General features: G+C 45.5%; 36 protein-coding genes, 1 tRNA gene, 1 other RNA gene and 1 pseudogene. 11 read left to right on the forward strand and 28 right to left on the reverse strand.

What is annotated here, in order from left to right; translation table 11 throughout:
• On the forward strand, positions 1-449 hold a 449-nt coding region (locus ACEYCN_RS09395), incomplete at its 5' end, for an HAD-IIB family hydrolase (RefSeq protein WP_373714017.1).
• A 9-nt stretch (positions 450-458) separates the two neighbouring features.
• The gene (gene pepT, locus ACEYCN_RS09400; protein WP_373714018.1) at positions 459-1679 is read left to right on the forward strand and encodes a peptidase T; all 1221 of its coding nucleotides are present in this window, start codon (positions 459-461) and stop codon (positions 1677-1679) included.
• A gap of 39 nt (positions 1680-1718) precedes the next feature.
• Here the strand turns inward: pepT and ACEYCN_RS09405 are convergent, their stop codons facing one another.
• The 3 genes from ACEYCN_RS09405 to ACEYCN_RS09415 are packed head-to-tail and all read right to left on the reverse strand — an operon-like array spanning position 1719 to position 5248.
• Entirely contained in the window at positions 1719-4310 is a 2592-nt protein-coding gene (locus ACEYCN_RS09405) for a GBS Bsp-like repeat-containing protein (protein WP_373714019.1), read from the reverse strand.
• Positions 4311-4329: 19 nt separating this feature from the next.
• Positions 4330-4884, reverse strand: a complete 555-nt coding sequence (locus tag ACEYCN_RS09410; RefSeq protein WP_373714020.1) for a hypothetical protein — start codon at positions 4882-4884, stop codon at positions 4330-4332.
• On the reverse strand, positions 4865-5248 hold the full coding sequence (locus tag ACEYCN_RS09415; RefSeq protein ID WP_373714021.1) for an AEC family transporter: 384 nt from the start codon (positions 5246-5248) through the stop codon (positions 4865-4867). The genes ACEYCN_RS09410 and ACEYCN_RS09415 overlap by 20 nt, the downstream gene beginning before the upstream one ends.
• 152 nt (positions 5249-5400) lie before the next feature.
• Between ACEYCN_RS09415 and ACEYCN_RS09420 the strand changes: the two genes are divergently transcribed.
• Positions 5401-6600, forward strand: coding sequence for a cation diffusion facilitator family transporter (locus tag ACEYCN_RS09420; RefSeq protein WP_373714022.1), 1200 nt, complete (start codon positions 5401-5403; stop codon positions 6598-6600).
• Between the two features lie 16 nt (positions 6601-6616).
• On the opposite strand, the gene ACEYCN_RS09425 is transcribed toward ACEYCN_RS09420, so the two are convergent.
• The 10 genes from ACEYCN_RS09425 to ACEYCN_RS09470 all read right to left on the reverse strand — a co-directional run bounded on the left by ACEYCN_RS09425 (position 6617) and on the right by ACEYCN_RS09470 (position 19771).
• On the reverse strand, positions 6617-7762 hold the full coding sequence (locus tag ACEYCN_RS09425; protein WP_373714023.1) for a mannitol-1-phosphate 5-dehydrogenase: 1146 nt from the start codon (positions 7760-7762) through the stop codon (positions 6617-6619).
• Between the two features lie 25 nt (positions 7763-7787).
• Positions 7788-8225 carry a PTS sugar transporter subunit IIA gene (locus ACEYCN_RS09430; protein WP_373714024.1) on the reverse strand — a complete coding sequence of 146 codons (438 nt, stop codon included), beginning with the start codon at positions 8223-8225 and terminating at the stop codon, positions 7788-7790.
• Position 8226: 1 nt separating this feature from the next.
• Positions 8227-10179 (reverse strand): BglG family transcription antiterminator, encoded by a 1953-nt coding sequence (locus ACEYCN_RS09435; RefSeq protein ID WP_373714025.1) that lies wholly within the window; start codon positions 10177-10179, stop codon positions 8227-8229.
• A 25-nt stretch (positions 10180-10204) separates the two neighbouring features.
• Positions 10205-11947, reverse strand: coding sequence for a PTS mannitol transporter subunit IICB (locus ACEYCN_RS09440; protein WP_373714026.1), 1743 nt, complete (start codon positions 11945-11947; stop codon positions 10205-10207).
• Between the two features lie 142 nt (positions 11948-12089).
• Positions 12090-13739: a phosphoenolpyruvate carboxykinase (ATP) gene (locus ACEYCN_RS09445; protein ID WP_373714027.1), complete on the reverse strand. Its 1650-nt coding sequence runs from the start codon at positions 13737-13739 to the stop codon at positions 12090-12092.
• A 144-nt stretch (positions 13740-13883) separates the two neighbouring features.
• Positions 13884-14648 carry an aspartate/glutamate racemase family protein gene (locus tag ACEYCN_RS09450; protein ID WP_373714028.1) on the reverse strand — a complete coding sequence of 255 codons (765 nt, stop codon included), beginning with the start codon at positions 14646-14648 and terminating at the stop codon, positions 13884-13886.
• Position 14649: 1 nt separating this feature from the next.
• The gene (locus tag ACEYCN_RS09455; protein ID WP_373714029.1) at positions 14650-15882 is read right to left on the reverse strand and encodes an NAD/NADP octopine/nopaline dehydrogenase family protein; all 1233 of its coding nucleotides are present in this window, start codon (positions 15880-15882) and stop codon (positions 14650-14652) included.
• 127 nt (positions 15883-16009) lie between these two features.
• Positions 16010-17824 carry a glutamine--fructose-6-phosphate transaminase (isomerizing) gene (gene glmS / locus ACEYCN_RS09460; protein ID WP_373714051.1) on the reverse strand — a complete coding sequence of 605 codons (1815 nt, stop codon included), beginning with the start codon at positions 17822-17824 and terminating at the stop codon, positions 16010-16012.
• Between the two features lie 728 nt (positions 17825-18552).
• Positions 18553-19095, reverse strand: coding sequence for a signal peptidase I (lepB, locus tag ACEYCN_RS09465; protein ID WP_373714030.1), 543 nt, complete (start codon positions 19093-19095; stop codon positions 18553-18555).
• A 58-nt stretch (positions 19096-19153) separates the two neighbouring features.
• Positions 19154-19771 carry a GDSL-type esterase/lipase family protein gene (locus tag ACEYCN_RS09470; RefSeq protein WP_373714031.1) on the reverse strand — a complete coding sequence of 206 codons (618 nt, stop codon included), beginning with the start codon at positions 19769-19771 and terminating at the stop codon, positions 19154-19156.
• 85 nt (positions 19772-19856) lie between these two features.
• On the opposite strand from ACEYCN_RS09470, the gene ACEYCN_RS09475 reads away from it, so the two are divergent.
• On the forward strand, positions 19857-20963 hold the full coding sequence (locus tag ACEYCN_RS09475; protein ID WP_373714032.1) for an NAD(P)/FAD-dependent oxidoreductase: 1107 nt from the start codon (positions 19857-19859) through the stop codon (positions 20961-20963).
• Between the two features lie 32 nt (positions 20964-20995).
• On the opposite strand, the gene pyk is transcribed toward ACEYCN_RS09475, so the two are convergent.
• The 3 genes from pyk to ACEYCN_RS09490 form a co-directional block, all read right to left on the reverse strand.
• The gene (pyk, locus tag ACEYCN_RS09480; protein WP_373714033.1) at positions 20996-22501 is read right to left on the reverse strand and encodes a pyruvate kinase; all 1506 of its coding nucleotides are present in this window, start codon (positions 22499-22501) and stop codon (positions 20996-20998) included.
• Positions 22502-22546: 45 nt separating this feature from the next.
• Entirely contained in the window at positions 22547-23560 is a 1014-nt protein-coding gene (pfkA, locus tag ACEYCN_RS09485; protein WP_373714034.1) for a 6-phosphofructokinase, read from the reverse strand.
• A gap of 82 nt (positions 23561-23642) precedes the next feature.
• Positions 23643-26747 carry a DNA polymerase III subunit alpha gene (locus ACEYCN_RS09490; RefSeq protein ID WP_373714035.1) on the reverse strand — a complete coding sequence of 1035 codons (3105 nt, stop codon included), beginning with the start codon at positions 26745-26747 and terminating at the stop codon, positions 23643-23645.
• Between the two features lie 170 nt (positions 26748-26917).
• On the opposite strand from ACEYCN_RS09490, the gene ACEYCN_RS09495 reads away from it, so the two are divergent.
• The 3 genes from ACEYCN_RS09495 to ACEYCN_RS09505 are packed head-to-tail and all read left to right on the forward strand — an operon-like array spanning position 26918 to position 28825.
• Positions 26918-27301, forward strand: a complete 384-nt coding sequence (locus ACEYCN_RS09495) for a GntR family transcriptional regulator (protein WP_373714036.1) — start codon at positions 26918-26920, stop codon at positions 27299-27301.
• Entirely contained in the window at positions 27285-27992 is a 708-nt protein-coding gene (locus ACEYCN_RS09500) for an ABC transporter ATP-binding protein (RefSeq protein ID WP_373714037.1), read from the forward strand. The genes ACEYCN_RS09495 and ACEYCN_RS09500 overlap by 17 nt, the downstream gene beginning before the upstream one ends.
• Positions 27993-28012: 20 nt before the next feature.
• Entirely contained in the window at positions 28013-28825 is an 813-nt protein-coding gene (locus ACEYCN_RS09505; protein ID WP_373714038.1) for a hypothetical protein, read from the forward strand.
• Positions 28826-28887: 62 nt separating this feature from the next.
• Here ACEYCN_RS09505 and ACEYCN_RS09510 read toward each other — a convergent pair.
• A tRNA-Ser gene (locus ACEYCN_RS09510) sits at positions 28888-28975 on the reverse strand.
• An 8-nt stretch (positions 28976-28983) separates the two neighbouring features.
• Positions 28984-29331: a transfer-messenger RNA gene (ssrA, locus tag ACEYCN_RS09515) on the reverse strand.
• Positions 29332-29438: 107 nt separating this feature from the next.
• Here ssrA and ACEYCN_RS09520 point away from each other — a divergent pair.
• Positions 29439-30035 (forward strand): TVP38/TMEM64 family protein, encoded by a 597-nt coding sequence (locus tag ACEYCN_RS09520; RefSeq protein ID WP_373714039.1) that lies wholly within the window; start codon positions 29439-29441, stop codon positions 30033-30035.
• Between the two features lie 84 nt (positions 30036-30119).
• Here ACEYCN_RS09520 and ACEYCN_RS09525 read toward each other — a convergent pair whose 3' ends face one another.
• Genes ACEYCN_RS09525 through ACEYCN_RS09535 form a run of 3 tightly spaced genes read right to left on the reverse strand, consistent with a single transcriptional unit; the run spans position 30120 to position 32315 of the window.
• Positions 30120-30626: an NUDIX domain-containing protein gene (locus ACEYCN_RS09525; protein WP_373714040.1), complete on the reverse strand. Its 507-nt coding sequence runs from the start codon at positions 30624-30626 to the stop codon at positions 30120-30122.
• A 34-nt stretch (positions 30627-30660) separates the two neighbouring features.
• The gene (locus ACEYCN_RS09530) at positions 30661-31272 is read right to left on the reverse strand and encodes a response regulator transcription factor (protein ID WP_373714041.1); all 612 of its coding nucleotides are present in this window, start codon (positions 31270-31272) and stop codon (positions 30661-30663) included.
• Positions 31269-32315, reverse strand: coding sequence for a sensor histidine kinase (locus tag ACEYCN_RS09535; protein ID WP_373714042.1), 1047 nt, complete (start codon positions 32313-32315; stop codon positions 31269-31271). The genes ACEYCN_RS09530 and ACEYCN_RS09535 overlap by 4 nt, the downstream gene beginning before the upstream one ends.
• A 192-nt stretch (positions 32316-32507) precedes the next feature.
• On the opposite strand from ACEYCN_RS09535, the gene ACEYCN_RS09540 reads away from it, so the two are divergent.
• Genes ACEYCN_RS09540 through ACEYCN_RS09550 form a run of 3 tightly spaced genes read left to right on the forward strand, consistent with a single transcriptional unit; the run spans position 32508 to position 35638 of the window.
• On the forward strand, positions 32508-33446 hold the full coding sequence (locus ACEYCN_RS09540) for an ATP-binding cassette domain-containing protein (RefSeq protein WP_373714043.1): 939 nt from the start codon (positions 32508-32510) through the stop codon (positions 33444-33446).
• A 1-nt stretch (position 33447) separates the two neighbouring features.
• A complete protein-coding gene (locus ACEYCN_RS09545; protein ID WP_373714052.1) occupies positions 33448-34509 on the forward strand; it encodes an ABC transporter permease in 1062 nt (353 codons plus the stop codon).
• Complete coding sequence (locus tag ACEYCN_RS09550; protein WP_373714044.1) at positions 34496-35638, forward strand: ABC transporter permease; 1143 nt, start codon at positions 34496-34498, stop codon at positions 35636-35638. Before ACEYCN_RS09545 ends, ACEYCN_RS09550 begins: the two co-directional genes overlap by 14 nt.
• A gap of 162 nt (positions 35639-35800) precedes the next feature.
• Here ACEYCN_RS09550 and ACEYCN_RS09555 read toward each other — a convergent pair whose 3' ends face one another.
• From ACEYCN_RS09555 to ACEYCN_RS09585, 7 genes and pseudogenes are all read right to left on the reverse strand, one after another.
• Positions 35801-36151, reverse strand: coding sequence for a DUF1801 domain-containing protein (locus tag ACEYCN_RS09555; RefSeq protein WP_373714045.1), 351 nt, complete (start codon positions 36149-36151; stop codon positions 35801-35803).
• 113 nt (positions 36152-36264) lie between these two features.
• Positions 36265-37140 carry an N-carbamoylputrescine amidase gene (gene aguB / locus ACEYCN_RS09560; RefSeq protein WP_373714046.1) on the reverse strand — a complete coding sequence of 292 codons (876 nt, stop codon included), beginning with the start codon at positions 37138-37140 and terminating at the stop codon, positions 36265-36267.
• A gap of 113 nt (positions 37141-37253) precedes the next feature.
• Positions 37254-38351, reverse strand: coding sequence for an agmatine deiminase (aguA, locus tag ACEYCN_RS09565; RefSeq protein ID WP_373714047.1), 1098 nt, complete (start codon positions 38349-38351; stop codon positions 37254-37256).
• Positions 38348-39475, reverse strand: a complete 1128-nt coding sequence (gene nspC / locus ACEYCN_RS09570) for a carboxynorspermidine decarboxylase (protein WP_373714048.1) — start codon at positions 39473-39475, stop codon at positions 38348-38350. The genes aguA and nspC overlap by 4 nt, the downstream gene beginning before the upstream one ends.
• Entirely contained in the window at positions 39476-40735 is a 1260-nt protein-coding gene (locus tag ACEYCN_RS09575) for a saccharopine dehydrogenase family protein (protein ID WP_373714049.1), read from the reverse strand. It abuts the gene before it with no gap.
• Positions 40732-41589: a polyamine aminopropyltransferase gene (speE, locus tag ACEYCN_RS09580; RefSeq protein WP_373714050.1), complete on the reverse strand. Its 858-nt coding sequence runs from the start codon at positions 41587-41589 to the stop codon at positions 40732-40734. The genes ACEYCN_RS09575 and speE overlap by 4 nt, the downstream gene beginning before the upstream one ends.
• A gap of 2 nt (positions 41590-41591) precedes the next feature.
• Positions 41592-41870: pseudogene (locus ACEYCN_RS09585) on the reverse strand (arginine decarboxylase); the annotation flags it as partial.

Below are 41870 nucleotides of genomic sequence, written 5' to 3' on the forward strand. Positions count from 1 at the left end.
CCCACATCATCGAAGACACGCAAAATATCTTCCTGACCCCCAAAACTATTGCCTTGGAGAAGACAAGGAACCACCATCAGCCTTTCTTTCTGGCAAAATTTGTGGGGGAGCCAAGTTTGGTGGAAGACTTTTTAAACGAGGAAGATGCAAAGCTTAGCCAGCACTTCAATACCGTCCTTTCCCAGCCCAGCATCTATGAAACCCTGCCCCAGGGCGTCAGCAAGGCGACAGGCCTCCAATCCTTGGCTGAAAGACTTGGCCTTTTGCCCTCTGAAATCATGGCTATCGGTGATGCAAATAACGACCGCGAGATGTTAGAATTTGCAGGACTTGCTATCGCTATGGACAATGCCTCAGCCCCAATCAAGGCCCTGGCCAACCATGTCACCAGCAGCAACAATGAAGATGGCGTCGCTGCGGCCATCTACAAATGGATTTTACAAAAATAAGGAGAAAGCATGAAATACCCTACACTCTTGGACCGTTTTTTGGTCTATGTCAAAGAAAATACCCGTTCGGATGAGACATCCACTACGACACCCAGCACGCAAAATCAGGTCGAATTTGCCCAAAATATTTTGCTTCCAGAAATGAAGCGGATTGGCTTGCAGGATGTTCATTATCTGCCAAATGGTTTTGCCATCGGAACCTTGCCTGCTAATGACCCGACTTTGACGCGAAAGATTGGCTTTATTTCTCACATGGATACGGCCGATTTCAATGCTGAAGGAGTCAGTCCACAAATCATTGAAAATTATGATGGCCACCCTATTCCGCTGGGAACCTCGGGCTTTAGCCTAGATCCTAAGGATTTCCCTCAGCTTGACAACTACCATGGTCAGACCCTTATTACGACGGATGGAACTACACTCCTAGGCGCAGATGACAAATCCGGTATCGCTGAAATCATGACCGCCATCGAGTACTTGGTCCAGCATCCAGACATCAAGCACTGTGAGATTCGGGTTGGCTTTGGCCCTGATGAGGAAATCGGGGTCGGTGCGGATAAGTTTGATGTGGAAGATTTTGATGTAGACTTTGCCTATACTGTGGACGGCGGCCCACTTGGGGAACTCCAGTATGAAACCTTCAGCGCGGCTGGGGCAAAAATTGATTTTCTGGGGCGCAATGTCCATCCAGGTTCTGCCAAGGACCAGATGATTAACGCTTTCCAGCTGGCTATTGATTTTCACAATACTCTGCCAGAGGCTGACCGGCCTGAAAAAACAGATGGTTATCAGGGCTTCTTCCACCTCATGAATCTCTCAGGCAGTGTGGATCAGGCCCAGGCCAGCTACATTATCCGTGATTTTGAAGAAGAAGACTTCCAGGCTCGCAAGCAGCTTATGCTGGATGTCGCTGAGAAAATGAACGCTGCCTTTGACAGCCCTCGTGTCATCGTTCACCTCCACGATCAATACTACAATATGAAAAAGGTCATCGAAAAGGACATGACACCTATCAACATCGCCAAAAAAGTCATGGAAGATTTGGATATCCAGCCCATTATCGAGCCGATCCGCGGTGGGACTGATGGTTCTAAAATTTCCTTCATGGGCATCCCGACACCCAACCTCTTTGCAGGTGGTGAAAACATGCACGGCCGCTTTGAATTTGTCAGCCTCCAAACCATGGAAAAAGCCGTCGATGTCATTCTTGGTATTGTAGGTGCTAAATAAAGATGAAAACCTCGTTTCAACTGAAGCGAGGTTTTTGGTTTATTCCGAAATGCGAATATAAGGCATACCTTCTGTACGGTCAATCGGGTCTCGACTTGGTATGCTCCAAATGTAGGCTAAACTGGTCCAACCGTTATTGCCGGGGTTATAGGGGTCTAAAACGTAGGTCATCCCATTTTGGTAGCCTTTCAGGACAATTTCATGCCCGCCAAAGACTACATACTTACTTGGGCCGACACCAGCTGCGACATAGTAACCTTGCTTCAGTGCCGTTTCCAAGGCATTGTACGAATTAAGGGCAGATGCCTTAAGGCCCCAATTTCTTGCCGACATCACAACACCGCGAGAGCTTGTTCCAAAGAAGGAACGGTTGTATTCCAAGGTGTTGTAGTACAGGTAATTGGCAACCTGAACTGGTGATACCGTTTGATTAGTGATAGCCGAAATAATCATAGCCATAGAGGTTGGAACACAGCCGGATGGACCAAATGTCCAAGCACCGTAGCGGATACCACTCCATCTAGGATCCAACTGAGAATAATATGGTGCCTGATAGTGCGATCTGGCGACATGGATGGTTGTCGTCCCCAACCCTCTCATCTGACCATTCACATCTTCATAGGCATGTATATGGTAAAGTCCTGTTCCAGAATGGTATTGGGCGTTGAAACCACCCCCAAAAACTACACTTTGCTGACGGTAGCCATCATACCATCTCAAGTCATCCTGACCACCTACTTCCGACCAAACAGCAAACTTGACACGACCACTGGTCAATACAGGGGCCATAGTCAATTGATAATTGCCCATTCCCTGATATGCAGCTTGAATTTTAGTAATATTAGCAGGCTGGTTGATGTAAACACTGGTTGTTCCAACACCAACCATCTGGTTGTTTCCCTGAACGAGATAAGCATGGGCATGATAACGACCAAAGCTATATTTGTGGTTGGCAATGGAGACAGTCACCTTAAAACTTCCATCTTCTTGTTTGGTAGCTTTATACCATTGAATATCATCCTGGCCATTGCTTTCTGACCAAACTGGAACTTGGACGAACTTGAGACCACTGGGGGCCACCACATTGGACACAATAACATCAAAACGAAGTGTTTGAGTATTGATATTTGCAATCTGAATAGTAGCCGATGGCGGTCCGAGTGGGCCCACTTGGAAATGATTAACTACAGCCAGTCCAAGGATTTGTTTATTGAAAGAGGTATTAGCATAGATATGCGCGTTATATTGACCAGTATCAAAGTTATGATTGCTGAGTTGAACCATTACTTCATAAGTACCAGCTGCTTTTTTCGTTGCAGAATACCACCTCAGGTCATCCTGACCATTTTTATCTGACCAGACTGGAACTTGGAGTGAGGTGACATAGTCAGGAACGTTCTTAATTTCAATTTTGTATGTCGCGCCAGCAAGTTTTGTCACATTGGATGTCACAGATGGCATTTCCATGTTTACACTTGTTGTTGTTATTCCAATCAACTGGCCATTCTCTTCTAAGTAGGCATGAACTTGGTATTTGTCAAAACCTGCAAGGTTCTTGTATGGTACGACCAAGGAACCATTGGATGATGCAGCATGCCATTTCAGGTCATCCTGACCATTTTTTTCTCCCCAGATAGCAAATCTCACTTTTTTATAGTCTGAAACTTGGTTGGAAGCCAGAGTTACTTGCAGTCCTTGATTCGTGAATGTTGCATTTAATTGGTTTTTAGCAGCTGGTTTTGCAATAGCAATCTTACCCGCATCAATACCAACTGCTGGTAAAGATTTGTAGTAAACATAGACATGGACAATATAGTTGTCAGATTGATTGCTATGTTGTTTGATGTCCACCGTCAGCTTTCCAGAAGTTTGAGACAAGGCCATTGGGTACCATTTTAAATCATCTTGGCCATTTTTTTCTGACCAAACCGCCACTTGAATACTGGAAACCTCCGAAGGACGATTAACATTGGTCAGATAAACATCAAATTTGCCATTACCCTCTTGGGCCTTCAGGGCCACATGCTGACCAGCAGAGGTGCTGGCCTCTTTATATTGACCCGGCTCTGGTATTGCTTGAGTCGATGTCTCGCTTATACTGGTTGTCGTTACCGTTTCGGTTGAAGTTGTAACCGTTGTTGACGAAGTCGTTTCTTGCGTTTGGCTAGTAGTCATCATAGAGGTTGTAGTAAGAAGGTCAGTGTTTGTCACTTCTTCCTTTGGTAGTTGGTAGGCCAAATTCTCGAAAATATACTCCTTCTGACTGATTGTTTGCAACTGAATAGCTAGTTTAGGTTTTGCTTGTAGGACGTTTTTAGAAACCCGTACTTCATATAAGCCAGCTTGCACTTGAGAAAATGGAAAGCTATCTTTTTCACTGCCCTGACCCACTTGCAGATTTAATCCTTGCACAGCTTCATTGACAAAAAGTTGAGAATCAGGTGCAAAAGTCACCACTAACTCATCATTTTCAAAATTTACTGTATAACGACCAGAAATTTCCTGATGATTTTCTGCAGTAATCACTTGCTGATCAGGGAGGTTTTCCGCAAAAGCAAGGGTTGAACCACTTAATTCAGCCAGCAAAAGTGTTGATAGGGCCACTAAAACCAAGTATTTTTTTACTTTCATAAATATCTCCTATAGATCATCAAGCTGCAAACAGAAGGACTAAAAAGGTCATAATCAAAAGGTTCGACAAGATACAAAGGGAATTCAGATTAGCCGCTTGCGAACTGGTGCTGCCCAATCTCATGGCGTAGACAGGTGCCACCACTGAGATGGGAGAAAAGACACAGATGATGAGCATCTGCCGCACGACCAGAGGTATTGGCAAGAGGTAATAAAAGGCCAGGGCCGCTAAAAAACTAACCAAAAGTCTGAGACCTAGTAGGCGAAATAAATCTTGAATTTCCTGCTTCTGCAATCTCAGGTCAATCATGATGCCCAGCATGAGCATGGCCAAAAAGGGATTGGCATTGGCAGCGATATTGGTGATGGACAGGACTGGCTGGGGAATCTGGAGTCCAAGAGCTGCTAAGAGGAAGGTTACTAAGTAGACCGCAAAAGGGATGGAACCAAAGAGGTTGCGAAGGATATCGCCCAGACTCATGGCCTCCTGCTTGCGGTTAAGATTGGCTGCAAGGGTAAAATTTCCACCCAGGACCATGAGAGCATTGCTGGTATCAAAGAGGATGACGGGCACCAGATAGATAGGCTGCGGGGAAAAAGGCCTGAACGAAGGGCAGGGTAAAGGTTCCGATATTGTAGCCCGAAATCTGGACCATCCCTGCACTTTTTGCCACCAAATCCCGATCACGTGCCTCCCAATAGCCAACCCAGTCCATGATAAGGTTCATCACAAAGCCCAAAAGCAAGGGAATCAGAATCCCCGAATCCAGCGTCAGGGCCGATGCGGATGTCAAGAGGGCCGCAGGCAGGGTGATATTCATGACAATGGTCGATAAAACCTTGGCATCCTCGCGTCGAACTACCCCTTTTAATTTCAAAAAATATCCCAGCGCAATAATGGAAATAAACCCCAGCGCCCGAATCAAAATCTCCCCCATTTCAAACCTCCTCAGTTCCTTTCATTATACCACAATTTCTTCGCATCGGAAACGCTGTCATGGATAAGGGCAAACTTCATCATTTTTGCTTCATTTGTATTTCATAAGGAAATTTGCTACAATGGTAGGCATTACAAAGGAGATTCTTGGATATGGATAGACAGATTCAGAATTTAAAAATGGCCGAGCGGGGAGCCATCCTCTCCATCTCAGCCTATATTTTGTTATCAGGCTTCAAGCTGGCGGCTGGGAACCTCTTCCACTCGGATGCCCTCATCGCTGATGCCTTCAACAACCTCTCTGATATTGTAGGTAATGTGACTGTGCTGATTGGCTTACGTTTGGCCCAAAAACCAGCAGATACGGACCACAAATTTGGTCACTGGAAATTTGAAGACTTGGCCAGCCTCATCACTTCCTTCATCATGTTTGTCGTTGGTCTCCAGGTCCTCAACTCCACCATTCAGAAACTCATGTCCAACGAAGTGGTTGAAGTCGATATGACTGGTGCCATTGTGGGTCTGATTTCAGCAGTCATTATGCTGGCCGTCTACCAGTACAATCGGGTCCTGGCTAGAAAGGTCCAATCAAAGGCCCTGGATGCAGCGGCCAAGGATAACCTATCCGATGCCCTGACCTCCGTCGGAACTTCTGTGGCTATTTTCGCAGCAGCCTTCAAGTTTCCAATTATCGATAAGATTGCGGCCATCATCATCACCTTTCTCATCCTCAAAACAGCCTATGACATCTTTACAGAGAGCTTTTTCACCCTGTCAGATGGCTTCGATGAAGAACTGCTTCACCTCTACGAGAAAGATATCCTCAAACTTCCCAAGATTGTTTCCGTCAAATCCCAGAGAGGACGGACTTATGGTTCCAATATTTATCTGGACCTTGTCCTTGAAATGAACCCTGACTTGTCTGTCTATGAAAGCCATGAAATCACCGAACAGGTGGAAAATCTCCTTAAACTCAAACATGGGGTTTTCGATGTCGATATCCACGTGGAACCTTCTGAAATTCCCCACGATGAAATCTACGAGCATGTCTATGATAAACTCTACCGCTACGAAGCTCATATCCAGTCCAAGGATGTCGGCTTTGAGGACTTGTTAGAAGACAAGTATCTCTTGATTGATGCCGATGGCAACCATCTGAACAAGGATCAAATGTTGGCTATCCATCAAGAAGGGGGGAGTTATCTGAAAAACTATCAGATGATTTCCATCAGTCAGAAGTCCAAGTTGGTCACCTTTGAAATGGACAACTGCATCCACAGCTCCCTCTGGCGCCGCCATGAAACCTGGCAGGTCGTCTTTCATCAGATTACAAAAAAATCCGTTTCCAAATAACGGATTTTTTTGTTTCTTAATTGGCTTCGATAGCGGATACAATTTCATCAATCAAAACTTGATCGCTCAAGCCTGTTACTTCTTTCACCACTTCTTCTAAGGATTTTTCCGCCAGGAGAGCCTGTAATTGGACGGACTGCTCATCTGTTTCATCCTGATAAGAGAAGACATAGGCTACTGTTTGAAGCAGGTATTGGTAGGACAGTCCACGTTCCTTCAATTCCCGAATCGGACGAATAAAGCGCTCATCATAGCCCAGTTTCCGAATTGGGGTGCGGGCCACTCGGGCTACATCATCCACGATAAATGGATTTTCAAAGCGGCTGATGATGACCTTGTGATAATCTACTAAGGCCGCTTCATCAAAGCCCCATTTTGCTATCAGGAGGCTGCGAATTTCAGCTAGGACTGCTTCCACATTATTCTTAACTGTGACATTTTGTAGGGCTTCTAGGATGGTTTGAGCTCCATAGTAAGCTCCAGTGTAGGCAGAGGTGGCATGGCCAGAGTTGACCGAGAAGAGCTTGCGCTCGATGAAGGGTTCGAGTTCGGCTTCATAGTGGACCTTATCGAGAATGAGGTCAGGATTTTTCATGCCACGGGTTTCCACCACCCATTCATTGAAGGGTTCTACCACCACAAAGAGTGGGTCTTCATGACTTTGGGCTGGAACAATCCGATCCACTGCTGCATTCGGAAATCCGATATGCTCTTGGGCAAAGGTCAGGCCCGCTTCTGACAAGTGTTTTTTGACTTCCTCAAAGAGAAACTCAGAGCCGCCAATCATGTTTTCACAGGCCAAAACATCCAGAGGTGCCAGATTGCCAGCCGCTTGACGGGCTTCAATTCCCTGGGCCACTAGGCTGGCGATAAAGGGCAGAATGTTTGGCCCAATAGCTGTTGTGACCAAATCAGCTTCCGCAATGGCTTCCACAACTGCTTCTGGATGAAGACGGTTGTTGATACCACGAACACCTGAAACCGCGATATGGCGCTGACCTTCTTCGGCGATTTCGATTTCATAACTGCCTCGTTCATTCAAGGCGTTGATGATGGCTTCATTGACATCGACAAAGGCAATCTCAAAACCATTTTCAAAGAGGATTTCCCCAATAAAACCACGGCCGATATTTCCAGCACCAAAGTGAACTGCTTTCTTCATTTTCCTACCTCTTTTCTTGCAAAACTTATTCTACACCGTTCAAGAGTGCAACCACTTCATCTTCAGACTGGGCATCTGCCAGTTTCACCACATTGTCCACGTCTGCACAGAAGATGGAGATTTTTTGGATGATTTCCAGGTGATCGTCGCCAAGGCCAGCGATACCAAAGAGGACAGTGGCCACTTTTGGATCTTCCTCAGTCCCGAAGTTGACACCAGCTGGCACCTGCACAATGGTGATGGCTGATGAAAGGACTTCCTTTTTGGCTGCATCTGTACCGTGCGGAATGGCGATGAAGTTGCCCATGTAAACAGACAGCTCTTCATTGCGCTGAATCATGGCTTCGATGTAGGCCTCGTTGACATGGCCCGCTTCAAAGAGCTGACGACCACAGTATCGAATGGCATCTTCTTTGTTGGCAAAAGACTGGTTGAGTTTAATGAGTTCTTTTTGAAATTCCATCTTAATTCTCCAATTTCTTAATTTTTTCAGTAAATATGGTATTGAGTAGTTGGTAGATAATTTCTTGATTTCCTGTTCGGTAAATTTCAGTATAGAGATTATTTTCAATGAGGGACTGGCTGATGGCTGTCATCATGTCACGGATTTCTTCTTGTTCATTGACCTTGGTCAACATGATCAAGACCCGATGCACTTCCTCATATTGATGATTCATCGAAAGGGCTGCGACAGGCTGGCTCAGCTCCGCCACCAAAAAATGGCTTTCCGTCACCGTATGAGACTGGGTATGGAGGAGGGCCAGATTGGTATTGGGAATGGCCAAGGGACTGAGTTCAAAGCGAGACAGGAGCTTCTTGACCAAATATTCCGCATCAGAAACAAAGTCCAGACCTGACACGATTTGGGCAACGGATGCCTCAAAGGACTGAGGATTTTCCAGACGAATGAGCTTAAAATTCCGCAATATCTGGCTGCTGGCCTGTAAATATTTCTGTAAATCGTAGCTCTTCTGACGAATCAATTCCTTGCGGTCCGCCACCGTCCGATTTTCCTGGATCAGCTGGAGCTTGTCCTGCAAATCCAAAATTTCCTGGGTATTGGGAAAGGTCGAAATCAGGTCGATGTCCCGATTGGGGATGGGCCTGGTTGTCAGCCAATAATCGTACTGGCTCATGTCCACCAGAGGCAGACTGGTCGTACTTTTGATATCAATCCACTCCACAAAAGGAGCAATATTCTTGATTTTGGAGACCAAGACACTGGTGGTCAGAGGCCGTTCATCCGTTACCAAGAGCAGGCGAATGGGGTAAATATCTGGACTTCGTCTCAGACTGGAAGCGAAATGCAGGGTGACCAGCTCGTACTCATATTCATTTTGAATAAAGGTCGGGAAAATATCCCGCATGACCAGGCTGACGATACTGTGCAGAAACTGATTTTTCTGGGCTGCCAAGTAAGCTACATTGGTCGTTGCCCGCTCTGGAAAGAGGATGGGCACTGCCAAACTCAGCCGCATATGGTTAAAGAGCAGTTTAAAGAGCAGCTTGTCCTTGAAAAAATCAATCTTGGTAAAGCGAGAGACCGCATCCACCATCTGCGAGATGCTGTAATAAAACTCGCTATCAAACTTCTCCCGAAAGAGGGGGATTTCCTGCCGCTTGATGATGACTTCGTCCAAAATATTGGCAAAATAAACAATCTCCTGCAGATTGTAAAATTGCTTCTGCCGCTTGGCCAAATCCGTGAAAATCCGCTTGGAGAAGTCCAGAGCTTCCTTGGAAACATTGACAGCCGCCACCAGTTCCTCTTGATTATCAGCCAAGGAGAGGAGAATAATCAAAAACTCTCTCAGTTTTGAATCCACTTCTCCCAAAAGCTGCTGGTTTTCTTCAAAAATCTGACGGGCAAGCTGAATCCTTTCTTTGACCAGAATGGGAAATTCAGCATAATTGTCCTGCCAAAAATCTTGAATGGAAATGGCATTGCTAAGCAGAATGGCTAGAAAGCGCCTCTTCTGAGCTGGTCTTCCCAGGACTTGATAACCCTTTTTTCTCTGGATGCTGAGATCAAACTCCTGGAGTCGCTTCTCTATTTCAGCCACATCTTGGATAACCGTCACATTGGAAACCCAGAAAAGCTCCTGAAGTTCCTCATTGATAATAGGGTCTGGACTAGTCAAGAGATGATAGGCGGTCAATTCCAAGCGTTGGCTGGCTGTTACTTCTCGGCTGGCCTGACTCTCCTCCAAGACAGTTAGGTCTCCTGACAGGTAATATTTCTTACCGTCCTTAATCAGCTCGATATCATAGGTTTCCAAGGTCAGCATCAAATCTGACAAGGTCCGATAGACTGTTCGCGAGGAAACCTGTAATATATCGGCCATCTCTTTCAACGAAAGCTTTCCTACCTGGAGGAAAGCTTTCACTAATTGTTCTTCACGTTTTGTTAATAGCATATATTCACATTATACTACTTTATCTTTATTTGTGCATGCGAGCGACCATCTTGTCGTATTCTGGAGTTGTGACCAAGCTATCTACGACTAGGAGCTGAGCGTTTGGTGCTGCGGCCTGCACCTCAGACTGGTGTCCGATGGTGGTCACGATCAAGATATTCTTGGCATTGTGCTCCTGCAATTGAGCATAAGGCACTGTTGCGACCGGGGTTGCAATCCCCTTGTTTCTAAAGATGGCCCGCAGAGTTTCTTGTCCCATGGTGGCAGAACCTTGTTCTTTACCGTAGGCAAAGACCACTTCGTCAATATAGTTGAGATCAACTTCAGCATCTGCTTGCACTGAAGTTGTTTCAGGCTTTGGGGAAGCATCACCTGCCAATTGTGCAACAATCTCGTCATATTTTGGAGAGGTCAGGAAATTATCCACTGAAACATGGACGGCACGTGGTGTGCGCTGAGCAGCCCGAGCTGCCAATTCTTCCTGAGTCACAATCAAGGTGTTTGGCTCATCTGTCAAGTTTGAAATAGCTTTGTTAGTAACTGGAATTGTCAGACCAGCCTTCTTGACCTTGTCACGCAAGAGAGAAGCACCCATAGCAGAGCTACCCATACCCGCATCACAGGCAAAGATGATTTGTTTGATATTGTCCGTATTGATTTCCGCTGAAACTGGGGCTGCTTGACCTTTAGCTTGTGCTTTTGCAGCCTGGGTAGCTACTTGAGCTTCTTCCAAAGATTCTCCTTCAGACTTGTCTGCCTTCAAGATAACAGAAGCTACGAGGAAGGAAACCACTGCTCCTGCCAAGACACCGAGAATAACTGAAAGGTGAGAACCCTTCGCTGCCATACCAAGGATGGCAATGATTGAACCTGGCGATGCTGCACCAGTCAAACCAGAACCAAGTAATTGGTTGACAAATGTACCCGTTACACCACCTGCAATAACCGCAAGGAAAAGCAAAGGTTTCATCATGACATATGGGAAGTAGATTTCATGGATACCACCAAGGAAGTGGATAATGGATGCTCCCCAAGCAGAAGATTTAGCAGAGCCTTTACCAAAGACCATGTAGGCAACCAAGATACCGAGACCTGGGCCAGGGTTTGCTTCAATCAAGAAGAGGATAGATTTACCAGTCTCCGCTACTTGTTCTGCACCAAGCGGGGTGAAGATACCATGGTTAATAGCGTTGTTCAAGAAGAGAATCTTGGCTGGTTCAACCAGGATATTTGCCAGTGGCAAAAGATTGGCATCAACGATGGCTTGAACCCCGTTACCGATTGCATCTGTCAAGGTTGAAACGATTGGACCAACTGCCAAGTAGGCAAAAATGACAAGGGCAAATCCAATCAAACCTGCTGAGAAGTTATTGACCAACATCTCAAATCCAGGACGGATTTTTTCTTGGAAAGATTTATCAAATTTCTTGATACACCAGCCCCCAAGAGGCCCCATAATCATGGCACCAATAAACATTGGTACTTCTGCACCAGCAATGGCTCCAAATGTGGCAATGGCACCCACCACAGCACCGCGTTGACCGTGAACCATATACCCACCAGTGTAGCCAATCAAGAGTGGCAAGAGGTAGGTGATAGCAGGTCCAACGATTGTCGCCAGATTTTCATTTGGCAACCAGCCGGTTGGAATAAAGAGGGAGGTCAAAACACCCCATGCAATGAATGCCCCGATATTGGGCATAACCATATTTGATAATGAAGTTCCGAGTTTCTGAACCCGAACTTTAAAAGAAGATTGTGTATCCATTTCTTCTTCTCCTTCTTTTTTGATAAGTCTATTTTACTACGGCACCATTGACAAGAACACTCAAACCTTGTCACAGTTTTTGTGACAAAAAGAGACCGCTGAGTTGTGAGACCATAGAAAAAGTCATCGCAAGATGACATTTCTACCTTTTTTTCTTTAAACTGATGATGAGATCTTCCATCCTGGAAATGGATTCTACTGGCAGGGGAGTGGCCAGATTGTTCTGATTAAAGGATAAGAGGAAATTGAGCCGCAGCTGCATCCTCTCGCGCAGGAGCTGCTTGTATCCTTCGTCAAAATCTGCCAAGGGGTAATCTGCTAATTCCAGGTAAGAAAGATAGGCAGCATCACCAAAGGGCTGAAAGTTTGCAGTACCGTCCACCACCTGCTCGATAATTTTCAAGGTCACTTCCTTGGGAATGCTTTTCCCCATGTAAAATCCTGTATTGAGGATATAGCAATCCACGCCCGACTCAAACAAGGATTGGAATTTTTGGTAATCCTCCACCAAAGGATAGACCCGAAATGGATTGGCATAGGGCTCGATGACCAGGGTCTGGTAATTTTCCTTGGTATTTTCAGCAGCTGATCGCTTGGTCATCAGGGTGCAGCCCATGGTTGCAGCAAGGACAGGATCTTCAACCTTAACCAGAGGCGGCAAGGAATCATCCTTCATGATCCAGTAAATGGCCTGAATGGGCTCAGCAATCTTATCGACACGATTGGGGGTTGAAAAGCGGGACTTGACCGTTCTTCCATTGCCATTGCGGATATCTTCTGTCACCAGTTTTTTACGGCCGTTTTCGTCCAAGGTAACCCCGCAATTTTGCACGGTGACAAAATAATCCTGCTCTGGATGGCCAGCTGGATAATCATTGGTTTTATCAAAATAGGAAGGTTCTAGGGCGATGGAGGAGCCATCCCTTTCCGAAATGATAAAGGCATCATCATGCAGAACCTTAATATCATATTTGCCCCAGTGCTTGGCATGGGTCAAGGTGGACTTGCCTGAACCTGACAGACCAAAGAAGGAGGCTACATAATCTTGACCTTCCCTTTTCTTAAAAATCTTCAGCCCTCCATGACAGGAAACATAGCCATTGCGGGCCGCAATTCCCCAAGCCAGGGTCAAAGTCGCCTTTTTTAATTCCCCAAAATAATTGAGACCCAAAATAACAACACAATTATGCACCGTGTCAAAATAAGCTAGACCATCTGGATAATCGGGATGACTCCAGTTGGGATTGAAAAAAATATAGATATCATTTTCATCATAAGCCTTGGACTCTTTGAGCCGATCCTTGTATTCTTCGTTGATGATTTGGAAATTCAAGAGCCATGAATAGAGATTGGCCGCTTCTGAGGCAGGAGCCATCAGATGGGCACAAACCATAAAATCTTCATCCAGGCCAACAATGGCGTCTGCTTTATAAAAGGCTTGGTGTTGGGATTGAAAGATGGCTGACCGAATGATGGGCAAGAGCTCCTTATCCTCCACAGAATCCTGACCAAATATCCGTCTGGCCTTAGCTGTTCGACCCACTATTGCCCCAGAATTGGACAACAAGACCCTGGCATAGGAAGGCAGGCCCAATTCGGCCGTATGGATGACGGGCATGTCCAAAACAATACTGCCAGGATCTGAAGCCGCCAGCTGATAAGCCTCATCCATCCCCTTTATGGCCACAACATGGTTGGCATAAAAGGCTGTTTCAATGGTTGTTTTCAAACTGGAGAAATAAGGAGATTGGCGACCAATCTCATCTTGATGAAATTTCCGACGTGTAACCATAGACGATTCCTTTCCCATTCTTGTAATAGCCTTATTATAAAACAAAAAAGCGCTTTCACAAAGAGAAAATTGAAAACTTCACTATTTTTTCCCAAAATCCCGAACTTTTGAAAAATAGAAAAAGGCGAGATTGTCTCAGCCTTTCTAAAAATAACCAAAATAAGTTCGTTTGACCACCGCACTATGCACCCAGTTGATGAGGGTGATAAAGTCAAAAACTGGCAAACCCGTCGCAGCATGAATAGAGGCTGCATAAGGTGGCAAGTCACTGCATTCTAAGAGCACCGCCCCAATTTCAGGGTGTTTATCATACAGTCTCCTTACGACATCTACCAAGTCATTCCTCAAAGCCTCATTGTCCAAATAGGGTTTGATGTAGCGAATGGGGGCAAAGCTCTCCAAACTGCCAATGTCTTGGACAATGCAGTCATCGATATCCGCCTTGGCCTTGGCAAAAAAGGCTCGGTCTGCCCCTTCGCCGTCCGCTACCAAAACAGCGATTTTTTGATGGTCTTTCAAGCCCATCTTGATGAGAGGAATTTGCAGCACGCTGGACATGAAAACAGGTACCTCTACTGCTGCCTTGATTTGCTCTTGAAAATGATTGAAATAGCCGCAAGCACCTACAATAGCACGCACTCCCTTTTTCTCCAGCTTGCGAGCCGCATCCAAGATTCCTTCCAGAATTTCAGGCTTTCCTTGAAAAAGATCCTCGATTTCAAAAGAAACAACCTCATAGAGAACTGGAAAGTCAAAGGTGGTTGCATTGGCCACGTTTCCAGGCAACTTGACATAGTCAAAATCAATGGTGATAATGCCGATAGCCGCTCCAGCGATGGGGGTTGAATTGACCTGATGATAGCGATACAGGTCTTGATGAGTTTCTAAACTTCCTCGATAATGTGTCATCTTAAGTTTCTGCCTTTCTAAACTGCCCCTTTTCCAGGTAAGCCAGGGTCTCTTCTGCCGATAGGTGGGCCAAGTCCAAATCTTCCAGGGTCAGCCCTGTTTCAAAGAAGGATTGACCAGTCATGACAGAGCCCAAAGTAATCATACTATCGATAACAGGTGTCGCTACCCCATATTTTTTCCCCAGCTGGTGGTAAATATGGCAACCGACTGGCACATCTTCGGTAATATAGCGGTCCTGAATGCTGAAAGGCCCTGTCCCATAGGCCATGGGGAATTGCTCCTCGAAAGGTACGATACAGTCATCTCCCATGTATTCGGGCCCCAAGATGCTGGTCCGTGACAAGAAATTTTTCTTGGGATAACGCTGTAAGTCCACTCCAATGGCTTCAGCCAGCTGGACCTGCTCCAAATAAAAGGCATACTGCACTTCTGCCACTGACTGGCTGTAAGCATGGGAATAGATGGAATATTGATAGGGATCATTGCCTCCAAAGACACGACCAAAATTCTCCATGACACTGGCTCCCAAGATGGTACCTGGGCAATGCAGGACTGGATTGACATTGCTAAAACCAATGTCCAGTACGGTCTGACCACCAGTCACCCCATCCCCTTCTGTGATAGCATCGAAGCTGCCGATAGCCTTGGAACTTTCCAAAAAGATATCTTGATCCGTCATCGGCAAAGCCGCCCCCCGAAGCGTGATGGCCCGATATTTCAATTCAATGCGAGGGGTGAGGACACCACCCTCCTTGACAATCCTAGCTCCGTAAGGGGCACTGGTCCAACCACCAACAATGACCTCCTTGTCACAGTGGAGTTCCCGCATTTTTTTGCGCAATTTCAGACTGCCAAAATTATCTGGAATGATATGAACAATCATGCCATCCTCCAAAACAGGAACCAGCTCATCAAAGAAGCGGTCATGGGCAATGGAAGGCACTGCCACAATAATCAGCTTTGCTCCCTTGACAGCCTCACGAATATCTGTGGTAACCAAATCAAATTTAGCCTTGCCCCTGCGCTCAAAACCGTAGAGATTATTCTGATTCCCTCCGATGGTGATACCCGTCTTCTCGACATGCTTGAGGCTAATCTCTGCATATTCTGGCAATTCATAGAGATGAACACGGTTGCCTGCCAAAACAGAGTCCGCTCCAACTGCTTTTCCAACTGCCCCAGCACCCAAAATGGCAATGGGGGACTTTTTCAACTCTTTTACAAATGACATACAAACCTCCATTTCTTTTTTATTTTACCATATTCCATAGGGGGAGATTACATAATAAATAGCTATGATGTTTTATAGTCTCAACATATATGTTTAAAAGCCCTAGTCAACTAGAGCTTTCAAACTTTTACTCAACAGTAACGGCTTTTGCCAAGTTACGTGGTTTATCCACATCTAAGCCCCGTTGCAGAGATGCATAGTAGGCAATCAGTTGGGTTGGGATAACCATCGCAATAGTAGAGAGGTATGGATGAACCTGATTAACGATGATATCATCGTCTTCACGGGCCAAATATTCTTCTACGATAGTCAAGATATTGGCGCCACGCGAAACTACTTCAGCAATATTGCCACGTGTATGAGCTGCAGTCACTTCGTTGGCAGAAATCAGGGCGATAACTGGTGTACCATCTTCGATCAAGGAGATGGTTCCGTGCTTCAACTCGCCTGCTGCAAATCCTTCACATTGGATATAAGAGATTTCTTTCAATTTCAAGGCTGCTTCGATGGTGACATAGTAGTCATTTCCACGACCAATGTAAAAGGCATTGCGGGTTGTGGCCAAGAGATTTTGAACCTTGTCCGCAATGGCATCTTTTTCAGAAAGGGTCGCTTCGATGGACTGAGCCACGATAGACAACTCATGCACCAAATCAAATTCAAGTGCCTCTTTCTTACCATTGGCTTCACCAACTGCTTTCGCTAGGAAGGCAAGGGCTGCTACCTGTGCAGTATAAGCCTTAGTTGATGCTACCGCAATTTCAGGGCCAGCATGGAGCAACATGGTGAAGGTCGCCTCACGAGAAAGGGTTGAGCCTGGTACATTGGTGATGGTCAAGCTTGGAATGCCCATTTGGTTGGCCTTCACCAAGACCTGACGGCTATCGGCCGTTTCACCAGATTGGGTCAAGAGGATAAAGAGTGGTTTTTTGCTGAGAAGCGGCATGTGGTAGCCCCACTCGGATGCCACACCCAACTCAACTGGTGTGTCCGTCAGAGCTTCCAGCATGTTTTTAGATGCAAAACCTGCATTGTAGGATGTACCAGCTGCCAAGATGTAGATACGGTCTGCTTCCTGAACAGCCTTGACGATGTCGGCATCTACTTTCATGCTGCCATCTTCATTGGCGTATGTTGAGATGAGTTTACGCATCACAGTTGGTTGCTCATCGATTTCCTTGAGCATGTAGAACGGGTAGGTTCCCTTACCGATGTCAGACAGATCCAACTCAGCAGTATAGGCTTCACGTTCTACTGGATTTCCTTCGTAATCCTGCACTTGAACGGAATCCTTGGTCACGATAACCAATTCCTTGTCATGAATTTCCATGAATTGGTTGGTTTCCCGAATCATAGCCATCGCATCTGAGCAGACCATGTTGTAGCCTTCGCCCAAACCAACCAGGAGTGGAGACTTGTTTTTGGCCACGTAGATGACATCTGGATTTTCAGAATCAATCAAGGCAAAGGCATAGGAACCCTCGATGATATGAAGGGCCTTCTTGAAGGCTTCCAAAACATCCAAGCCATCCTCTTCCACAAATTTACCAATCAAATGAACGGCAATTTCTGTATCCGTCTGACCCTTAAAGTCATGGCCAGCCAGATAATCTTCCTTCATTTGCAGGTAATTTTCAATCACTCCATTGTGGACGAGGACAAAGCGCCCAGTTTGAGAAGTATGGGGATGGGCATTGTCAACGGTCGGTTTGCCATGAGTCGCCCAGCGCGTGTGTCCAATACCAGTTGAACCAGCAATGTCAATCCCAATCTTAGCCCGAAGGTCTGCAATACGACCAACAGATTTAATCAAGCTGCCTTTTTTCCCTGTTGTTACAAAAATACCAGCTGAGTCATAGCCACGGTATTCCAACTTTTCAAGACCCTGCATCAAGATGTCTGTTGCATTACGACTGCCTACAACACCAACGATTCCACACATGTTATTTTCACCCTCTACATTTCTGTAGAGTTCCTTCACATTTAAATTGGTATAGTCTAATTTTTTATCAAAAAGACTGATGAAATCAGTATATATCAAGATGTTTAGATTGTCAACTAAAAAATTGGTATAGTCTTCTTTTGCACAAACCAAAATCTTCCGCACCAACCTACTATTGACCAAATTTAGAGAATTTCAAGCAACCTAGTTCTCACTTGTCCGAACTGCATCAATGCCCCTAAGCTCTGCTGCGCCCTTTGGGCTTGCATTCGCTAAGGATACTAAGGAACGCTGTTCTCACTTGTTCGAACTGCATCAATGCCCCTAAGCTCTGCTGCGCCCTCTGGGCTTGCAATCGCTAAGGATACTAAGCAACGTAGTTCTCACTTGTTCAAACTGCATCAATGCCCCTAAGCTCTGCTGCGCCCTTTGGGCTTGCAATCGCTAAGGATACTAAGGAACGTAGTTCTCACTCCTTCGAACTGCATCAATGCCCCTAAGTTCTGCTGCGCCCTTTGGGCTTGCAATCGCTAAGGATACTAAGGAACGTAGTTCTCACATGTTCAAACTGCATCAATGCCCCTAAGCTCTGCTTCGCCCTCTGGACTTGCAATCGCTAAAGATTTCAAGGTACGTAGTTCTCACATCTGTTCGAACTGCATCAATGCCCCTAAGCTCTGCTGCGCCCATTGGGCTTGCAATCGCTAAGGGGCATAGAAAAACCAGCTCTATTGAGCCAGTCCATTATCGATAAAGCCAAATTGGCTAAAAGGTTTCAAGCGAAAGGTCAAAGGGCCAATAATTTGTTTCTTAGTAATCAAACCAAACTGACGACTGTCTCGCAAGTCTGTACGCTTGTCATTTAAAATCAGATAAGAATCCTTTGCTACAGTCGAATACTTACCCTTTGTCAAAGTTTCGATGGTCATATCTTCGGTATAGTATTCTGACTGACCGTGGATCTTCAAATAATTCTCTGGAACAATTTCATTATTGCGGTAGAGGACATCATAAAGATAAGTCACACTATCACCTTCCATCGCAATGACACGACCGACATATTCTTTCTTATCTACTGTGTAGAGAACAAAATCACCATACTGTATTTCCTTATTGCGGTCGGCGATAATGACATCTTTTTCCGCCAAATATTGATTGGCCATTTGTTCATTGATGGTGACTGGCTCATATACCCAGACCCGAAGAGCTACTAAGGCCAAAACGGTGAGCACAATCAATCCAATAATTCCATATAAATCTCTTTTTACCATAATTTCTCCAATCTCTTCCATATTAGTATATCATATTTCATGAGAAAATGGATAGGTCTTATGCTCTCAGGGCTGAAAAGATAGCTTTCGCAATCACTCGGTTACCAAGTGGAGTCAGGTGTAGGCCATCGCTGTAGTATTCTGGATGATCTTCTGTGATGGGATAGAGATTGATAAAATGGACACCCAATTCATCAGCTACATCCTCAACAATCTGCTGAATCTCATCGCGGATGACTTCATTGTTTAGGCCAAAGCGACTGGTGGGCACATAGGGCGGCGCCAGAATAAAGACTTCCGGCTGACTGGGGAGCTTGATATAACCCTTGACAAGGTCACGGTATTCCTTGATGAACTGCTCCTTGTTCCAGTAGGCTGTCCGGCTATCATTGCTGCCAATCATGATGATGACAATATCTGCATCACTCTCCAAAGATTGCTGGGCATTTTTTTCCTTCAGATAAGGGTAGTCTGAAGTGGATAACAAGGACCGACCACTCATCCCATAATTAGCAACCTGGTAATGTGAGCCCAATAATTCTAATAAAATACTAGGATAAGCATCCTGTTGGCGATTTTCCAATCCATAACCGTAGGTTAGACTGTCTCCTATTGCCGCAATTTTTATCGCTCCTTGACCCAAGATCAAGACCGAAGGATTCATCACATCTTCCATATTTCACTCCCTTTACATTCAATAGTCCTATTTTACCATCTTGAGGCAAATATGGAAACTAGGTGATTTGTGATATACTAGCACTATGAAAAAAGAAATCATCATTATCGGCGGGGGCATTGTTGGCTCCACTGCCGCATTTTATCTTTCAAGGTATGCTGAATGCAATATTACTCTGATTGACAGTGGTCAGGGCAATGCAACACGAGCTGCTGCTGGCATCATCTGTCCCTGGCTTTCCCAAAGGCGCAATAAGGACTGGTATCGCCTGACATCGCAAGGTGCCAACTTCTACTTACAGTTAATGGAGGATTTGAAACGGGCAGGTGTTGATGAACTTCCCTACCGCCAAACAGGCACCTTAGTCTTTAAAAATCAACCACATCTGCTGGAAAAACTCTATCAATTAGCGCTTGAGAGAAGACAGGAGGCAGAGATGATTGGCGAGCTGACCATCTATGAGGAAAGCAACCTAGGCCAGCTAATTCCCGAACTTGAAACAGACCAAGGGGCTGTCCTGACTGGTGGCGGCGGTCGGCTAGACGGTGCAGCTCTATTGGATATTTTGCAGAAGCTCTTCCTCCAAAAGGGGGGTACAATCATCCATGGTCAAGCCAGGTTGGGCAAGCACCAAACTGTCCAAGTCAATGAGCAAGAACTGGCCTACGATCAGCTGATCTTAGCCTCTGGTGCCTGGCTGCCACAAATCTTAGAACCCTTAGGTTACAAGGTGGATATCAGACCTCAAAAGGGACAGCTATTAGAAGTAGAAACTAATTTTTCAAGCGGTAAGTGGCCTGGCTGCATGCTGCATGGAGAAATAGATATCCTACCCTTTGATCAGGGAAGGCTAGCTATTGGAGCTAGTCATGAAAACGATAAGGGTTATGATTTGACAGTGGATAGTCAGCTGATAGAAGAGATGAAGGAAACGGCCATTCAATTTATCCCTGCCCTAAAGAACTATCCTATCTCAAAAACCCGAGTCGGAACTCGGGCCTATACTTCTGACTTTTTACCCTTCTATGGCAACTTAAACGATCAACCTTCTATTTGGGTCGCTAGTGGCCTCGGTTCATCTGGCTTGACTTCGGGCCCCTTCATCGGTTGGCAAATCGCTAGAGAAATTCTCGAATTGAAGAATTTTTTCGACAGAAGACCATTCTCACCAGATAGGTACATCAAAAAATAAAGAACAGTCCGAAAACTGTTCTTTTTGATTTATTACAATACTGTGCGGACACGCATTGTGTTGGTTGAACCAGATACACCTACTGGTACACCCGCTACGATAACGATGTTGTCACCTGGCTCAACAAGTCCTTGCTCAAGAGCAACTTTTTCAGCCAATTCAAACATGTCGTCAGTTGAGTTTGGTTTATCAGTCACAACTGGGATGACACCCCAAGTAATCATGAGTGATTTTTGAACTTTCTCAGTGAAAGTAATGGCCAAGATATCTGCATCTGGACGGTATTTAGAGATTTGACGAGCTGAGAATCCAGTCTCAGTCACTGTTACAACCAATTTAATATCCATTGAGTTGGTTGCATCCTTCACTGCTGAGGCGATAACTTCTGTTTTAGAAGTACGGTCAAAGTGCGAAGAATCCAAGCGGCCGTACTCTTTCAAGAGGGTTTGTGCATTCTTATCAATCGTTGCCATAGCACGAACAGATTCAACTGGGTACTTACCATTTGCTGACTCACCTGAAAGCATTGTTGCATCTGTACCGTCAATAACCGCATTAAAGACGTCAGATACTTCTGAACGAGTCGCACGTGGTTTTTCAGTCATGGTTTCCAACATGTTTGTTGCAGTGATAACCGCTTTACCAGCAGCGTTAACCTTAGTGATGATCATTTTTTGGTATACTGGAACCATTTCAAACGGTACTTCGATACCCATGTCACCACGGGCAATCATGATACCATCTGAAGCAGCGATGATTTCATCAATATTGTCAATACCTTGTTGGTTTTCAATTTTAGAGAAGAGTTGCACATGCTCATTACCAGTTTCTTTCAAGATGTTGCGAACTTCTTCTACATCCTTAGCGGTACGTACAAATGAGATAGCGATAAAGTTCAGACCTTGTTCCAAACCAAAGCGGATATCTGCATTATCACGTTCAGCCAAAGCTGGGAAAGGAATCTTGGTGTAAGGGATGTTCACACCTTTTTGTTTTGCAATGATACCATCGTTTTCGACAACAACAACAAATTCTCGCTTATCAATATCTTTTTCAATGATGCGAAGACCAAGTTTACCATCATCAATTAGCACTTGTTTACCAACTGAAACATCATCAAAGATATCCAAAGCACCAGCAACATTTAATGCAATCAACTCACGTGTTGATTTCAAGCCTTGTTTTGTAGCAACACGAATCACTTCACCAGTCTTATATGAGTATTCTTTCACATCGTCTGCAAATAATTCTGTACGGATTTCAGGTCCTTTAGTATCCAAAAGGAAACCAACTTTTTGACCAGCAATTTCTTCAGCACGACGAACTGTTGCCATGCGCTCTCCTTGCTCAGCATGGTCTCCATGTGAGAAGTTGAAACGGAAGACATTTGCACCCTCAGAAATCAACTGTGCAATTTTCTCTGCTGATGCTTCTACATCCAGTTTCTCACCCCAGTAGCCATCATCACCGAATTTTTTACCACCACGGATTTCTACTGCAGGACCAAGGGTTGCAACGATTTTAACACGTTTAAACATTTTAAAAATACTCCTAAATTTTAATTTTATTCTGATATGAGAGACTTAGCGGCGCAATTCGCGACTAAGTTGAGCCAATTCGATCTGAGCCTTATGAGGAGTGTTAACCTTAATTTTGCCATCTTCTGTCAGGCTGAACAAGGCATTTTCCTCAGCTGTCCCCATGATTGGGTAAGCAACCAACTCTTCGTGTTTAATACCGACTGCCAGACCACCCTTGCCTTCTTTCAGAAGAGCAACTGCTTTTGCTCCCATCCATGATGCAAGAACCCGGTCACGAGCTGTCGGACGTCCGCCACGAAGAATGTGACCAAGGTTAGTTGCACGAAGATCGCTGGTATCACCAGCTTCTTTCATCATGGCAACAAAGTTTTCTGCATTGGTTACACCTTCAGCTAAGACGATAATGGCATGACTTTTACCACGATTTTCATAACCATCCATGTTGCGTTTAACAACTTCCTTGATGTCAAAGTCTTCTTCTGGGATGATGACTTGATCAGCACCCGTTGCAAGACCAGCCCAAACAGCAATATCGCCGGCGTGACGTCCCATCACTTCCACAACGAATGTGCGCTTGTGGCTGTATGATGTATCACTGATTTTATCAATAGCTTCGATGGCTGTATTGACAGCAGTATCAAAACCAATGGTAAAGTCTGTACCAACAATGTCGTTGTCAATTGTACCCGGTACACCAACAGCTGGGAATCCATGTTCTGTCAAGCGCATTGCTCCGTGGTATGACCCGTCACCACCGATAACCACAACACCTTCAATACCGTGTTTTTTTAATTGCTCAATCCCTTTCAACTGACCTTCTAATTGGGCAAATTCTGGGTAACGAGCTGAACGCAAGAAGGTTCCACCCTGTGACATAATGTTGGTCACATCTTTGGTTTCAAATTTGAAAATGTCACCTTCCACCATGCCGGCATAGCCACGATTGATACCATAGACTTCCATGCCTTCATAAATGGCCTTACGAACAACTGCACGAACAGCAGCGTTCATTCCAGGGGCATCACCACCACTGGTCAAGACAGCAATACGTTTCATTCGTATTTTACTCCTTTGTTTTCATTTTAACTGTACCATTATACCACATTAAACAGTAACTTGCTTAGGTTTTATGTGTTTTTTATCGAAAAACCGTTTTCAAAGAAATTCCTGCCAATTTCTCCTGCAATTCCTCTGATTTTTGGACAAAAATTCGCTGAGCCTGAATGGTCTGATTACTGTCCTGATAATGGAGAATAACTGGTATATTTCCAGGATAGTTTTTTAAGATAGCAGCCAATTCTTCATCGTACTGCTGATTCTCCAGCAAGATCCAAAATCTCTCTAGATTCGGACTTTCCATGTTTTCCAACAGAAGCTGCAAATGCCCATCCCGTTCCTGAACACGACCAGATAGGTAAGCAATGACACCTTCTTTCAATTCAGGAGCGTACCGCCGATAAACTTCTGGAAAGAGAGTGACATCTAATTTCTTTTTGGTATCAGTGACCTGAAGAAAGGCCATTTGCTCCCCTGTTTTCTTGGTTCGGATAGTTCGAATGGACTGAATTTGAACTAAAATAGTCGCCTTTTGTCCTTCTACTAAGTCAGCTAAATCCACATAATCCTGTCTAGCTTCCCTGCTGATTTTCAGCAAAGGATGGGGACTGATTCCCACACCGATAATGGCTTGCTCCAAATCATACTTTTCACTGTCACTATAATCTTCCGCCTCTGTCCAGCTGTACTCTTCTTCTGCAAAGAAGGAGCCAAAGGCATCCGCGAAGACAAAGAGATTGTCTAGATTGCTGATAATTTTTTGCCGGTTTTTTTCAAATATGTCAAAAAGGCCTAGTTGGATGAGCGGAATCAACAATTCCTGTTTTTTGTACTGAGATGGTAATCTGAGAATAAAATCTTCTACACTTTTAAAAGGCCGCTCTTCCACAATCCAGAAAGCAAAATCCCTCGGAAAGCCCTTGATATTCTTGAGCCCCATGAAAATCTCTTTTTTGTCAAAACGGTCGTGGTAGGGAATGTTGTTGATAGAAAGTTTAGCTGCCTTAAAATCAAATTGCAGGGCATCTGTGATGTAATCACTGCTGGAATAATTGAGCATAATGTCAAAAAAGACATCAGGGTAATGGGTTTTAAAATAAGCTAGTTGAAAGGCCAGGGCTGAATAGGCATAGGCATGACTTCGGTTAAAACCATAGCCTGCAAACTTAACCATCATCCCGAAGATATCCTTAGCCTTATCACTTTTATGACCCAACTTCCTCGCTCCTTGAAGAAATTCTGCTTCCATCTCCTGCATCTGCTGGACATCCTTTTTAGACATGGCCCGTCTGAGCAAGTCGGCCTTTCCTAGAGTAAAGCCTGCATAGCGTTGAGCTATCTGCATCACTTGTTCCTGATAGAGCATGATGCCATAGGTTGGTCGTAGAATGTCTGCAATGGAGTCGTCCAACAGGTCAATTCTTTCCTGGCCGTGCTTACGCTTGACGAAGTTATCCGAATAATCACTGGCACCAGGACGATTGAGACTGGTGGTCGCTACCAAGTCTTCAAAGCGGTTTGGTTTGACCCGCTTCAAAAGATTGATGGCCCCTGGTTGCTCAAACTGGAAAATGCCCTTGGTTTGACCCGCGGCAAAGAGTTCCAAGGTTTCCTTATCTTCCAAGTCAATGTCTTCAATCACCATTTCAATGCCATATTTTTCAGCTACTGCCTCTTTCATCTTTTGGGCAAAGGTCAGATTGCGCAGACCTAGGAAGTCCATCTTGAGCAGACCATTGGCCTCAACAGCATGGGCATCATACTGGGTAATCAACATATCCTCCCCCTGTTTGAGCGGGATGACATCGGTCAAATCATTGTCACTCATCACTACACCAGCGGCATGGATGGAGGTCTGCCTTGGTTGGCCCTCGATGGCCTTGGCCAGAGTGAAGGCCTTCTGATACTCGGCCTTGCTGTTGATGATCTGGCGGAAGGAGGCATTTTTTTCATAGGCCGAGGTCAAACTATCGCGGAAAGAAATCTTTTTTGTGATGTTGGTCAACTCGTACTCAGGGATTCCGAATCGTTTAAAAACGTCCCGGATGGCCTGTCTGGCACCGAATGTCGAGTAGGTAACAATCTGGGCAGTGTGCATACTGCCGTAGCGTTTTTGCACATAGCGTAAGAAGTCTCCCCGATAGATATCCGGGATATCAATATCGATATCAGGCATGCTGAAGCGTTCTTGGTTTAAAAAGCGCTCAAAGAGGAGATTATGCTTGACTGGGTCAATCCCTGTTATGTCCAAGGCATAGGCCACTAGGCTTCCGACTGCCGAACCCCGTCCCATGCCCATATAGTAGCCCTGACTGCGGCCAAAGCGCAGCAAGTCCCAGACGATGAGAAAATAGTCATCAAAGCCCATCTGGTGGATAATGGACAATTCGTTGTCCATTCTATCTTGGTAGACTTGTGCCAGCAAACCTCTTCTCTCTAGTCCCGCATAGGCTCTTTCCCGTAGCTCTTCTACTGCTGGTCGTTCACGATTAAAACGGGGCAATTTTAAATCCCGATCTAGTTCATAGTGAATACCAGAAACCAACTCCTCCAGATTCTGACGAGCTTGCGGAAAATTATGGACAAAAAGATCTGCCTGCTCGCTTGGTGACAAGAAGGCTTGGTGGATGGGGATCTGTCCGATTTGACTGAGGGCTTGATTTTCACGGATAGCATGCAGGACTTGTATGGTTTCTAGGTCCGATTCTTCCAAATAGCGAACAGTATAAAGTGGCAAAATAGGTTTGTCAAATTTTTGAGCGGGGGTATCTGGACGGACACCGATATAGTAGTCCACTCCCAAATTTTCAGCAACTTTCATGTTTTCCACTGGAACAATAACAGCTACATCTGTCAAATACTGGCGGATAGCCGCAAAGTCCTTTTCCCCCATCATCCTGGCGGTTGAGATTTTCATGAGGTGTTGGTAGCCTATGCTATTAAGGGCTAGAACTTGAATGGTGATTGGCACCTGTTCCAATTCAAGATCTAACTCGCAACCGATTAAGGGACGAATCTCTGCTCTATAACAAGCTTCCATAAAGGAATAGGCCGCATAGAGATTGTTGTGGTCCATGATACCCAGATAAGCATAGCCCAATTCTTTGCCACGCGCCACATATTTGTCAATCGTCAGGGTGCTATCCATGAAGGTATAGACAGTCTTGGTATCCATTTGTGCCAGCATGGCAGCTCCTCTCTTTTCCTTGAAAATGGTTTCTTTCTCTATTATACAAAAAAAAGAGTTAAATTACTTGCATTATTCTTTAAAATAATGTATTATCAAGTTAATACAAAGATACAATTTCCAGGATGTTGCAACAGCTATTTCCAGAAATTGTCTAGAAAGGAAGAAATATGGCTTGGAAATTTGATAACAATATTCCCATCTATATACAAATCAGTAATATTATCAAGTTACAGATTGTCACCAAACAACTCAAGTCGGGTGACAAGTTGCCTACTGTCCGTGATTTGGCTGAAACAGCTGGTGTCAATCCCAATACTGTCCAACGGGCCCTCTCCGACTTGGAAACAGAAGGCTTTGTTTATTCTGTGCGGACAACTGGACGCTTTGTCACGGATAATGTGGAACTCATCCAAAAAACTCGAGTGGAGTTGGCTCAGCAGGAATTAGATTCCTTTGTCACCAATATGCTCGATCTCGGTTTTGAAAAAATCGATTTGGTCGCACAATTAGAAGAATTTTTGAAAGGAGAGCCTTATGGACAAACCAATTAATCTGGTAGAAATCCAACAAGTATCCAAGGCCTATGGCAGTCTAGTTGCCCTAAATAATATCAATTTGAAATTAGAGACTGGAAAAATTATCGGCTTACTTGGTCCTAATGGTTCAGGAAAAACCACCCTTATCAAGCTCTTGAATGGTCTGCTTCAGCCGGACTATGGTCAAATCCTCATCAAGGGACATACACCGTCACCTGAAACCAAGGCCATTGTCTCCTATCTGCCGGATACTACTTATCTGGATGAAAACATGAAGGTCAGCCAGGCCATCGAACTCTTTCGGGATTTTTATGCTGACTTTGACCAGGAACGGGCCTATCACCTGCTAGAAGATTTGCACATTGACCCTAACAGCCGTATGCGGCACCTATCAAAAGGAAATAAAGAAAAGGTTCAGTTGATCTTGGTTATGAGCCGTCAGGCTCAGCTGTACATCTTGGATGAGCCCATCGGAGGGGTTGACCCTGCCGCTAGGGATTACATCCTTCGCACCATCATCAACAACTACTCTCCAACTGCTTCTGTTATCCTCTCAACCCACCTGATTTCGGATGTAGAGCAAGTCCTGGATGAAGTCATTTTCCTGCAGAATGGTAGTGTGGTCCGCCAAGGAAATGTGGATGATCTGCGCGTTGAAAGCGGCCTTTCCATCGATGAGCTCTTCCGCAGTGATTTTAGAGCTTAGTCCCAAGGAGGAGATAGAATATGTTTGGAAAATTATTAAAATACGAATTTAAATCACTGGGCAAATGGTATCTGAGCCTCTATGCCATCACTGGTCTCTTGTCATTGGTTATTGGTTTCTGGGTACAGACCATCGCCTACCGGAGTGAACACAATGCCCGTTTTTTGGAAAATGGTCCTGCTTTTGCAGAAAGCCTACTCCTAGGCTTCACCATTTTTGCCTTTGCCATTATTATCATTGGCCTCTTGATTTCGACCTTCTTCCTTGTCGTCAGTCGTTTCTATAAAAATATCTATGGCAGACAAGGTTATCTTACCATGACCCTGCCTGTTAATAGCCACCAGTTGATTCTGAGTAAATTGGTAGCTGCTTTGATCTGGTACTTTATTGCCTCCCTGGTTATTCTCCTGAGTGGCTTCATCATTGCAGGAATCAGTCTGTCCCAACAAATGCCAAGTATGGCTGATTTTGTAAATGAAGCATGGACCCAGTTTATCTTTCTGATAAGTCTATATTTCCTTGATGGTATCCTCTTCTTCTTTAGTATTTTCATCAATACAGTCTTAGGAATTCTCTTGAGCTACTTCGCCATCTCTTTGGGCCAATTGTTCAAGGACCACCGGGTTCTTCTGGCTGTCGCCTTTTATGTGGGGCTCAACTTTGTGCTGGGTATCATTCAGACCATGACGAGCATCACCTCCACAGTCAATTACGAGGAAGTCATGGTTCCAATCAGACAGAACCCTGTTCTACTGGTATTGAATATTTTAATGGCTCTGGGCTTCTACTTTGGTACTCACTTTATCATGACCAAAAAGCTCAATCTGCAATAAAAGGTGGCATCAGCCACCTTTTAAACAAGAAAAAAAGCATTGTTGCCAATGCTCATTTTGGACGGAAGACATGGGATTCGAACCCACGCACGCTGTTACACGCCTACCGCGTTTCCAACACGGCCTCTTAAGCCTCTTGAGTAATCTTCCATGCTTAGGGATGGAGCCGGTGGGAGTCGAACCCACGTCCAAACACCTGCTAACTCATTCGTCTACAACCATAGGTTATGTCTTATTTTAACAAGACCTTGATACATAACTCAAATCCAAATCTTGCGAGTCAGTCAATCTCTTTTAAAACAGCCTGACACTGTCCTAACGTAGCTTGCTATATTAAGACCAATTCATAAACACAAGCAATTTATGGTTGGTCACACCCGCTGTTTTTTAGGCAGCTAAAGCGTAAGAGTTTGTATTTTTTGCAGTTATATTTAAACTGAGCGGTTACGCCGCCAGTCGGGTTGCAGAACAAGCCTCATAATGCCTGTCGAATCCGTAACGACCCCTAAATTCGTTACGTTTCACATTATAACAAATTATTTTTGAAAAAGCAAAATAATTTTCTTCCGAGCTTGGAGTCGGAAAAATCCACTTTCTATGGTACAATGAAATTATGTATAAATTTTGGCAAAAAACAATTCAAATATTAAGTGTCCTTATCCTTATCGCTACTTTTTTCTTTGTTATATGGCTTTATAAAATTGGAATTTTAAATGACCAAAATATCCTTAAAGAATTTCTGGAGAAACAAGGTTCTCTTGGGAGTTTCACCTATATTTTAATCCAAATTGTTCAGGTCGTTTTCCCGGTTATACCGGGTGGGGTGACAACTGTTGTTGGGGCTCTTGTCTTTGGTCCTCTCTTGGGATTTGTCGTCAACTACATTGGTATCATCATTGGAAGTATCATCCTCTTCTGGTTGTCTCGGACTTATGGCAGAAAGTTTTGTTTGCTTTTTATGAAAGAGGAGACATTTGATAAGTATGAAAGTAAGATTGATGACAAACGGGGATTTGAAATTTTCTTCATTCTCTGCATGCTCTCCCCTATTTCTCCGGCTGATGCCATGGTGATGATTACTGGGCTAACCAGCATGTCCTATAGAAAATTCATCACCATCATTCTTATTTGCAAACCCTTATCCATTATTTCCTACAGCTATTTTTGGATTTATGGGGGGCAATTGATTCAGCAATTTTTTAATAAATAAAAAGATTGTTCCATCCCATCTATGATGGACTAAAGCGACAAACTCAAAAGCAGAGTTTGTCGCTTTTTCTGTATGACATCTAGATTAATCATTTAGATTAAAAAGAATGTTTAGTTCCTCAATCTGCGAAGGGACTATTTTTTCCTCTTTTAGAAAAGTTGGTAAATCCTGGGGTTTGACCCAGACATGGCCAACTGTCTCTCCTTCCTGATAAGAAATAGCCTCCTTGCTTTCCTTGGTCCAACCGATATATTTGTCAAAGTGCATATGGTACTTGTCTTCGGTGGTCTGGTAGAAAAGCTGTAAGCGACTGACTGTCAAGCCTATCTCTTCAAGCAATTCGCGGTGGACGGCCTGCTCAGAGCTTTCGCCCTGTAAGGCGGATCCGCCTGCAGTCGCTTCATAATAGTCAGGAAAGGATGGTTTTTCTGGACTCCTCTTCATAAAGAGGACACTATTGTCATCTTCGTGAAGGAGAAGCACTTCGACAACCAGGTGATAGTCATCATCCGTGGAAAAAGTATCGCGCTTGATGGATTTCCCCAGGAGCAGATTTCGATCCTTATCGTAGGCATCCCAGATTTCTGACATCGTTTTCTCCTTTTCAAATCTCACTGCAGTCCCATTATGACTGGTGTTTGTAATAATAGACCGCCAGCTGGGTCCGGTCTCTCAGTTCTAATTTGTCCATCAGGGCAGATACATAGTTGCGTACGGTGCCTTCGCTCAAAAAAAGGAGGTCCGCGATTTCCTTGTTGTTGAGACCATCTGCAACCAGGCGCAGAACTTGGTTTTCACGCTCTGTCAAATGCTCGACATCCTGCACTTCTTTCTTGGGGTGGATGGCTTGAATAATCTTTGAATCAAAAACCAGGTGGCCATTGTCAACGGCTTCGATGGCGGGAACAATACCCTTGATATTTTGTTTTAAAATGTATCCGCGGCAGCCCAGAGCCATGGCCTTTGTGATATAGTCATCGTCCTGAAAGGTGGTGATAAAGAGAATCTTGGCCTCCTTATGCTCCTCCAATATGCTGGCCGCTGCCTCAATACCTGACATGGGATCCATGCGGATGTCCATCAAAAGGAGGTCGGGCTGGTGCTGCTGATAGAGGTCAATGGCTTCTTGGCCACTGTGGCCAGTTGCCACGACAGTTAGATTTTCCTTGGAATTAACAATGGTTTCCAAGGCCTGAACCACCAAATAATCATCATCGATAATCACGAGTTCCTTCATAGCTCTATGGCCTCCTTTCTAAAGATCAAGTGCAGGTGATAGCCATCTGCTTGGTCAATGGTCATATTTCCCTTGTATTTTTGGACAATTTCTTCAATCGAATAAAGACCAATTCCCTTCTGACTCTGGGAATGAAGACTGCCATTGTCCTTGTAGGTCAGGCTGAAAAAGCTGGGCTGCTCCACCAAGACCAGCCTTACCTGGCTGCTGTTGGAATGCTTGCAGCAGTTGGTCACCAATTCCTTGACAATGGTCAGGAGGTCAAGCTTGACAGAGAGGGGCAAGTGCGACTCCACACTATAATGAAAGGTCAATTCCCGATTGCCGAGCGGTTCCAAACTTTCCTCTAGGCGCTGGTGGAGGTCAAAGGATTCGTTGTAAAGCTGGTGGAGGGTCTGGCGGATGTCGGTCATACCTGTTTGCAGGTGTTCTGACAGGATTTCCAAGCGGTTACGGGTGGCTTCTTCCTGACTGGTTATCTGGAGGGCTTCCAGCTGCAAGATACTGCTGCTGATCAGGTGCCCGATGGAGTCGTGCAAGCTATGGGCAATGCGGTTGCGCTCAGACAGGGTGGCAATTTCCAAATTCTTGACCTGATCCTGCTCCAACTGCTGCTGCTTGCGGCGCAGGGCCATCTTGTCATGGGCCAGCCGATTCTGGATTTGCAGATTTTGCTTCCTAAAAGCCTGATCTGCCTGCCTTTGGTAGGCCATGTAGGCCGCTAAAAAGCTAAAGAGGACAGTCAGCGGAGTCGGTAAGAAAAAGAGGACGAAGAGGCAAAGCCAAGTCCAATTAGGAATAATCTGTATAGCCGAATAGACAAACAAGGGAAAGAAAAAGAGGGCTTCTGGCTTCAGCAGAAACAGCAGGGCATGGGCAAGTAAAATCCCCACTTGAAGCCTTTTTTGCAGGAACAGCTCCAGCAAGAAAGATAAGATGAGGGATAGGAGCAGGAAGGCCACACTATTTTGTCCCCTATCCAGCAGAAGCAAGGCTGCATAGGAGAGCATGCTCAACAGAATTTTTTCAATGATGGTACGCATTCCTTCTCCTTTCACCAAGAACATCCAATCTAGTTTTAGTATACGGTATTTCAGCCAGAAATGCTAGTCTTCCAGGGGAAAATATGACTATTTTCATATCAAGATATGACTGGGGACACTGGTTACTGTTTGCCAAAAAGACTATACTAGAATTGTAAAAGGCGAAATGTCTGTTTAAAAAGGAGGAGAAAAATGAAAACCATTGAAATCAAAGAATTGGTCAAACGCTACAAGGAACTCCTTGCTCTGGATCATTTTAATTTGGAAGTCAGAGAAGGTGAAATCCTTGGCTTTTTAGGCCCAAATGGTTGTGGTAAAACCACTGCCATCAACTGTATGCTGGGGCTCTTGACCTATGACAAGGGCGATATTCGGGTTTTTGGGGAGGCTATGGTCCCAAACGCCTACCATATCAAGAAAAACATTGGCTTGGTGCCTCAGGAGTTGGCCTACTTTGAACAGCTGACGGTCTATGAAAACATCGACTTCTTCTGCGGTCTCTATATCAAAGACAAGCAGAGACGGAAAAATTTGGTCGAAGAAGCCATTTCATTTGTTGGCTTGGAAGATTATCGAAAATTCTTTCCCAATAAACTGAGCGGCGGGCTCAAGCGCCGCCTCAATATCGCCTGCGGCATCGCCCATAGACCCAAATTGATTTTCCTGGATGAACCGACTGTCGCTGTGGATGCCCAGAGTCGGAATTTCATCTTGGAAGGTATCAAACGGCTCAACAAAGAAGGCTCAACCATTGTCTATACCACCCATTATCTGGATGAGGCAGATCAGCTATGCGACCGCATTGTCATCATGGATAAGGGTCATAACGTGGTGGATGGTACCCCAGAAGAACTCAAATCCATGATTGCCACCAAGGAAATCATCCACCTGGAATTGGTGGAAGGGGCTTCAGATGCAATCATCAAGAAAATGGAAAGTCTGCCCCATCTGCAGCTGCTGGATAAAAATAAGTCAGCTTATACTCTCCAATTTACCCAAAAAGGAAGCAACATCGTTGCCCTGGCCCAGCTCTTGAACCAACATGGGCTGGCCTACTTAAAACTGTATAGTGAGCAGCCAAGTCTCAGCGATGTCTTCCTATCTTTTACCGGAAAGGAGTTACGTGATTAAGATGAATGATTTTCTAAGATCTGCTACTTATCTGGCAAAGGCGACCCTGCGGGAGAAGAGTTTTACCTTCTGGGTCCTGCTCTTCCCCATTCTTCTAGCTACCTTCTACCATGTAGCTCTCTCCAATGTCTTTACCTTTAAAGTGGAAAGTATTCCTGTCGCTGTACAAGAAGAATCCTTTGCGGCCTATGTCTTTCCAGAAACAGGACTCTTTGACATCACCCTTGTTGAAAATGATGGGGAAGGGATAGACTTGCTGGAATCCAAAAAAGTCGAGGCCTATGTCAACAAGGACTCTGAGATGGTGGTGAATAGCCTGAGCGGTGTCAAACCTTCCATCATTCGATCCATTCTCAGCCAGATGGAACAAATCATGCTATTGGGAGAAACTGCAAACTATCTTGATTTTTCAAACTCCCCTGTCCGACAGGAGGAGCAAAAAACGAATCCCATGGCGGTTTACTTCTACTCCCTCTTTGCCATGGCCTGCTTCTATTCCATGTTTGGAGCCATTTCCAGCTGTATCATTATCCAGCCCAATTTGTCTACCCTGGGTGCCCGCCTGAATTCCTCCCCCTTTAAAAAGTCAACCTTCATCCTATCTTCCTTTTTCGTCACCATGGGCTTGACCATGATAGCCAATCTGCTCTTGTATGCCTATGTGGTCTACATTTTAAAGGTTCAAGTCTTCTTGCAGCCGCTAGAAAGCCTACTCTTAGTTTTCATGGGCAATCTCTGCGGTACAGCTCTGGGATATGCTTTGGGTGCTGTTGAGAAACTCAAGGAAGCGACCAAAACCATGATTGCTGTCCTCTTGACCAATTTCCTAGCCTTTGCGGCGGGTATGATGTCCTTGAATATTCGCTTCCTCGTTTACAAAGTTGCTCCACTCTTTGCCAAATACAATCCCATGTCCATCCTAACAGATACCCTCTATCAGGTAAACAATCTGGCAAATCGAGACAACTTGCTCTTTGCAACCATCGTTCTGGGAGTCTATGCCCTCTTGGCCCTTGCTTTGGCTACCTTGTTGTTAAGGAGGAATCGCTATGACAGTCTTTAAATACTTGATGACCAGCATCTGGCGGATGAAATGGCACATTTTCACCTATGCCCTTATCTTCTTTATCCTTTCGGCAGTCAACCAGGGCCTGGACCCTCAAGAAAGAGGAGATTTTTCAAACACCCGTCTGGATCTGATTCTGGTTCGGCAGGAAGACAGCAAACTAGGTGATGCCTTCCAAGACTACTTGGAAGAAAACCACGATGTCGAATTGTCTAGCAAGCCTGTTGAAGAATTGCGGGAACGCATTTTTATCGGGGAAATGGATGGAATCATTGTCCTGCCTGAAGATTTGGAAGAAGGTATTTTGAAGAAGACCTCCCCTGTCCAAATCATCACCATCAATACCAATAGTTCAAACCTGGTTTATTCCATGACCAATGGCTACTTCACCTTTGCCAATGCGGTGCTAACCGCTGGCCAGACCGACTTTGAAGCCCTCAATCAAACTTTTTCCAAGGAAGCCAAAGTAACCCTCTTGCAAGGTCAGGAATCAAACAAACAAAACGAAGCCAGCAACTGGGCCAGCTTCTACTTTAACTTTATGACCTATGCCCTGATTGCCATCTTTATCGGTCTCTTTGGCCTGCTCTTGTCCAACTTCCAGGAGACAAAGATCCTGCAACGGCAGTTGATTTCATCCACCAGTCTTGTATCCATCAACAAGTCCAAGCTAATGGCATGTGGCTTTGTGGCCTTCTTCATCACGGCCCTCTTTATCCTCGGTGCCCTAGCCTTTAGGCCTAGCCTTGTCACCCAGCCTATTTTCCTCAAATATGTGCTGGTATCTCTAGCCTTTGCGACTGCTGCCCTTTCCATGGCTTTTCTGGCGTCTGTCATCATTGGCAATAACCGCTTCCTCTACTCAGGTTTGTCCACTGTCCTCGGCCTTGGCCTCTCCTTCACATCGGGTGTCTTTGTTCCCCTAGAAGTTCTATCAGAACCCGTTCTCAATTTTGCCAAACTTTTCCCCGTCTACTATGTGGTCAAAAGCAACCAGACGGTGGATAGCAGCCTTTCCAGTTACCTGCCGACTATTGGCATCCTCCTCCTCTTTGCCCTCTTCTACTTTGTCATTGCCATGGCCATCAGCCGCGTCAAAAGCGGCAATAAATTGATTGCATTTTAGGAAAAAGTAAAAGCCCTTTTTACGAGGGCTTTTACTTTTTTACGAGTCAGACCGCCTGACTTACTTTTTCCTGTCTGAAAATAGTTGGACTACCCTATCCGATAGGGCAACAACTTTGGCTGTGATGGCTGATTCAGGAAACTGAGTTAGAAGACTGGCATCTTATTCTGCTGCTTTTTGCGCCAATCGTAAGTACTCCGTTAAATGCTTATTTTCAAGGTCTTCAAGCGTATGTAATTTGACATGACGACGGCCTTTGCCTTTGCCTTCTAATAAACCGTGCGTGTCTACAATCTTGGCACCATGACTAAATTCAACAGAAACATGTTGCTTATAGACAAAAATGCCGCAAAAGGGGACTGGTGCAGCAAACAGAATACCGCCATATTTCACTTCTTCGTCTACTCTATCGGCCAGTTGCAATATTTTCATGCGCGCACTACTTGCAATTTCATACAAGGCAGGATTGTCAATTTCCCAGTCATCCAGCAGATTTTTTACTTTTTGGTCCATAGTCGCCTCCTCATTAGGATTCTGTATCAGTTAGCTATCCATATTTTATCACAAAAAAACCAGACAGGAAAGTCTGTCTGGTGATATACATCCTTTAGATAGGCTTTTTCTTCTTATTCCACAATCTTCTGATACATATGTGGTCGGCGGTCTCTAAAGAGTCCCCAGTCCAGGCGCTCACGCGCTCCCTTGTCCAAATCATAAGTGGCCAGCAAGACTGCTTCTTCATCTCGGCCAGCCTTGGTCAAGAGCTCACCAGTTTCATCCGTCATAAAGGATGAACCGTAAAAACGTAGACTAGACGACTGACCTCCATTTTCCGCAGATGGCTGGACTTGCTCCAAGCCGATACGGTTGGCCGCAATGACCGGTGTGATATTGGCCGCCGCATGTCCCTGCATGGTCCGCTGCCAATGACCTTGACTATCCGTATCCAAAATCGGCTCCGAACCAATGGCTGTTGGGTAAAAGAGCAATTCTGCTCCATTCAGCGCCAAACATCGAGCGGTTTCTGGGAACCATTGGTCCCAGCAGATGCCAATCCCGATTTTGGCATAACGTGTTTCCCAGACCTTAAATCCAGTATTGCCAGGCGTAAAGTAAAACTTCTCCTGATAATAATGGTCGTCAGGGATATGGGTCTTGCGGTAAACTCCTAAAACTATCCCATCCGCATCAATGACCGCAATGGAATTGTAGAGACTATTGCCATCCTTTTCATAGAAGGAAATGGGCAAGACCACCTGCAATTCTTTGGCAATAGAGATAAAGTGCTGGATGGCATCATTCTCTTCAACAGACTTGGCATAGCTGTAATAGTCATACTGGCGTTCCTGACAAAAATAGGGGCGCTCAAAGAGCTCTGGCAGGAGAATAATCTGCGCTCCCTGACCAGCTGCCTGCCTGACCAAACGCTCTGCGGTCGCCAGATTTTCCCTTACATCCTGACTGCACTGCATCTGAACAGCCGCAACAGTAACATTTCTCATAATTTCAATCCTTTTCGTAAGTTCTTTATGGGCGATACAATGGCTCTGAGATAAGGAAGGCCGGAGCCGGCTATACTGGTAGTATGCCAATTCGGCTTGACGCTGTATCAGAGTCATTTAGCCCCATAAAGGGGAATCTGCTGGGTGATGCAATGGATATTCCCGCCCCCAAGCAGGATGTCACGGGCTGGAATGCCGACGACTTTTCTGCTGGGAAAAAGCTGCGCTAGTAGCTCAAGTGCCACCGCATCATGCTCGTCATCAAACTGGGGCACCAAGACCGCACCGTTGCTGATATAAAAATTAACATAGGAAGCCGCCAGGCGTTCACCTGCCGTTCGTTCTTCTTCCCCCGCTTCATAAACATAGCCTGGCAAATCCGCTTCCGTTACCAGAATGGGATGTTTTGGAATAGGCAGTTTATGAACGGTCAACTTTCTGCCCTTGGCATCCACTTGCTTTTCCAAGTAGTCCCAATCTGCCTTGGACATGGCATATTGGGGATCTGACTCATCATCTGTCCAGGCCAAAACCAGTTCAGCTGGGCCGACGAAGGCCGCAACATTGTCCACGTGCTCATTGGTTTCATCATTGTAGATACCGTGTGGCAACCATAGAACCTTTTCAGCTCCGAGAGTATCTAGAAGTACTTGCTCGATCTGGTCCTTGCTCAAATGGGGATTGCGGCCTGGACTGAGCAGGCAGGATTCGGTCACCAAAATGGTTCCCTCACCGTCGCTATGAATGGCTCCGCCTTCTAACACAAAAGGATGGGCATCATGAACTGGCAGACCGATGGCCTGACTGAAGTGGCTAGCCACCTGATCATCTGCCTCATAGTCCTGATAGAGTCCATCATAACTTCCGCCCCAAGCGTTAAAGGCCCAATCAACAGACAAGGCTCTGCCATTTTTATGGACCAAAACCGTCGGACCTGTGTCACGCGCCCAAGCATCGTTTGTGGAAATGTCCAGGTAGGTAATGCCTTCCCCCAGCATGGATTGGGCTTCTTCTCGGTGCGCCTCATCCACCAAGAGATAGACCCGCTCGCTCTCAGCAATGGTTTTAATGACCTGGCAGAAGGCTTTTTTTGCCCCCTGACCATCAAAGGGCCAGGATCCAGGACGGGTCGGCCACACCATGAGGGTGCCGTGATGAGGCTCATACTCAGCAGGCATGCGGTAGCCCGTTGCTTTTGGACTTTCTATCATGACAACCTCCCCTTGAAATCTTCATAGCCAAAACTTTTGATAATTCGGCAGTCGCCAGTCTGATCCATCAAGACCAAACTAGGCAGGCCGATGCCATTGAAGGTATTGTTTTTAACAAAGGAATAGATGGCCATGTCTTCAAAATAGAGCTTGTCGCCAATCTCCACAGGTTTTTCAAAGGAATAATCGCCGATGATATCACCCGTCAGGCAGGTATTGGAAGACAGTCTGTAAGTATAGGGCTTCTCCCCTGCCTCAAAGCCATGGCGGAGCGGTGGGCGATAGGGCATTTCTAGAACATCCGGCATGTGACAGGTGGCCGAAGCATCCAGCACCAAGGTTTCAATACCATTTTCCACAATGTCCAAGACCTCTGTCACCAGATAGCCCGCATTGAGGGCGATGGCCTCACCGGGCTCGATGTAGACTTCCAGCCCATATTTTTCCTGCATGTGCTGGATAGAGGAAATCAGCAATTCCAGATCATAGTCCTCTCTGGTCACATGATGGCCGCCCCCCATATTGAGCCACTTGATGCGGTGGAGATAGGGACCAAACTTGGCCTCGACAGCCTCCAAGGTGGTTTTCAAATCATCCGAATTTTGCTCGCAAAGGGTATGAAAATGCAGGCCATCCACCAAGTCCAGCAAATCTTCTGAAAACTGGTCAATGCGAACACCGAAACGAGAACCCGCTGCGCAGGGGTCATAGAGAACCTGATCACCTTGGGTAGAACATTCAGGATTGATTCGCAGGCCGACACTGACTCCAGCTGCTCGGCACTTATCTACGTGCTTGCGCAACTGGCGCTCAGAATTAAAGACGATGTGGTCTGCAATTTCTAAGATTTCTTCCAAATCCGTATCCTTGAAGGCTGGAGCAAAAACATGGACTTCGCCCCCAAACTCCTCACGACCCAGTTTGGCTTCATAAAGGCCAGATGCGGTGGTTCCAGCCAGATATTGGCTGATAAGGGGATAGGTGGCGTACATGGAGAAGGCTTTTTGGGCCAAGAGAACCTTACAGCCTGTACGGTCTTGGACAGACTTGAGAATTTCTAAATTCTTGACCAGCTTGCCTTCGTCAATGACATAGGCTGGCGTTGGGACTTGATCAATTCTCATCTAGTCCACCAAAATCGGGTTTTCTACTACCTGCCAAGGTAGACCGTACTGATTGAGCAGGTCCATAAATGGATCTGGATCCAATTCTTCCAAGTTGTAGACACCTGGTTTCTTCCAGGTACCATCCATAACCAGCTTGGTTCCAATCATGGCTGGCACGCCAGTTGTGTAGGAAATAGCTTGTGAACCCACTTCCTTGTAACACTCTTGGTGGTCACAAACGTTGTAAATGTAGATGGTCTTCTCCACGCCGTCCTTGATACCTGTGAAAATACAGCCGATGTTGGTTTTGCCAACGGTACGCGGGCCAAGGCTGGCAGGGTCTGGCAGGAGGGCCTTGAGGAATTGAATCGGCACCACTTCCTGACCGTTGAAATTGATTGGGTCAGTCCGCAAGAGACCAACATTTTCCAAACACTTCATGTGGGTCAGATAGGATTGGCCAAAGGTCATGAAGAAGCGGATTCGTTTGACACCTGGAATGTTTTTAGCCAGGGATTCGATTTCTTCGTGGTGAAGGAGGTACATATCTTTTTGACCAACCTCTGGGAAATCATATTCCCGCTTGATAGACATTGCCTCGACTTCCACCCATTTGCCATTTTCCCAGTAGGAACCTGGGGCAGAAACCTCACGCAGGTTGATTTCAGGGTTGAAGTTGGTCGCAAATGGATAGCCATGGTCACCGCCATTACAGTCCAAGATGTCGATGTAGTGGATCTCATCGAAATAGTGCTTCAATGCGTAGGCTGAGAAGACGCTGGTCACCCCTGGATCAAATCCGGAGCCCAAAAGAGCTGTCAGCCCTGCTTTTTCAAAACGCTCCTTATAGGCCCACTGCCAGGAGTAGTCAAAGTAGGCCGTAAAGCCCTCTTCTGCACAGCGTTTTTCGTAGATGGCCCGCCATTCAGGGTCTTCTGTATCCTCGCACTCGTAGTTGGCCGTGTCAATATAGTCCACGCCCGTCGCCAAGCAGGCATCCATGATGGTCAAATCTTGGTAAGGCAGGGCAACGTTCAAGACAGCTTTTGGCTGGTAGCTTTCGATCAAGGCGATGACTTCTTCCACCTTGTCCGCATCCACTTGGGCAGTTTCGATTTTTACAGAAGTTTTTCCTTCCAAAGCAGCCTTCAAATCATCACACTTGGACTTGGTCCTGCTGGCAATCATGACTTCCTTAAAGGTATCTTCTGCCTGACAAACCTTGCTGATGGCAACTTGGGCTACACCACCGCAGCCAATCACTAATAAACGACTCATTTTCTTTCCTCTTCTTCTAAAATTTCTTCCACATAACGGGGCAGCATGAAGGCTCCCACATGTAAATTAGCTGTATAGTATTCTGTAAAAAGCTGGCGCTTCTTCCATTTTTCCCGATCAAAGTCTTCGATGGGATGGTATTGCTTGGACGCAAAGCCAAAGAGCCAATAGCCCGCCGCAGATGTCGGAATATGGGCTTGGTAAACCCGGCTGATAGGAAAGGATTGGCTGGCCTTTCTATGCATGGAGCGAAAGGCGGACTCATCCTCATCATAGAAAGGTGAGCCATGCTGATAAACCATGATGCCGTCTTCCTTCAAGGCCCGATAGGCATTGCCATAAAATTCTTTGGTAAAAAGTCCTTCTGTATGCCCAAAAGGGTCTGTTGCGTCATTGATGATGATATCATACTCGTTTTCACAGTTGCGTAGGAAACGCAGTCCATCTTGCAGATAGACTTCAACCCTCTCATCTTCCAAGCCTGTTGCGTAGTCAGGGAAATATTCCCGACAGACTTCCACCAACAATTCATCTGGCTCAACCACATCGATGCGCTCAATTTCAGGGTACATGCTGAAAACCTGGGCAACACCGCCATCACCCCCACCCAGAATCAAAATCTTCTTGGGATTGGGATGGACCGCCATGGGCACATGAACTGCCATTTCGTTGTAAACAAAGTCGTCCGCATCCGAAAAGAGAACCCGGCCATTCAGAGTTAAAATTTTTCCAAAGGCTGGGGAATCCAGAACTGCGATGTCCTGGTATTCACTTTTTCCAGCATAGAGCTGCTGGCTGGTCCGAATGGATAATTTGACATCGGGCGTCTGGACTTCTGAAAACCACATTTCCATGACTAGACCTCCTTAATGACATTGATGAAGTTGACATCTGGATCTTCTGTCCCTTGGACGGAGCAACCGCGTTGCTTGGCGAAGATGATGTAGTCAACAATTTCCTGGGTTACGCGCTCACCAGGTGACAAAAGCGGAATCCCGGGCGGATAGCACATGACAAACTCCCCACAGACCTGACCAACCGCTTCTTGCAGGGAGCGACTTTCCCGTTCCGCATAAAAGGCTTCCTGCGGTGACAAAACCAGCTGGGGCTGGATGTATTCGCCTGAAATCAGGTC

It is taken from the genome of Streptococcus sp. (genome assembly GCF_041802885.1).
Lineage (GTDB): Bacteria > Bacillota > Bacilli > Lactobacillales > Streptococcaceae > Streptococcus.

What these genes read in the sequence shown, in the direction of transcription:
- ACEYCN_RS09415 (WP_373714021.1), bottom strand. Translation starts at nt 5,248, where the DNA reads ATGGGGGAGATTTTGATTCGGGCGCTGGGGTTTATTTCCATTATTGCG.
- ACEYCN_RS09405 (WP_373714019.1), bottom strand. Translation starts at nt 4,310, where the DNA reads ATGAAAGTAAAAAAATACTTGGTTTTAGTGGCCCTATCAACACTTTTG.
- ACEYCN_RS09520 (WP_373714039.1), top strand. Translation starts at nt 29,439, where the DNA reads ATGTATAAATTTTGGCAAAAAACAATTCAAATATTAAGTGTCCTTATC.
- ACEYCN_RS09540 (WP_373714043.1), top strand. Translation starts at nt 32,508, where the DNA reads ATGAAAACCATTGAAATCAAAGAATTGGTCAAACGCTACAAGGAACTC.
- aguB (WP_373714046.1), bottom strand. Translation starts at nt 37,140, where the DNA reads ATGAGAAATGTTACTGTTGCGGCTGTTCAGATGCAGTGCAGTCAGGAT.
- ACEYCN_RS09525 (WP_373714040.1), bottom strand. Translation starts at nt 30,626, where the DNA reads ATGTCAGAAATCTGGGATGCCTACGATAAGGATCGAAATCTGCTCCTG.
- ACEYCN_RS09470 (WP_373714031.1), bottom strand. Translation starts at nt 19,771, where the DNA reads ATGGAAGATGTGATGAATCCTTCGGTCTTGATCTTGGGTCAAGGAGCG.
- ACEYCN_RS09550 (WP_373714044.1), top strand. Translation starts at nt 34,496, where the DNA reads ATGACAGTCTTTAAATACTTGATGACCAGCATCTGGCGGATGAAATGG.
- pfkA (WP_373714034.1), bottom strand. Translation starts at nt 23,560, where the DNA reads ATGAAACGTATTGCTGTCTTGACCAGTGGTGGTGATGCCCCTGGAATG.
- ACEYCN_RS09505 (WP_373714038.1), top strand. Translation starts at nt 28,013, where the DNA reads ATGTTTGGAAAATTATTAAAATACGAATTTAAATCACTGGGCAAATGG.
- ACEYCN_RS09555 (WP_373714045.1), bottom strand. Translation starts at nt 36,151, where the DNA reads ATGGACCAAAAAGTAAAAAATCTGCTGGATGACTGGGAAATTGACAAT.
- ACEYCN_RS09535 (WP_373714042.1), bottom strand. Translation starts at nt 32,315, where the DNA reads ATGCGTACCATCATTGAAAAAATTCTGTTGAGCATGCTCTCCTATGCA.
- ACEYCN_RS09425 (WP_373714023.1), bottom strand. Translation starts at nt 7,762, where the DNA reads ATGAAGAAAGCAGTTCACTTTGGTGCTGGAAATATCGGCCGTGGTTTT.
- pepT (WP_373714018.1), top strand. Translation starts at nt 459, where the DNA reads ATGAAATACCCTACACTCTTGGACCGTTTTTTGGTCTATGTCAAAGAA.
- ACEYCN_RS09435 (WP_373714025.1), bottom strand. Translation starts at nt 10,179, where the DNA reads ATGCTATTAACAAAACGTGAAGAACAATTAGTGAAAGCTTTCCTCCAG.
- ACEYCN_RS09455 (WP_373714029.1), bottom strand. Translation starts at nt 15,882, where the DNA reads ATGTCATTTGTAAAAGAGTTGAAAAAGTCCCCCATTGCCATTTTGGGT.
- lepB (WP_373714030.1), bottom strand. Translation starts at nt 19,095, where the DNA reads ATGGTAAAAAGAGATTTATATGGAATTATTGGATTGATTGTGCTCACC.
- ACEYCN_RS09475 (WP_373714032.1), top strand. Translation starts at nt 19,857, where the DNA reads ATGAAAAAAGAAATCATCATTATCGGCGGGGGCATTGTTGGCTCCACT.
- ACEYCN_RS09490 (WP_373714035.1), bottom strand. Translation starts at nt 26,747, where the DNA reads ATGCTGGCACAAATGGATACCAAGACTGTCTATACCTTCATGGATAGC.
- ACEYCN_RS09495 (WP_373714036.1), top strand. Translation starts at nt 26,918, where the DNA reads ATGGCTTGGAAATTTGATAACAATATTCCCATCTATATACAAATCAGT.
- ACEYCN_RS09500 (WP_373714037.1), top strand. Translation starts at nt 27,285, where the DNA reads ATGGACAAACCAATTAATCTGGTAGAAATCCAACAAGTATCCAAGGCC.
- aguA (WP_373714047.1), bottom strand. Translation starts at nt 38,351, where the DNA reads ATGATAGAAAGTCCAAAAGCAACGGGCTACCGCATGCCTGCTGAGTAT.
- ACEYCN_RS09420 (WP_373714022.1), top strand. Translation starts at nt 5,401, where the DNA reads ATGGATAGACAGATTCAGAATTTAAAAATGGCCGAGCGGGGAGCCATC.
- glmS (WP_373714051.1), bottom strand. Translation starts at nt 17,824, where the DNA reads ATGTGTGGAATCGTTGGTGTTGTAGGCAGTCGTAATGCAACAGACATC.
- nspC (WP_373714048.1), bottom strand. Translation starts at nt 39,475, where the DNA reads ATGAGAATTGATCAAGTCCCAACGCCAGCCTATGTCATTGACGAAGGC.
- speE (WP_373714050.1), bottom strand. Translation starts at nt 41,589, where the DNA reads ATGGAAATGTGGTTTTCAGAAGTCCAGACGCCCGATGTCAAATTATCC.
- ACEYCN_RS09545 (WP_373714052.1), top strand. Translation starts at nt 33,448, where the DNA reads ATGAATGATTTTCTAAGATCTGCTACTTATCTGGCAAAGGCGACCCTG.
- ACEYCN_RS09530 (WP_373714041.1), bottom strand. Translation starts at nt 31,272, where the DNA reads ATGAAGGAACTCGTGATTATCGATGATGATTATTTGGTGGTTCAGGCC.
- pyk (WP_373714033.1), bottom strand. Translation starts at nt 22,501, where the DNA reads ATGTTTAAACGTGTTAAAATCGTTGCAACCCTTGGTCCTGCAGTAGAA.
- ACEYCN_RS09575 (WP_373714049.1), bottom strand. Translation starts at nt 40,735, where the DNA reads ATGAGTCGTTTATTAGTGATTGGCTGCGGTGGTGTAGCCCAAGTTGCC.
- ACEYCN_RS09450 (WP_373714028.1), bottom strand. Translation starts at nt 14,648, where the DNA reads ATGACACATTATCGAGGAAGTTTAGAAACTCATCAAGACCTGTATCGC.
- ACEYCN_RS09430 (WP_373714024.1), bottom strand. Translation starts at nt 8,225, where the DNA reads ATGGAATTTCAAAAAGAACTCATTAAACTCAACCAGTCTTTTGCCAAC.
- ACEYCN_RS09440 (WP_373714026.1), bottom strand. Translation starts at nt 11,947, where the DNA reads ATGGATACACAATCTTCTTTTAAAGTTCGGGTTCAGAAACTCGGAACT.
- ACEYCN_RS09445 (WP_373714027.1), bottom strand. Translation starts at nt 13,739, where the DNA reads ATGGTTACACGTCGGAAATTTCATCAAGATGAGATTGGTCGCCAATCT.